Here is a 56208-nt window from a genome sequence, read left to right on the forward strand (position 1 = left end):
CGACTGGCTGACCTTCGTGCTGCCGTGGCGCGGCAAGCACTACGCCCGCGTCGTTCTCGACGAGGTCAAGCCCGACGTCGTGCACATCCAGTCGCACATCATCATCGGCCGTGGTCTCGCCCGCGAGGCGCGCAAGCGCGGCATCCCCGTCGTCGCGACCAACCACGTGATGGCCGAGAACATCCTCGACTTCACCACTCTTCCCGACTTCCTCGACCGCATCTTCGTCAAGCTTGCGTGGGCCGATGCCGAGCGCACCTTCAAGATGACGCGCGCCGTGACGACCCCGACGCGCAAGGCCGCCGACTTCCTCGAGTCGACGATCGACATCTCGGGTGTCATCCCCATCTCGTGCGGCATCGATCGCTCGAACTATTCGCCCGACCTGACACCGCGCGATGCGAACCGCATCCTCTTCGTCGGCCGCTTGACGACCGAGAAGCACATCGACGTCGTGCTGAAGGCCCTCTCGCAGCTCGACCCCGCCCTCGACGCGAGCTTCGACATCGTCGGCGGCGGCGACCAGCGCGCCAAGCTCGAGGCGCTCGCCCGGCAGCTCGGCGTGGCATCGCGGGTCACGTTCCACGGCCATGCGTCCGAAGAAGACCTGCGCGCGCTGTACTCGCGTGCCAGCGTGTTCGCCATCGCCTCGATCGCGGAGCTGCAGTCGATCGCGACCATGGAGGCCATGGCATCCGGTCTGCCGATCGTCGCGGCCAATGCCGTGGCGCTCCCGCACCTCGTGCACGATGGGGAGAACGGCTACCTCTTCGAGCCGGGCGACGCCGACGAGCTCGCCGCACGTCTGACCGACGTGCTCACGGCTGCACCGGACGAACGCACGCGCATGCAGCAGGCGTCGCTCGATGCGGTCGCCGTGCACGACATCACCCGCACGCTCGACACCTTCGAGGCGCTGTACCGCGGTCGACCCCTGCCGGAGTAAGCCCGTGCACGTCGTCATGTTCGCCGACCAGCACCTCGAGTCGCTCGGCGGCGCGCAGGTGTCGATGCGCCTGCAGAAGCGTTTCCTCGAGCGCGCCGGGCACGTCGTCACCGTCGTCGCCCCGCGTCTTCGGCGCCCGGGTGCGCACGATCTCGCGTACCTCGACCTCCCCTCGATCGCGATCACTCCCGATCGCGAGTACGCCCTCACCTGGCCGGGTGCCCGCACGGATCGGTTCCTCGATGCCGAGATGGGCGCGCGCCTGCCGGTCGACGTCGTCCACGTGCAGGCCGACTTCTGGGGGGCCTTCATCGGGCACCGGTACGCCGCGCGGCACGGGCTGCCCGTCGTGCACACGATGCACAACCGCGTCGACGTGGGGATCGAGGCGACGGCTCCGTTCCCCGGCCTCGTGCTGCGCGCACTGAACGCCTGGGCCCGACGGGCCCTGCCGCGGGTGGCGCCGTGGGGGCACGCGACCGAGACCTCCGCGCAGAATCCGACCTCTCCGGCCTGCTCACGGACGGATGGGTGGGCGTTCCTCCACCAGCTCGCACGCCTCTCGCGAGCGGTGACCGCTCCCTCCGGTCACTTCGCCCGCCGGCTCGAGCGCCACGGCGTGGCCCCGCGCGTCGACGTCATCTGGAACGGCATCGACGACGACGTGCTCGACGCCGCCCTCGCCGCCGGGCCGGCCGTGCGCGCGGAGGGTCGTCCGCGCTTCATCTGGCTCGGGCGTATGAGTCCCGAGAAGCGACTGCTTCCCTTCCTCGAGGCGGTCGTGGCGTCGGGCATCGACGCCGAGGTCGAGGTCGTGGGCGGGGGTGCCGAGCTCGCGAAGGCGAAGCGTCTCATCGAGCGCGCCGCGCCGCAGGCGACCGTGACCTTCGCCGGGCGCCTGTCGTACTCCGAGACCCTCGCCCGCCTGGCCGCGGCCGATGCGGTGGTGCAGACCTCGATCGGCTTCGAGACGCAGGGGATGACCGTCTTCGAGGCGGCCTCGCTCGGAACGCCGGCGGTCGTCAGCGACCCCGACATCGCCGCTGAGCTGGGGTCGGGAACGTGGACGGTGGCGGATGCCACGACCCAGGCCCTCGCCGATGCGCTGGCCCGCGCGGCATCCGACATCACCGCCGGCACCCCCGTCGTACCGGATCCGTCGATCGCCGAGCGCTTCCGCCAGTCGTCACGCACGGGCGCGATGGTCGCGGTGTACGAGCGCGCGGTCGCGGCCGGCCGCTGATACGCCAGGACGCACCCGGCGCCCGCGCCTCGGACCGATGGCGGATGCCGTCAAGGCTCAGTCGGCGCGGACGACGCGCAGCGGGGCCGTGGTCGGCGATGCCACGACGCGCTTCACCGCGGGCTCCGAGGCGACCGGAACCACGGCGCGGGCGGGGCGTTCCGCGCGAGTGACGCGCGAGGGGTCGGTGGGGATGCGGCCGTAGCCGTCGGTTCGCACGACCCATACGGTCGCGACGATGCCGGTGAGGGACAGGATGCCGAGAGCGATGAGATATGCCATGGCAGAAAACCTACGTGTAGAGGAATTGCGCCCGCGAGTGGCATGATGGACGCAGTTCGTAAGATTTCTGCCACAACGGAGGTTCGCATGCGCTCGGTCGCCGTCGTCGTCCAGCCGGGGTTCGCCCCGTTCGAATTCGGTCTTGCCTGTGAGGCGTTCGGCCTCGACCGCAGCGATGACGGCATTCCGAACTTCGACTTCCGCATCGTGGCGCCCGACCCCGGCGTCGTGCCCTCCAACATCGGCTTCTCGATGAACGTCGAACTCGGTCTCGAGGCGGCGGCGGATGTCGACATCCTCGTCCTCGCGCCGATCCCGCGGTCGCAGTGGGAGGCCGTCGACGAGCGGGTGATCGAGGTGGTCCGCGCCGCTCATGCCCGGGGCTCGTGGTTGCTGAGCGTGTGCAGCGGATCGTTCGTGATCGCGGCATCCGGAGTACTCGACGGCAAACGGGCGACGACGCACTGGCGCTACGCCGACGTGATGGCGCGCATGTATCCCCACATCGAGGTCGACCCCGACGTGCTCTATGTGCAGTCCGACAACATCATCACGAGCGCCGGCACCGCCGCGGGGCTCGACGCGTGCCTGCACCTGCTGCGGCAGGAGCTCGGCACCGAGCTCGCCAACCGCATCGCCCGCCGCATGGTCGTCGCCCCCCAGCGCGACGGAGGGCAGGCGCAGTTCATCGCCTCGCCCATCCCGATCGACGCGTCTCTCTCGCTCGCGCCGGTGACCGAGTGGATGCTGCAGAACCTCGATGCCGAGCTCTCGGTCGACCGGCTGGCCGCTCGGGCCCACATGTCACCGCGGACGTTCGCGCGCCGGTTCAAGGCCGACCTCGGTGCGACCCCGGCGGCCTGGCTCGCTCGCCAACGTCTGCTGCACGCGCAGCGTCTGCTCGAAGAGACCGACCTCGGTCTGGATCGCATCGCGGCGGAGTGCGGCTTCGGCTCGGCGGCGGTGCTGCGGCAGAACTTCGCCCGGACGATGGGACTGACCCCGACGGCCTACCGGGCGCGCTTCTCGTGCAGCGAGGAACGCGCGGTGACGCCCGAGGCTGTTTCGGCCTGAGCCCTGCCGTGCGGGCAGCAGGGCGGTGGGGTGTCGCGTGACCGGTGGGCCACCACCCTTCTGCATGGGGTGGAAAGGCGGTGGCCCGCCGGCGTCAGTTGTATCCGAGGATCACGCTCGACTCGCTCTCCCCCTCGAAGGAGGTGGCGGCGGCGATCGTGCGACGGTCGGATTCATCCACCGCTCAAGCGTGCACCGCGAGCGGAGCGCGTTCAGCGATCCTGACGAAACGCACACAGCCGCGGCGTCGCGTGACGGCTGGCCCGACGGATCCGGTGGCATCCCGGCATCCGTTGCCCTCCGCTCCTCACGCTGCTAAACTTGAGTCAACGCAACTCAAGTTTGCGAACAGACTTCCAGGAGACCACATGAACGCCACGCAGCAGCCGGGGCAGGAAGACGCGCGCAGCGCCCTCGAGCAATTCGGCATCAACCTCACCGACCGGGCCCGCCAGGGCAAGCTCGACCCCGTGATCGGGCGCGACGGCGAGATCCGCCGCGTCAGCCAGGTGCTCACCCGGCGCACCAAGAACAACCCCGTGCTCATCGGCGAACCCGGCGTCGGCAAGACCGCCGTCGTCGAGGGCCTCGCCCAGCGCATCGTCGCGGGCGACGTCGCCGAGAGCCTCAAGAACAAAGAACTCGTCTCGCTCGACATCTCGGCGCTCGTCGCCGGCGCGATGTACCGCGGCCAGTTCGAGGAGCGCCTCAAGAGCGTCCTCAAGGAGATCACCGAGTCCGACGGACGCATCATCACGTTCATCGACGAGCTGCACGTGCTCATGGGCGCGGGGGGCGGTGAGGGCTCGGTCGCGGCCTCGAACATGCTCAAGCCCATGCTGGCGCGCGGCGAGCTGCGGCTCATCGGTGCCACGACGCTGGACGAGTACCGCGAGTTCATCGAGAAGGACGCAGCGCTCGAGCGGCGCTTCCAGCAGGTGTACGTCGGCGAGCCCACGGTCGAAGACACGGTGGCGATCCTGCGCGGGCTCAAGGAGCGTTACGAGGCGCACCACAAGGTCGCGATCGCGGATGCCGCGCTGGTCGCCGCCGCTTCGCTCTCCAACCGGTACATCCCCTCGCGCCAGCTGCCCGACAAGGCGATCGACCTGATCGACGAGGCAGCTTCGCGCTTGCGCATGGAGATCGACTCCGCGCCCCTCGAGATCGACGAACTGCGTCGCCACGTCGACCGCCTCAAGCTCGAAGAGCTCGCGTTGAAGAAGGAGAAGGACGCCGCCTCGAAGGAGCGCCTCGCCACCCTGCGCGAGACCCTCGGCGCCGAGCAAGCCAAGCTCGACGAGCTGCAGGCCCGGTGGGAGCGCGAGCGCGCCTCGCTCAACCGCGTGGGCGACCTGAAGACCCGCCTCGATGCCGCCCGCGTCGATGCCGAGCGCGCGCAGCGCGAGGGCAACCTCGAGCGCGCTTCGCGACTGCTGTACGCCGAAATCCCGGCGCTGGAGCGCGAATTGATGACCGCCGAACGCGAAGAGCCCGCGGGCGACCGCATGGTCAACGAGCAGGTGACCGACGAAGACATCGCGGCCGTCATCGCGGCGTGGACGGGCATTCCGGTCGGACGCCTGCTGCAGGGCGAGACCGAGAAGCTCCTCAACCTCGAGCGCGAGCTCGGCAAGCGCCTGATCGGCCAGCGTGATGCGGTGAAGGCGGTGTCGGATGCCGTGCGCCGCTCCCGCGCGGGCATCAGCGACCCGCACCGGCCGGTCGGTTCGTTCCTGTTCCTCGGTCCGACCGGTGTCGGCAAGACCGAGCTGGCCAAGTCGCTCGCCGACTTCCTCTTCGACGACGAGCACGCCATGGTGCGCATCGACATGTCGGAGTACGGCGAGAAGCACTCCGTCTCGCGCCTGGTCGGTGCCCCTCCGGGCTACATCGGCTACGAGCAGGGCGGTCAGTTGACCGAGGCCGTGCGGCGTCGGCCGTACTCGGTCGTGCTGCTCGACGAGGTCGAGAAGGCGCACCCCGAGGTGTTCGACGTGCTGCTGCAGGTCATGGACGACGGTCGCCTGACCGACGGACAGGGGCGCACGGTCGATTTCACCAACGTCATCCTGATCCTCACCTCGAACCTCGGCTCGCCGATCCTCATCGACCCCACCCTGTCGATGGAGACGAAGCGCGAGCAGGTGCAGGCACTCGTGCGCCAGGCGTTCAAGCCCGAGTTCGTGAACCGCCTCGACGACATCGTGATCTTCCAGGCGCTGAGCCAGGACGACCTCGCGCAGATCGTCGAGCTCGCCGTCGACGCGCTGCACAAGCGACTGCGCGAGCGCCGGCTGAGCCTCGCGGTCACCCCCGATGCCCGGTCGTGGCTGGCCGAGCGCGGGTACGACCCGGTGTACGGCGCCCGTCCGCTGCGGCGTCTGATCCAGACCGAGATCCAGAACCGCCTCGCGATGGCGATCCTCGCCGGAACCGTGCGCGATGGAGACGTCGTGCGGGTCGACGTGGCCAGCGACGGCGATTCGCTCATGCTCGTGAGCACCGGCCCCGCAGAGGACGAGCCGAACGACGACGACGTGATCGAGGCCGAGATCGTCGAGTAGAACGGAAGAGGGGGGATGCCGCGGCATCCCCCCTCTTCGTTCGTGCGAGCCTGTGACGTGCGGAGTCCGCAGCGCGAGGCGTGCCGGATGCCGGGACTCAGGCGTCGACGAGCAGCGACTCCGCGACGGTGCGGCGCTCGCGGGGAGCGAGCTCGCGCTGACGCAGACCCTCTTCGGCGGCGTCGATGTCGCCCAGCGCGCCGACCGCGATCACGGTCACGGGGGTGAAGCGGGGGTCGATGTCGAAGGCCGCGCGCAGGTCGTCGGCGACGAATCCGCCCATCTGGTGGGTGGCGAGACCCTCGGCGTGCGCCTGCACGGTGAAGTGCGCGGCGGCCTGGCCGGCGTCGTAGAGGGCCCAGGGACGAGCGTCACCCTCAGCGGTCTCGTTCTCGGCGAGCACGACCAGCAGCGCACCGGCGGCGGGCGCCCACGCCTGGTTGAAGCCCATCAGGGCCGAGACGACCTTGGCGTGCGCCTCGCCACCGCGGCGGGCGAGGATCATGCGCCAGGGCTGGTGGTTCATGCCCGTGGGGGTCCAGCGGGCCGCCTCGAGGGCGGAACGCAGTGCTTCTTCGTCGATCGGGGTCTCGGCGTCGAAGACGCGAGTGCTCCAGCGCTCGGCGAGCACGTCGAGGATCGGGGCGTCGGTGGGGGCGGTGCGGTCGAGAACGAGTGACATGGGTACTCCTGAGGAACGGGGACGATGCCGGGACTCCATTGACCCGAACCAGTGAACGCCCACGGGCCGCCGAGTGTTCCCGTGTGAAGTTATGCGTCGCCGATGAGTCCGCGCACGCGCGGCAAAGCCCGGGTGGGGCTCACGGCATCCGCGTCACTCGCTCCACGACGCGGGACCTGCGGTGCCCGCGGGATACTCGTCGAGGGGCACCTCGTTCGCACGCCAGGCGTCGATGACCGGCTGCACGATCCGCCAGCACTGCTCGGCCGCGTCGCCGCGGACCGCGAGCATCGCATCGCCGTCGAGGATGCCCGAGAGCACCTCGCCGTAGGCCTTGAGGGCGCCCTCACCGAGGTCGGCCGCCAGGGTCACCCGCTCCAACTCGAGCGGGTCGTCGGCGCCGTTGACGTTGAGGCCGAGGCTCATCGTGTCGGGCCCGAGAGAGAAGACCAGCTCCGACGGCTCGCTCTCGCCGACGAAGCCTCCGGGCAGGTGCCGCACCGGCTTGAACGTCACGGTGATGGCGCGGTGGCCCGAGCTGAGCGCCTTACCCGAGCGCAGCGTGATCGGAACGCCCTGCCACCGGGCGTTGCGCACCTCGACCGTCATCTCGGCGAGCGTCTCGGTGCCGCGCGCCGCGTCGACCCCCGGTTCGTCGACGTAGGAGGGGAAGTGGCGATCACCGACGTCGCCCGCGGTGTACCGGGCCCGACGGGAGTTTCGCACGGGGTCGTCGTCTCGCACGTGGGTGGCGCGCAGCACCGCCGAGGTGGCATCGCGTAGATCGAGTTGATTGAGGGATGCCGGGGGCTCCATCGTCACGAAGGCCATGACCTGCAGAAGGTGGCTCTGGATCATGTCGACGAGGGCGCCCGCGCCGTCGTAGTAGCCCGCGCGACCCTCGAGACCGAGGGGTTCGGGATAGTCGATCTCGACGGAGCCGATGTCGTCGGCCGACCACACGCTCTCGAGGAGGCGGTTCGCGAAGCGGGCCCCGAGGAGATTGAGCACGGTCGAACGGCCGAGGAAGTGGTCGATGCGGAAGACCTGGTCTTCGGGGACGAGTTTCGCCAGCTGCTGGTTGAGCCGGTGCGCGCTCGCCTCGTCGGTGCCGAAGGGCTTCTCGAGTGCGAGGACCGTGCCCTCGGGGATCTTCACGTCGCTGAGCGCCAGGCAGGCCTTCTCGGCGATCGCCGGGGGGACGGCGAAGTAGAGGGCGGGGCGGCCCTCGGCGTCGTCGAGGAGCTTTTGCAGGTCGGCGGGCGTGGTGATGTCGGCCTGCGAATAGGTGGTCTGCGAGACCTGGTCGAAGGCCGCCGCGGCATCCGTCGTCTGGAACGACTTCTTCACCGCCTCGCGCCAGTGCTCGTCGCTCCAGTCGTCCATGCCGGCGCCGTGCAGACGCACCGACCGGCCCGGTTCGCGCGTGAGCAACTGGCCGAGGGCCGGCAGCAGCAGGCGAGAGGTGAGGTCGCCCGAGGCGCCCAGGATGATCAGAGTCGTGTCCGCGGCCATGTCGTCACCGTAGCGCTGCCCTCCGACACCGGCCGGGTGCTTGCAGCGGGTGCATGGATGCCACTAGCGCGACGCTCGGCCACGATGTCGGTGGTTGCTGTCACAATCCGAGGGTGACGACTCCGATCGAGGATTACGCACTCCTCAGCAACTGCCGATCCGCCGCCCTCGTGTCATCGCGGGGCAGCATCGACTGGCTGTGCCTGCCGCGGTACGACAGCGGGTCGATGTTCGGCGCCCTGCTCGGCGACGAGTCGCACGGCGCCTGGTCGCTGCGACCGGCCGACCCCGACGCCCGGTCGACGCGCCGCTACGACGGCGACACGTTCGTGCTCGTCACGCGGTGGGAGACCTCGACGGGCATCGCCGACGTCTACGACGCCATGCCCGTCGACGAGGGCATCGAGGCCGTCGTCCGGCGGGTCGTGGGGGTGGCCGGTGCGGTCGACTTCGTCAGTGAGGTGCGCCTGCGCTTCGACTACGCCCGCGCGGTTCCGTGGGTGCAGCAGGTCGGCCAGGGCGGGGAGCACGCGATCCTTGCTGTCGCCGGTCCCGACGCCGTGACGATCCGCGGCCCGCGCCTGATCGCGACCGACACCGCCCACCTCGGCCGCTGGACGACGGCGGCGGGCGAGAGCGTCGACTCGGTGCTGATGTGGGGACCGTCGTGGCAGAAGGCGCCGGCGCCCTTCAACGTCGAGGCCGCCCTCGAGCGCACGCGCGAGTGGTGGGCGGCGTGGGCTGATCGCGTGCAGGCGGCCGGCACCCATCCCGAGCTCGTCACGCGTTCGCTCATGGTGCTGCGCGCGCTCACGCACTCCGAGACGGGCGGCATCGTGGCGGCGGCGACCACCTCGCTGCCCGAGGCCTTCGGCGGCTCCCGCAACTGGGACTACCGCTACGTGTGGCTGCGCGACGCCGCCCTCACCCTCAGCGCCTACATCGAGCACGGCTACCTCGACGCCGCGCACCGCTGGCGCGACTGGCTGTTGCGGGCGATCGCCGGCGACCCGGCCGACGTGCAGATCATGTACGGCATCGCCGGAGAACGCGACCTGCCCGAGCGCGAGATCTCGAGCCTGCCCGGGTATGGCGGGGCCGCCCCGGTGCGCATCGGCAACGGCGCGGTCGACCAGTACCAGGCCGATGTCATCGGCGAGGTGATGGTGGCGCTCGATGCCGCGCGCACCGCGGGGGTGGCCGAGACGACCTTCTCGTGGGCGCTGCAGCGGGCTCTCCTGGCGCAGCTCGTGAAGTGGGTCGATCGACCCGACCTCGGCATCTGGGAGATGCGGGGCGATCCGCACTTCTTCACGCACTCGCGCGCCATGATCTGGGCGGCCTTCGACCGCGGCATCCGGGCCGTTGAAGAGGGGGGCCTCGACGGCGAGGTCGACACGTGGCGGCAGATGCGCGACCGCGTGCGTGCCGAGATCGATGCGCGGGGCGTGCACCAGGGCGGCTGGTTCTCGCAGCACTTCGACACCGACGAGGTCGACGCTTCGCTGCTCGTGCTGCCGCAGGTGGGCTTCTGCGCCTACGACGACCCGCGCATGCTCGCGACGGTGGCCCGCATGGAAGAGACGCTCATGCCCGACGGGTGGTTGCTGCGGTACCGGACCACCGGCGTCGATGGGCTGACCGGTGACGAGCATCCGTTCCTCGCCTGCTCGTTCTGGCTGGTGGGTCAGTACGCACACAGTGGCCGCCGCGACGACGCCGAAGCCCTCATGCACCGTCTGACCTCGGTGGCCAACGACCTCGGCCTGCTGTCCGAGGAGTACGACCCCGTGACCGGTCGACAGGCGGGCAACACCCCGCAGGCCCTCTCCCACCTCGCCCTCGTGGGCGCCGCCGATGCACTCGACAAGACCGACCCGGGCAGGGCGTCCGGGTCGTAGAGTCGCGGCATGGACGACGACGGCGAGCTCGGAAGACTCCGGGAGCGTGTCTACGGTGCAGACGGGGGCAGCGCGACCCCCGAGATGATCGCGCGTCTCGTCGAACTCGAAGACGACGCGCGCCGGATGCCATCGGGGGTCCCCGCGGCTGCCGCCGCCGTCCCGCCGCACCCGGCCACCCCGGCCACCCCGGCCACCCCGGCCACCCCGGCCACGCCGGTCACGCCGGCCACGCCGGTCACGACGCCGGATGCCGCGGCATCGGACGACCGGCCGAGCCCACCCCGCGGCGAGCCGGATGACCCTTCAGCCGACACTGACGGCACCCCGCTCGCCCGCCCCGCAGACCGGCCGCCCCGCCGCATCCTGCGCTGGACGCTGACCGCGGTCGGCGCAGCCGCTCTCGTCGGCGTCGGCATCGCGATCGGGTCGAGCATGGCCATGCCCGCGGCGACCGCCGATCCGGCCGTCTCCGACCTGCCCGAGATGGCGTTCCCGCAGACGACGGAAGACGTCATCTCGGCCGACATCATGCGCGACAGCGGCATCGACGCCGCGAGCACGCGCTACATCGCCACGATCGACGACTTCCGCATCTACCTCGCCCGGCCCGACGACGGTGACGGACGCTGCATCGTCGCCTTCACCTCGAGCGACAACCGCCCCTGGTCGGCGGGGTGCGCCAGCGGAGCGCAGACCGGCGCCGCGGTCTTCGGCATCGATCAGAGCCTCACGGTCGCGATCGGTGAGCCCAGCGGCGACCAGGTGGCCGGTGAGCCCCTCCGCCTGTCCGACAGCGTCACGGCCTACGTGGCGCCCTAGCCCCGCGTCGCGACACCCGTGACGCGCTGAACGAAGGAGAACGACGATGTTCCACCCCGATGGTGCGTACTCGGGTCTCGCGGTCGACGACCTCGAGGCCGCACACCGCTTCTACGCCGACACGCTCGGCATCCGCGTCGAGGTGCTCGAGGGCTCGGGCTTCCTGACGCTGCACCTGGCCTCCGGCGGGCGCGTGCTCGTCTACGGCAAGCCCCACCACGAGCCCGCGTCGTTCACGGTGCTCAACTTCCCCGTCGCCGACGTCGAGTCGGCGGTCGACGATCTACGCTCACGCGGCGTCGACACGAAGATCTACGACGACGAGAACTTCCCGACCGACTCCCGCGGCATCATGCGCGAGGGTGGTCCGCTCATCGCCTGGTTCCGCGACCCCGCGGGCAACGTGCTGGCCGTGCTCGAGGAGTGAGCGCGCCCCGCGCACAGAGGAAGCGGGCGGATGCCGAAGACTTCGGCATCCGCCCGCTCGAAAGACCGCGGCGGAGCGCTCAGCCCTTCAGCGCCTCCACCAGCTTCACGCGGGCCCCCATGCGCAGCAGCGAGTTGCGGTAGATGCGCGAGGCGACGCCGATGGCGAGCACGCACGACACGAGCAGCACGATCAGCGACAGCACCGGCTCCCACCACTGCGCGTCGCCGAGGTACATGCGAAGGGGCATGCCCACGGGGGCCGAGAACGGCACGTACGACATGATCGTCAGCACGACGGGGTTGTCGTTGAAGAAGATCACGAGGAAGTACGGTGCCATGATCAGCATCGTGATCGGGGTCGTCGTCGCACCGATGTCTTCCTGACGCGAGACCATCGCGGCCGCGGCGGCGAACAGCGACGCCAGCAGCACGAAGCCGAACAGGAAGAAGATCGCGAACCAGGCGATCGGTGCGCCCAGGGTGTCGAGCACGCCCGCCTGACCGGTCACGGCGAGCCCCACCACGGCGACCGCGGCCAGCAGCACGATCTGCGCCATCGCGAGGATCGTGTTGCCGAGCACCTTTCCGGCCAGCAGCACTCGCACGGGGATCGCCGAGATGAGGATCTCGACGACGCGCGTCTGCTTCTCTTCGACCACGCTCTGGGCGATCGTGCCTCCGAAGGTCGACGCCGCGATGAGGAAGACGAGTCCGAAGCCCAGGGCGATCAGGTAGCGCAGCGCATCGGCCGCCCCCGCCCCGGGGTCGATCATGTCGACGGGCGGGGTCTCGCTCAGTTTCTGCAGCAGCGTCGAGGGCACGCTGTCTTTCACCACGACGGTGTAGTCGAACGACGCGTCCGACGAGCCCGAGACCAGGGCGGCATCCACCGTGCCGTCTTCGACGAGGGCGCGGGCCGCGTCGTCGCTGTCGGCGACGGTGACGTCGAGACCCTCGAGCCCCGACACGGCGCTCTCGGTCTGCGAGGTCACGGCGACGGGGGTGCCGCTGCCCGAGGCGTTGTTCGCCGCGAAGCCGCCCCACACCACCGAGGCGAGGGCCGCGAGCACGAGGATCGCGGTCGAGATGACGAAGGCCTTGCTCCGCAGCTTCGAGCCGATCTCGCGTTCGGCGACGAGCCAGATGCTCTGCAGCTCGCTGGGGGCGGGGCGCGCGGCGGCCGGCGCGGGCGACGAAGTGCGGGTGGGAGTCGAGGTGCTCACTGGATGACCTCCTTGAAGATCTCGGCCAGGGTCGGCCGTTGGGGGGAGAAGCTGGCGACGTCGCCGCGCTCCACGGCGCCGCGGAGCACCCGCTGCGCGATGGTGTCGTCGGCGGCGTCGAAGAGGGCGTATCCGCCGTCGAAGTCGAGCACCGTCACGCCGGGCTCCTCGCGCAGCCACCCGGCGTCGGCGCGCGAGACGAGCTCGTACCGGTGGGTCGCGTGCTGGGCGCGGAGGTCGTCGCGACTGCCGGCGGCGCGGATCGTGCCCCCGGCGATGATCACGAGGTCGTCGCACAGTCGTTCGACGACGTCGAGCTGGTGCGACGAGAACAGCACGGCCGCTCCCGCTGCCGCCTTCTCCTGCAGCACTCCCGCGACGACGTCGACGGCGAGGGGGTCGAGGCCCGAGAACGGCTCGTCGAGGATCAGCACGTCGGGCTCGTGCACGAGAGAGGCCGCGATCTGGGCGCGCTGCTGGTTGCCGAGCGAGAGCGTCTCGACCAGGTCGCCGAGGCGCTCGCCGAGTCCGAGCCGCTCGAGCAGGGCGGTGGCCTTCTCATTCGCCTCCGCCTTGCCGAAGCCGTGCAGCCGCGCGAGGTAGGCGATGTGCTCGGCGACCTTCATCTTCGGATACAGCCCGCGCTCTTCGGGCATGTAGCCGAAGCGCCGCCGATCCGCCGTGGTCACGGGGGAGCCGTTCAGCTCGACGCTGCCCGCATCTTTCCCCAGCACGCCGAGGGCGATGCGCATGGTCGTGGTCTTGCCGGCGCCGTTGCCGCCGACGAAGCCGGTCAGTCGCCCGGGGGCGACGGTGAATCCCACCTCGTCGAGCACGCGGCGTCCGCCGTAGCTCTTGGTGATGCCGTCCAACTGGAGCACGGTGCATCCCTTCTCTCGATGCCTCCACGCTAGAGACGCGGATGCCGCGGCACCTCCGTCCCGGGGATGGTTCGCGCGCTCCACCGTGAGGCGGAGGGGGCTCGGCGGAGGGCCCCGGAGCCTGTCGAAGGGACGTGAACCGCGAGGTCCCTGAGCCTGTCGAAGGGACCGGTCCCCGCGCGCGCGACGTTCGCCCGCTCCCCCCGCGCCCGGGACTCCGCCCGTCAGGCCAGCCCGTGCCGGTGCGCGAGCACCACGGCCTGCACGCGGTCGCGCGCACCGAGCTTCTGCAGCACGTTCGACACGTGCGTCTTCACGGTCGCCTCGCCGATGAACAGGCGCGCGGCGATCTCGGCGTTGCTGAGGGCCTCGGCGACGAGGGCGAGCACCTCGCTCTCGCGCTCGGTGAGCGGCTCGCTGAGGTGCAGGGTGTCGACCCGGCGTGCGGTGGTCTCGGTGCCTTCCGAGGCAGACGCGGGGCTCGCGAAGGAGCTCCCGGATGCCGCGTCGCCGGCGCCCTGCGCGGCGAAGCGTTCGATGACCCGGCGGGTGACCTCGGGGGCGAGCAACGCGTCGCCCGCGCCCACGATCCGCACCGCCGAGACGAGCTCTTCGGGGCCGGCGTTCTTCAGCAGGAATCCGCTGGCTCCCGCCGCGAGCGCGGCGAACAGGTAGTCGTCGCGGTCGAAGGTGGTCACGATGAGAATCGCGGCGTCGGAGGCGGGATCGGCCGTCAGCAGGCGCGTCGCCTCGAGGCCGTCCATGTCGGGCATCTGCACGTCCATGCAGATCACGTCGGGGCGGAGCCCCCGCGCCGCGTCGATGGCCGCGCGACCCGAGGCGGCCTCGCCGACGACCGTGATGTCGTCTTCGAGCGACAGGATCGTGCGGAACCCCGCGCGCATCATGGCGTGATCGTCGACCAGCAGGACCCGCAGCTCAGACATGCGACACCTCCGGGGTCAGCAGCGGTACCCGCACGCGCACCAACCAGCCGCCGCGCGCGCGAGGGCCGATCTCGATCGTCCCTCCCGACGCGGCCGCGCGCTCCCGCATGCCGAGCTGGCCGAGGCCCGGCGTCGACGAACCACGGCGTCCGGTGTTCGTGATCTCGAGTTCCACGGCATCCGGATCGAACCGCAGGCGCACGTCGGCCGTCGCGTCGGGGCCGGCGTGACGCCGGGCGTTCGTGAGCGCTTCCTGCGCGATGCGGTACAGGTTGACCTGCACGAGCGGCGGGGGATCGGTCGCTGCTTCGCCGATGACCGTGAGTGTGGTGGGGAGGCCTCCCGCCGTGGCCTCGTCGACGAGGCCCGCGATCGAGGTGAGGCCGTGCGTGGTCGGGGCCGTGTCGGGCGCCGCGTCGCCGTCGGGCGTGCGCAGGGTCTCGAGCAGCTGGCGCAGTTCGTGCAACGACGAGCGGGCGGATCCTTCGATGCCCGCGAGCGTCTGCCGCGCGGCATCCGGATCGCGATCCAGCAGCGACCGCGCCACCCCCGCCTGCACGCCCATCAGCGACACGTGGTGGGCGACGACGTCGTGCAGCTCGCGCGCGATGCGCACGCGGTCGAGGGCCACGGCCTGGGCGGCGGTCACCTCGCGCTCGGTCTCGAGCTCGGCCGTGCGCTCCTCGAGGGCGGCGCGCTCGCGCATCTGCTGGTACGAGCGGTTGCCGAAGTAGTAGGCGCCGCCGAAGTACAGCGCGTTGAGGAGGATGTTGAGCAGTTGGTAGGCGACGAACGGCGAGAACGCGCCGGCGCGAGAGAACGGCCCCTCGACGTTCGGGTCGACCGGCTGCGTGGCCTCTTGGAACATCACGATGAACAGCCACGCGAACATGCCGACGATGAGGGCGACGCGCACGATCGTCGCCCGGCGACGGTTGGTCTCCCAGGCGCCCACCGTGTACAGGGCGATGAACATCGCGATGTTGCCCGCATACAGCTCGGGGATGCGGAAGGTCACGGCGAGGAAGTACGCGACCGTGACGATGACCGCGGCGACCGAGGGCCACCGCCGACGGAAGGCGATCGGGACGGCGAGCACCGCGACGTATCCCAGCGCGACCGCGAGCGACCCCTGCTTGTCGCCGTAGATGCCCGAGACCGACGACAGCACGGCGCTGGTCAGCCCACCCAGGAACAGCACGGCGGCGAGCACGAGGTCGTTGCGTTGCTGCGTGCGGGTGAGCCGGGCCATCCCTCCACGGTAGGGGGGACCTCCGACACCTGCATCCCCCGTGGGGTGGAGTCAAGAGGGGCGGGAATACAGGATGCGCCCTGATGCTTGCACGTGAATGAATCCGGGCGCGCGGCGCCCCCGTCTTCTGAGAGAGGATCACCGTGACCGAGATCGGCTACATCGTCGGCAGCATCTCCAGCACCTCCATCAACCGTCGCCTGGCGAAGGCGCTCGAGAAGGTCGCCCCCGAGGGCGTGACGCTCAAGGAGATCCCCATCACGGACCTCCCCTTCTACTCGCCCGACTACGACGGCGACTTCCCCCAGGTCGCGCGCGACTTCAAGCAGGCGATCGAAGGCACCGACGCCATGTTCATCGTGACCCCCGAGTACAGCCGCTCGATCCCCGGCGTGCTCAAGAACGCCCTCGACTGGTCGGCCCGTCCCTATGGCGAGGCGTCGTTCAACGACAAGCCCACCGCCGTCATCGGCACCTCGCAGGGCGGCATCGCCACCGCGGCCGGCCAGCAGCACCTGCGCTCCGTGCTCCTGCACTACAACGCCCTCGTGCTCGGTCAGCCCGAGGGATACATCCAGTCGACCCCCGGCCTGTTCGAAGAGGACGGCACCGTGACCGACGAGGGGACCGCCGCGTTCCTCCGCTCGATCATCGAGGCGCTCGTGACCCTCGCGAAGCGCACCGCGCCCGCCGAGGTCCCCGCAGCCTGAGGCGCGCGTTCACGACGGGGTCGGGGGTTCGCCTCCGGCCCCGTCTCCCAGCTCCCTGAGCCTGTCGCAGGGACCGGACGAAGCGGGTCCTCCACTTCCGGCCTCTCCGTCGAAATCGCGAGCCAGCGCCTCGGCCTTCCGTCGCAGCAGCGCTGCCTCGCGCTCGTTGCGCGTGAGCGCGGCGGCCGCGAGCAGTTCCGCGCGCGCCTCGGCTGATCGCCCCAAGCGCGACAGCAGCTCACCGCGCACCGACGGGATGAGGTGCGAACCCTTCAGCTGCCCGGTCGCCGCGAGGGTGTCGACGGCCGCGAGGCCTTCGAGGGCACCGGATGCCATGGCCACCGCGACCGCGCGATTGAGCGCCACGACCGGATTGGCGCCGAGTCGGCCCAGCGCGTCGTAGAGCTGCACGATGCGCGGCCAGTCGGTCGCGTCGACACTCGTCGCCTCGGCGTGACAGAGCGCGATCGCGGCCTGCAGCTGATACGGCCCGCGGCCTCGGCCCAGGGCCTCGGCACGCTCGAGCAGGGCCCGGCCGCGCGCGATCGCCGACCGGTCCCAGCGTCGCCGGTCTTGATCGGCCAACAGCACGGCATCGCCGTTCGCATCCACGCGCGCCGCGAACCGCGACGCCTGCAGCTCCATGAGCGCCGACAGAGCGAGCACCTCCGGCTCGCGCGGCAGCAGGCGCCCGAGCACGCGCCCCAGTCGCACGGCCTCGTGCGCGAGCTCGGTGCGCAGCACCGCGTCGCCGGCGCTCGCGGCATAGCCCTCGGTGAAGATGAGGTAGATCACCGTCAGCACCGCGGTGCGCCGGGCGGGCCACTCCGACGGCTCGGGCACCTCGAACGGCACCCCGGCCGCGCTCAGCGCCTTCTTGGCCCGCACGATCCGCTGCTGCATCGTCGGCACGGGAACGAGGAAGAGGCGCGCGATCGCCTCGGTGTCGAGCCCGCCGACGACCTTGAGGGTCAGCGCGACCTGCGCGTCGCGCGCGAGCACCGGGTGGCACGCGGTGAACACGAGCCGCAGCACGTCGTCGTCGATGGGCTGCCACGCGGCATCCGTCATCTCGTCGAGATCGGTGCCGATCAGCTGGTACTTCTCGCCTCGCACCCGCTCGCGACGCCAGCCGTCGATCGCGCGCCGCTTCGCGACGGCGGTGAGCCACGCTCCGGGATTGTGCGGCACTCCCTCGCGCGGCCACTGCGCCAGGGCCTCGAGCAGCGCATCGTGCGCGAGGTCTTCGGCCGTGGGAAGATCGCCGACCACGCGCGCGAGCGTCGCGACGATACGGGCGCCTTCGATGCGCCAGATCGCCGCGACGCGTCGCGAGAGGTCGTCGGTCACGTGGGGTCAGCGCGCGGCCTGCTCCTCGCGCCAGCCCTCTTCCTTCTGGATGTACTCGTTGTCGGCGAAGGCCGCGAAGTCGGTCTCGTCGGTGACCCGGCGCACCTCGAGCGTGTTTCCCGCGATCAGCGGAGCGCGGCGCGCCCACTCCACGGCCTCGTCCTTGCTCGACACCTCGATGATCCAGAAGCCGTTGAACAGCTCGTGCGTCTCGCCGTAGGGGCCGTCGGTGACGACCGGCTCCTCGCCGCCGAACTCGACCACGAAGTTCTTGCTCATGTCTTCGGCGAGACCGTCGCCAGCGACGAGCACCCCCGCGTTGATCATGGACTCGTTGTAGGCGCCCATCTGGTTGATGACCTGCTCGAACGGGATCTTCTTGTACTCCGCGTACGCCTCATCGGTGCCGCGCATGATCAGCATGTACTTCATCGTCGTCTTCTCTCGTCGGTGCTCCGGGGAACCGTTCCCCTACTATTGCGTCGAACGGGCGACGACGGAATCGACAGGGCGCGGGAAAAAGATTCCGGATGCCGCTGCGGCGGCGTTCAGCCGAAGATCATCGGCAGGTCGTCCTCGTCGTCGGCGCCCGAGAGGTCGAGATCGGCGACGACGGGCACGTGGTCGCTGGGTACCTCGCCCTTGCGCTCGTTGCGGTGGATCTCGGCGCCGTGCACCGCGTCGGCGAAGGCCTGCGAGCCGAGGATGAAGTCGATGCGCAGACCCTCGTTGCGGGGGAAGCGCAGCTGCTTGTAGTCCCAGTAGGTGTAGCCGGTGGGGATCAGCGGGCGCACGACGTCGGTGAGACCCGCGGCCTCGAAGGCGCGGAAGGCCTCGCGCTCGGGAGGGGAGACGTGAGTGGTCGCGCCCTCGACGACGGTGGGGTCGCCGTTGTCGTCGTCGGTCGGAGCGATGTTGAAGTCGCCGGTCAGGGCGAGCGGCAGATCGGGGTGGGCCGCGAGGGTGTCGGCCGTGTACTGGCGCAGCTTGTCGAGCCAGTCGAGCTTGTAGACGTAGTGCGGGTCGTCGAGTCCACGACCGTTGGGTACGTAGAGGCTCCACACGCGTACGCCGTTCACCGTCGCCCCGATTGCACGGGCCTCCTGGGGCAGGTCGGGACCCTCTTTGCCCTTCTCGAATCCGGGCATGCCGGGGAAGCCGATCTCGACGTCTTCGAGGGGCTCGCGGCTCGCGATGGCGACGCCGTTCCACTGATTCAGGCCGTGCGCGGCGACGTGGTACCCGGCTTCTTCGAACGCCGCGTACGGGAACTGCTCCGTCTTGCACTTGATCTCCTGCATCGCCAGCACGTCGATGTGCTCGCGCACGCAGAACTCGACGGTGCGGGTGACGCGGGCGCGGATGGAGTTGACGTTCCAGGTGGCCAGGCGCATGGCATCCAGCCTACTTTCGGCCGCCGACACTGGCGGCCAGAGCGGCCGCGTGCGCAACCGCGGGCGCCGTGCGCGACACGCCGCTGCGGCCCGCCTGCGGTGCGGAGTGTCGTGCATCGCCCCGCCGTTGTGCCTCGCTTCGGGCGCGCGAGGGCCGAGCACTAAACTCGAGGCCGTGACCACCGCCTCCACTCCCGAGCTCGAAGCCGACCGTCAGGCCCTCATCGGCCTCATCAAGGACGAGGCGGTGTTCCACGGCGACTTCACCCTCTCGAGCGGCAAGAAGGCGACGTACTACGTCGACATGCGCAAGCTCACCCTCGACCACCGCGCCGCTCCCGCGATCGGTCGCCTGGTGCTCGACCTGGTGAAAGACCTCGACGGCATCGTGGCCGTCGGCGGACTCACGCTCGGCGCCGACCCCATCGCCAATGCCGTCATGCACGAGTCGGTGCACGCCGGCCGCCCGCTCGATGCATTCGTCGTGCGCAAGGAGCCCAAGGATCACGGCCGCGGCCGCCAGATCGAGGGCGCCGATGTGAAGGGCAAGCGCGTCGTCGTCGTCGAAGACACCTCGACCACGGGCCAGTCGGCGCTCAAGGCCGTCGAGGCCCTGCGCCGCGAGGGTGCGGAGGTCGTCGCCGTCGCCGTCATCGTCGACCGCAAGACCGGCGCTCAGGCCGCGATCGAGGCCGAGGGTCTGCAGTGGCTGGGGTCGATCGACCTCGACGACCTGGGCCTCGCCCCGCAGTAAGCCCGCCGCGTCACCAGAACAGGCGGATGCGACGAGAACAGGCCGATTCCGCCTGAATCGCCCTGTCGTGGTGACATGCCCTGTTCTCGTGACGAGCCAGGGGGCCGGATGCCGAGCCGTCTCCGCCCCGAACGATGCGACCAGCCGGGCTCAGGGCGCGTCGTCGCCCGGCCCGGGGCCGTCGAAGGGGTCGCGCCGCCCGCCGCCGCGGCGGGACCGCCGCCACTGGACGACGAACGCCACGAGCGTGCCGGCGGTGATGAAGAAAGCGACGATCAGCCAGAGCGTGCGGTCATCCACGGTGTGCCTCCCTGAGCTTCACAAGCCTTCGCTGAGCCCGTCTTCGCCGTCGGCCAAGTCGCTCTCGAGGGGCTCGTCACGCACCAGCTCGGCGACCGACCCGAGGATCTCGTCGGGACGGAACGGATAGCGCTCGATCTCGCGCTGGTCGCTGATGCCGGTCATCACGAGCACGGTGTGCAGGCCCGCCTCGATGCCGGCGACGATGTCGGTGTCCATGCGGTCGCCGATCATGCCGGTGTTCTCGCTGTGGGCGCCGATGCGGTTGAGGGCCGAGCGGAACATCATCGGGTTGGGTTTGCCGACGATGTAGGGCTCTTTGCCGGTGGCCTTGGTGATGAGCGCGGCGATCGCCCCGGTTGCGGGCAGCACGCCCTCGGTCGAGGGCCCCGTGGCATCCGGATTCGTCGCGATGAAGCGGGCGCCGCCGCTGATGAAGCGGATGGCCTTGGTGATGGCCTCGAACGAGTAGTTGCGCGTCTCGCCCACGACGACGTAGTCGGGGGCGGTCTCAGTCAGGATGAAGCCCGCCTCGTGCAGGGCGGTGGTGAGCCCCGCCTCGCCGATGACGAAGGCGGAGCCGCCGGGCATCTGCGACTTGAGGAAGTCGGCGGTGGCGAGAGCCGAGGTCCAGATCGACGACTCGGGGACGACGAGCCCCGAGGCCCGCAGTCGCGCGCTCAGATCTCGCGGCGTGTAGATCGAGTTGTTCGTCAGCACGAGGAACGGCGTGCCCTCGGACCGCCACTGCGCGAGCAGCTCGGATGCTCCGGCGATGGGGGTGTTCTCGTGGACGAGAACGCCGTCCATGTCGGTCAGCCAGCACTCGATGTCGCCACGCGTCCGCATGCGGCCCAGCCTAGACCCGGGTTCCGACACCGCCGGAAAAGAGCGCGGGCGGGCCCGACCCGGAGGTCGTGGGCCCGCCCGTCCGCGGAACGCCGACTTACTTGAACGTGTCCTTGACGTTCTCGCCGGCCTTCTTCGCGTCGGCCTTGACCTGGTCGGCCTTGCCCTCAGCGACCAGCCGGTCGTTGTCGGTGGCGTTGCCGACGGCTTCCTTCGCCTTGCCCACGATGTCCTGAGCGGCGTTCTTGATCTTGTCGTCGAGACCCATGATCGGACTCCTTCTCGTTGTGTCGGCGTCTGCGACGGGTGTCTGTCGTCGCGACGGAGCGGGATGCTCACAGAAGAGACGTATCGGGGTGGGGATTCGTCACGCCGGACGTGGAAAAACTTTCGAGAACTCGATATGCCGGAATCGGAATGCAACCGTGACGTGCGGGCCCGATCTCGTTAGGGTCGAAGGGTGGCGCGCGAAGACTGGGATCCTGAGAACCTCCCCGACCTCTCCGGGAAGACCTATCTGGTGACCGGCGCGACCCGCGGGCTCGGCTTCTTCGCGTGCGAGCAGCTCGCCGTCGCGGGTGCCCACGTGCTGTTGACCGGCCGCAGCCCGCACAAGCTGTCGACGGCCAAGGCCGCGATCCTGCGGTCGCATACGGATGCCGCTGTCGAGACGCTCCTGCTCGATACCAGCAACATGGGCTCGGTGCGCGCCGCCGCGGCCACCGCTCGCGCCCGTGGCCGCCTCGACGGTCTGCTGCTGAACGCGGGGATCGTGCACCCGCCGAAACAGCGTGAGACCGCCGGAGGCCACGAGCTGGTCTTCGCCACGAACGTGCTGGGCCATTTCGCACTCGCCGGCGAACTGCTCAAGCCCCTGTCGACGGGCCGCGGCCGCATGGTCTGGGTGGGCAGCATGTCGACCTCGCTCTGGCGTCACGTGCCCACCGACCCCGAGCTGCGCGAGGGCTACACCCCGTGGCGCGCGTACGTGCAGTCGAAGGCGGCGACCACGGCCCTCGCGCTCGAGGCCGACAAGCTGTTGCGCGCGCACGGCGTGCCGGTGCAGAGTCTGGTGGCGCACCCCGGTTACTCGACGAGCGGACGCACGCGCGGTGTGCGCGGAGTGAACGAGCCCACGCGCCTCTCGCGCTTCGTCGACAACCTGCAGGCACCGATCACGCAGTCCAAGGAGCAGGGGGCGTGGGCGCTGGTGCGTGCGCTCGTCGACCCTCTGGCCGAGGGCGGTTCGATGTACGGTCCCGCCATGGTCGCTCGCGGCCTCCCGCGCACGGCGACGCCCGCCCGGCGCACGCGCGCGAGCGACCTCGGCGCCGACCTGTGGCGCGCGTGCGAGACCGCGACGCACGTGCGCTGGCCCTTCGATCGGGCTCGGCGCGCGGCATCTTGACCGCCGGGCGGCACGTCAGCGCGTGAGCCAGACCGAGGTGGCGGCGTCCGTCGGCAGTGAGACCTCGATGCCGTCGGCGCGCACCACGGTGTCGGAGACGACCTCGAGCTCGTGCCCCACGTCGATCCCCCGCTCGACCATGGCCCGCAGCAGTTCGGGGTCGCGGTCGCTGACGCGCAGCACGCGTCCGGCGTGCCCGGCGGGCGCCTCGGCCAGCAGCACGAAGGGCTCGCGGTGCACCGCGCCGTCGGCATCCGGAATCGCGTCTCCGTGGGGATCGAAGCGCGGACGCCCCAACCGCTCGTCGATGCCCTCGAGCAGTCGGTCGCTCAGCGCGTGCTCGAGTACCTCGGCCTCGTCGTGCACTTCGTCCCACGCGTAGGCGAACTCGCGCACCAGCCACGTCTCGATCAGGCGGTGGCGGCGGATCACGGCGGCCGCGCGACGCTGGCCCGCGGCGGTGAGTGACACGGGCCCGTACGGGCGGTGGGTCACGAGCCCCTGGGCGGCGAGCTTCTTCACCATCTCGGTCACGCTCGAGGGGGCGAGGCCGAGCACTCCGGCGAGCTGCGACGGCGTGATCGCCGAATCCTGCCACTCGGTGTGGTGGTAGATCGCTTTGAGGTAGTCGTCTGACACGGGCGATTCCACGCCGTCAGCCTATCCGCCGGTGAACACCAGCCACAGGAGCACGGCGTTGAGCCCGATGAGGAAGACGGATGCCGCGACCCCGGCGGCCGTCGTCAGGGCACGGTTGCGGTAGACGCCCAGCACGTCGGCGCGCCGGGTGAGGGCGACCAGGGGCACGAGCGCGAACGGGATGCCGAACGACAGCACCACCTGGCTCAGCACGAGCGCGAGGGTCGGATCGACGCCGAGCGCGAGGATCACCAGCGCCGGCACGAGCGTGACGAGACGCCGCGCGACGAGGGGCACGCGGGCGTGGAGCAGGCCGTGCATGATCTCGGCTCCGGCGTACGCCCCGACCGAGGTGGAGGCGAGGCCGCTCGCGAGAAGGCCCACCGCGAACAGGGTCGCCACGAGCGGTCCGAGTCCGTCGCGCAGAGCGGTGTAGGCGCCCTCGAGGCTGTCGGTGCCGTCGACGCCGGCGAGGTTGGCGGCCGCGAGCAGCAGGATCGCGAGGTTGACGGTGCCGGCCACGGCCAGGGCGATCGTCACGTCCCACCGCGTGGCGCGCAGCAGGCGCGGTGTCGAGATGCCGCGGGCCGTCTCGAGGTCGGCGGGGGCGAGGGGCGCGGAGAGGCGTCCGGATGCCGCGACCCCGGCCCTCGCGCGCGGAGCGTCGGCGGCGGGCGGGGCGAAGCGATCGCGGGCGAGGGCGGAGTGGGCGTAGATCGCGTGCGGCATGATCGTGGCGCCGAGGATCGAGGCGGCCAGCAGCACCGAGGTCGAGTCCTCGAAGCGCGGCACGAGTCCGCCCACGACGCCGGCGGCGTCGGGTGGGGCGAAGAACAGCCCGGCCGAGAAGCCGATCGCGATGACGACGAGCAGGCCGATCAGCACGGTCTCGAACGCGCGGGCGCCGCGCCGGGTCTGCACGAGCAGCAGCGCGAGCGAGACGACACCGGTGATCGCCCCTCCCCAGACGAGCGGGATGCCGAACAGCAGGTGCAGGGCGACGGCGCCGCCGATGACCTCGGCCACGTCGGTGGCCATCGCCACGAGCTCGGCCTGCAGCCAGTACGCGCGACGCGCCCACGGCCGCTGGATCCGCCGGCCCAGCACCTGCGGCAGGCTCTCGCCCGTGACGATGCCGAGCTTCGCGGACAGGTACTGGATGAGCCACGCCATCACGTTTCCGAGCACCACGACCCACACCAGCAGGTAGCCGAAGGCGGCACCGGCGGTCATGTTGCTGGCGACGTTGCCGGGGTCGAGGTACGCCACACCGGCCACCATGGCGGGACCGAGCAGCCATAGCGCGCGCTCCGGAGCGCGTCGCTCGGTCACCGCGGCGGTATTTTTCGGCATGCCGAAAAGTTAGCAATATTTCGGGCGACCGAAAAGCGGGTCGATGACCCGCGAGCGCGCCGCACCCGCCCGGGTAGCCTGGAGGAGTGACGGATGCCGACGAACCCACGCCGGCGCCCGATGACGGCCCCACCGATGCGGCGCGTGCGGACGCACCTCCCACGCACGGTGTCGGCCCGTGGCCCGGTGGGCCCGCGCAGTGGCCCGACGACCCCCGCTACGACCCCGAACTGCTCGCGGGCGGCGACACCCGCAACGTGGTCGACGAGTACCGCTACTGGAGCATGAACGCGATCGTGGCGGATCTGGATGCCAAGCGGCATCCGTTCCACGTCGCGATCGAGAACTGGCAGCACGACCTCAACATCGGGTCGATCGTGCGCAGCGCCAACGCCTTCCTCGCCGCCGAGGTGCACATCGTGGGCAAACGTCGGTGGAACCGCCGCGGCGCCATGGTCACCGACCGCTACCAGCACGTGCGCCACCACGAAGACGTCGCCGCCTTCGCCGCGTGGGCGCGCGAAGCGGGTCTGCCGGTGATCGCCGTCGACAACGTCGAGGGGTCGGTGCCGGTCGATCGCGCCGAGCTGCCCGAGCGGTGCGTGCTGCTGTTCGGTCAGGAGGGGCCGGGGCTGTCCGACGAGGCGATCGCCGCCGCCACCGGTGTCGTCGAGATCACGCAGTACGGCTCGACGCGCTCGATCAACGCCGCCTCCGCCGCCGCGGTCATCATGTACGAGTGGTGCTGCCGCTGGGCGTGAGCCCCGCTCCCTCGGGGGCGGTCAGTCGCCCGCGGTCATCCACGCCCGCCCGCGCACGCGCAGGCCGAGCGTGAGGGCCCGCGCGAGCAGGTAGACGCCGAAGAACGCGGCGGCGAGCCACGCCAGGCCGGACGCCCCGCCACCCGCGAGCGCGGCGACCAGCACCAGGGCGGGGATGTAGGGCACGAGGTTGAGCACCCCCGCGATCGCGAGATAGCGCGCGTCGCCGGCGCCGATGAGCACGCCGTCGAGCACGAAGACGAAACCCGCGAGCGGCTGCGCGACGGCGAGCACGAGAAGCGCCGGTCGGATGAGCGCGGCGATCTCGGGGTCGCCCGTGAAGAGCAGACCGATGGCTCCGGACGCGGCCGCCACGACGGCGCCGACGATGACCCCGGACCAGATGCCCCAGGCGCTCGTGCGTCGCAGCACGCGGCCCACGGTCTCGGTGTCGCGGGCGCCGAGCGAGCGACCGATGAGCGCCTGCGCCGCGATGGCCAGGGCGTCGAGGGCGAAGGCCGCCGTCGAGAAGATCGTGAAGGCGATCTGCCATCCGGCGAGCTCGGCCGAGCCCAGGCCCGTCGCGACGGCGACGGTCGCGAGGAACGCGACGCGCAGGCTCACCGTGCGCAGGAACAGCCACCCGCCCGAACGCACGGTGCCGCCCAGGCCGTCGCGCTGCGGGCGCAGGGTCGCGGAATGGCGTCGAGCGAGGCGGCGCACGACCACGACGTAGGCGCCGACCATGCCCCACTGGGCCATCACCGTGCCGAAGGCCGACCCGCCGATGCCCCAGCCGAAGCCGTAGATGAACAGGGCGTTGAGCAGGGCGTTCGCGCCGAAGCCGAGCCCAGCGATCCACAGCGGCGTCACGGTGTCTTGCATGCCGCGCAGCAGGCCGGTCGCGGCGAACACGACGAGCATGGCCGGCAGACCCCACATCGAGATCGACAGGTAGATCCGCGCGTCGTCGGCGACGTCGGGCGCCGCACCGAACAGGTCGACGACGGCGGGGGTCGTCAGCGACCCGGCGATCGCCAGCAGCGCGCCGAGGGCCAGCGCGAGCCACATGCCGTCGATACCCGCCGACACCGCCCGCCCCGGTTCGCCCGCGCCGAGGCGTCGAGCGACGGCGGGGGTGGTCGAGTACGCGAGGAAGATCATCAGGCCGACGATCGTCTGCAGCACCGCGCTCGCGATGCCGAGACCCGCGAGCGGTGCGACCCCGAGGTGGCCCACCATCGCCGCGTCGACGATGAGGAAGAGCGGCTCGGCCACGAGCGCGCCCAGCGCGGGCAGGGCGAGGCGCACGATGCTGCGGTTGAGCGTCTCGGGCGCGGGGGCGGTCACACACCGAGCCTAGGGCGGGCCTCCGACACCGCCGGCTCCGCCTCACCCGCCGCGCACCGCGCGCGTTCCGAGCCGCCATGGATGCGGGGCACTTATCCTGTGTGCATGACCGACACCCCCCGTTCCGGTCTCGCGCTCGACGAGCTCAGCGACGAGATCCGCCCGCAGGACGACCTGTTCCGCCACGTGAACGGCCGCTGGCTGGAGCGAACCGAGATCCCCGACGACAAGGCCCGCTGGGGCTCGTTCCACCTCATCGCCGAGCAGGCCGAGGCCGACGTGCGCACCATCGTCGAGGAGTCGCAGGACGCCGAGGAGGGCAGCGAAGCCCGCAAGATCGGCGACCTGTTCGCGAGCTTCATGGACACCGAGCGCATCGAGGCCGAGGGTGCCGCCCCCCTGCAGCCGCAGCTCGACCGCGTCGACGGCGTGACCGACATCCCCTCGCTCCTCCGGCTCATCGGCGAGCTCGAGCGCGACGGCATCAGCGGCCTGGTGACGCTGTTCGTCGAGCCCGATCCGGGCGACCCGACGCGCTACGTGCCCGTCGTCTACCAGGGCGGCATCTCGCTGCCCGACGAGAGCTACTACCGCCTCGACAACTTCGCCGACACCCGCACCGCCTACCGCGGGCACATCGAGCGCATCCTCGAGCTCGCCGGTGTCGCCGAGGCCGCGGCATCCGCCGATCTCGTCTTCGGCCTCGAGACCGACCTCGCGGCGCACCATTGGTCGCGCGAAGACAGCCGCGACTCGATCAAGACGTACAACCTGAAGTCGTGGGACGACACGGTCGCGCTCGCGGGCGTCGACCTCGAGCCGTGGCGCGCGGGGGTCGCGCCCGGGCACGAAGACGCGCTCGCCGAGGTCGTCGTCTACCAGCCGAGCTTCATCGAGTCGCTCGGCGGCCTTCTCGTCGAGGAGCGTCTCGACGCCTGGAAGGCGTGGCTGCGTTTCAAGATCGTGCACGCGGGAGCGGCGTTCCTCTCCGAGGCGTTCGTCGCCGAGAATTTCGCGTTCTACGGCACGCAGCTCACCGGCGTGCCGGTCAACCGCGAGCGTTGGAAGCGCGGAGTGAGCCTCGCCGAGGCGGCGCTGGGCGAGGCGATCGGCAAGGTCTACGTCGAGCGTCACTTCCGTCCCGATGCCAAGGACGCCATGGACCTCCTGGTGGCGAACCTGATCGAGGCGTACCGCCGCTCGATCGGCGAGCTGGCCTGGATGACGGATGAGACGCGTCAGCGCGCCCTCGCCAAGCTCGACACCTTCGTGCCGAAGATCGGCTACCCCGTCCGCTGGAAGGACTACGCCGACCTCGAGATCACCGCTGACGACCTCATCGGCAACGTCCGCCGCGCGCACGTGTGGGAGCACGACCGCCAGCTCGCCAAGGTCGGCCAGCCGATCGACCGCGACGAGTGGTACATGACCCCGCAGACGGTCAACGCGTACTACAACCCGCTCATGAACGAGATCGTCTTCCCCGCGGCGATCCTGCAGTACCCGTTCTTCGACGCCGACCGCGACGCCGCCGCCAACTTCGGGGGCATCGGCGCGGTCATCGGGCACGAGATCGGTCACGGGTTCGACGACCAGGGCAGTCGCTTCGACGCGGACGGGTCGCTGCGCGACTGGTGGACGGATGCCGACCGTTCGGCGTTCGAAGAGCGCACCAAGGCGCTGATCGCCCAGTACGAGGCGCTCGTTCCCCAGGGTCTCTCGGAAGAGCACCACGTCAACGGCGCCCTGACCATCGGCGAGAACATCGGCGACCTGGGCGGGCTGGGCATCGCGATCGCGGCGTACCGGCTGTTCCTCCAGGAGTCGGGCGAGACCGAGCCTGACGGTCCGGTCGTCGACGGCTACACCGGCATCCAGCGACTGCTGTTGAGCTGGGCGCAGATCTGGCAGCAGAAGGGCCGCGACGCCGAGACGATCCGTCTGCTGACGATCGACCCGCACTCGCCGAACGAGTTCCGCTGCAACCAGATCGTGCGTAACATCGACGCGTTCTACGCGGCGTTCGACGTCACCGAGGGCGATGCCCTGTGGCTCGACGCCGACCAGCGCGTCACCATCTGGTGAGGTCGCGTTTGTTGTTCTCCTGACGCGGAAGGAGCCACGCTCGTGGGCATGCCCCCGGTTCCCGAGCCCGCCCTGCCCGATCCCATCGGGGGGCCGGTGGAGTCGTCGCGACGCGACGCCCCGGCCCTCCGTGGGGCCGGACGCAAGGGGCCCAAGCGTCTGCCGCGGCGCGCGGCCGCGGGGCGCCGGTCGTTCACGGCGACCCTGCGCTCGCTCGACGAGCTGGCCTCGTCGGGAGCCCGGGTGTCGGTGCGCATCGACGACCTCGACGGCGGGTCTCAGGTGCTCGCGGGCGATGACTTCCTCACCCTGCCCGTCGGGGGTCTCGGGGTCGTTCCCCTGCTCATCGAGACGGCGGCCGCGTTCGAGTCGGGGCGCCTCGACGCCCTCGAGATCATCGACCGCGCCGCCGTGCAGCCGGCCGCGCACGGCGGCCTGTGGCAGCACCTCAAGGCGCCCGCGCTGCCGCTGACCGATGTGGCGATGCTCGCCGCATCTTCGGGCGATGCCCTCGCCGTCAACGCGCTGCTGCACCGCGTCGGCCTGCAGTCGGTGCGGGCCCGCGTCGAGCAGCTGGGGCTGCGCCGCACAGCGCTTCTCGACCGCTTCCGTGACGACCGCGGACCCGACGACGCCCCGCACCTCGCGTTGTCGACGGCGCGCGAGATGGCCCAGGTCTTCGCGGGGCTCGTGAACTCGACGATCGTCTCGCCGGGGGTGAGCGCCCAGGTCGCCGAGTGGCTGAGCCTGAACCACGACCTCTCGCTCGTGGCATCCGCGACCGGGCTCGATCCGTTCGCGCACGAGAACGACCAGCACGGGCTGCTGTTCATCAACAAGACCGGCCGCGCGCCCGGCGTGCGCGCCGAGGCGGGGGTGCTCGGCGGGCCGCGGGCCGGGGTGGCCTACGCCCTGATCGTCAACTTCGACGACCTCTCGATCGCGCATCGCCTGCGCGCGCACGACGCCTTCCGCGTGCTGGGCGTCGAGCTCATGGAGTACGTGTACTGACGCTCACGTGGTGCGCACGCGCCACACGCTGCGCGAGCACGACGCGGCCATCGAGGCCAGCACGATGACCGCCGCGCATCCCAGCAGCACCGGAGGTGTTCCGACGGCGTGCGCGAGCGGCCCCACGAGCACCTCCCCGAGCGGCACCGCGACGAACGAGCCGACCATGTCGTACGAGTACACCCGCGACAGTGTCTCGCGGGGCACGTGCGTCTGCAGCGACTGATCCCACGCGATCGCGAAGAGCTCGATCGCGAGCCCGCCGACCGCGAACGCCAAGACGAGCACCGCGAGCGTCGGCTGCAGCGCCAGCATGATCACCGGAAGACCCACGGATGCCATGCCGGCGACGCCGATGCCGAGGGCACGCCGCGGCCGCCATCGCAGGGCGAGCAGCGCGCCGAGCGCGAGGCCCGCGGTCTGCGCCGCGATGACGAGACCCCACCCGGCCCGCCCGAAGGTCTCGTCGGCGACGAGGGGACCGAGCACGGTCGTCGCACCGACGAAGGCGGCGTTCAGCACGGCGAACTGCAGCACGACGATCCAGACCCAGCGGCGGCTCGCGAACTCCCGCCACCCGACGCGCAGATCGCTCCACACCGAGACGGTCTCGCCGGGGGAGGCGGCATCCGCCCGCTCCGGAAGACGAAGGCGCGCGAACAGCAGCGCCGCGACCGCGAAGGCCGCCGCATCGATCGCGAGACCCCAGCCGGGCCCGACCGCGGCGACGACGACGGCGCCGACCGAGGCGCCCACGATGCTGCCGCCGTTCACGCCGAGGCGCAGCAGCGCGTTGGCAGGGCGCAGCTCGGTCGCGGGAACGGTGTCGGGCACGAGCGCCGCTGCAGCGGGCAGGCTCACAGCCGAGACGGCGCCGTTCACGACCCCGAGCAGCACGAGGATCGGGATGCCGGCGGTGCCGGTGAGCACGAGGGCGGCGATCGTCCCCTGGGTCGCCGCCGCCGCCAGCGACGAGCCGACGAGCACGGCGCCGCGCGGCAGCCGGTCGGCGATGACCCCGCCGAACAGGAGCATCGCGACGTTCGCGACCGAGCGGGCCGCTACCACGAGTCCAAGGTCGGCGGCCGAGCCGGTGAGATCGAGAACCGCGAAGGCGAGGGCGATGGGGGCGACGGCATTGCCGACGATGGCGGTCGTGCGGGCGGCCAACAACCAGCGGAACGGAGCGAATGACAGCGGACCCCTCATCGCGTCCGCTTCACGGGGAAGAGGGCGGCCGTCATCGAGACGGGCTGCGTGCCCGGGGTGCGCGGCGGGCGGGCCGCGGCGTGCAGCAGTGCGGAGGCCTCGCCGACGTGCTGCACGATGCGTCGCCACACCGCGGGCTCGATCCACAGCTCGGCGTCGGTCGAGATCGCCGGGCCGTCGATGCGCGCGCGTGCGCGCCGACGGAGTTCGTCGATCAGTGCCTCGACGTACTCCTCCTCGCTCGCGGGGGAGCGTTCGCCGAGAGGGGCGTCGGGGTCGTACCGCCGCGACGACGATTCGTGGCGGTAACGTTTCGCCTCGCCGCCGCGCAGTCGCACGACCTCGACGACACGGACCAGCCCCGCCCGCTCCAGCACGCGCAGGTGGTAGCTCGCGGACGCTTGAGAGACGCCGAGTTCGCGTCCCGCCTCGGCGGCGCTGAGGGCGGCACCCGTGAGCAGGGAGAGCAGGCGGAGCCGCAGGGGGTGCGCCGTGGCGCGCAGCTCGTCGATTCGCGACATCCGGACATCGTGGCCCGGACCGGTGGCGACCGTCAAACGAGTCTTTGGGGGTCGGCGAAATGTTCCCCCTTCCCGCGTGCGAACGCAATCCCTCCTGTGCGGCCCTCTGTCGCTGGGACCCTGGTGGTCCTCTGACCGAGAAAGGGACCGAAGCCATGTCCGACACCACTCCCACCAGCGACCCGTTCGCGAACAACAGCGGCCCCGAGGGCCACTCGATCACCGACTGGACCGACCTCGGTCGCGAGATGTGGTCGTACCTCACCGGCCGCGGCGCCGCGGTCAACTACTCCTTCGTCGACATGACCGTCGAGGTGCCGCGCGACATCGGTCCCGACGCCCCCCGCGCCACGTGGAAGCTCAACGGCACGCTGCGCGTCACCACGAGCGACGACACCGCGGCCGGGTCCGACCCGTACCGCGGCAACTGAGGGGCGGCGCCGTCATGGTGCGCCTCGACATCGACCTCGCCTTCACCGAGACCGAGCAGGGGGCCGATGCCGACCTCCCGCCGTTCGAGGGGACGATCACGGCCGCGGGGAGCGAGATCCGCATCGTCGTGAGCGATCCCTCGCGTCTGCCCGGCAACGGTCGACGCACGCTCGCCGAGCTGTCGACGGTGGCCGACGCGCTGGCATCCCGCGGCATCTCCGTGCAGCTGGAGGGTCCCGACGGCCCGATCCTGCAGCTCGGCGAGGTCAAGAGCAATCCGCTGCAGCGGGTCATCACGGGGTCGAAGCACATCCGACTCGGGTCGGTCTCGGCAGTGGCGCCGCTGATGACCCGGCGCAACAAGGGCCAGGCGCTGACCTTCCCGATTCCGCCCGAGACCCCGCTGCCGCTCGTGCCCACGATCAACCGCACGGTGCGCCGACGCATCACCACGACGCACTACACGCCCGGGTCGGGCAGGCCCCGCCTCATCTTCGCGGTGGGCGATTCGAGCTGGGACGGCTCGCGTCCGCGCGAGTTCGACCTGCTGCCGACGAAGACGACCATCGGCTCGGGCAGCGACGTGGATCTGCAGCTGCCGGGGCTCGCCCCCCTGCACGCCGAGATCCGGCACGAGGGCGACGACGAGTACGTGCTCTACGGCTTCGACGAGGTCGGCGGCGGCGGAGCGCGCGAGCAGGGCCCCGGCCGCGGCCGCGGCGGACGCATCCTGCGCACCGGCGCGCGCATCGAGCTGGGCGACTGGCGCCTGGCGTACTTCCGCGCGGAGTTCGCCGATCACGGACGCCCCTACGGCGGCCGCCAGGGCGGCGAGCTGTCGGATCAGCGCAAGCAGCCGCCGCGCGGCGGCACGGGTCCGCTCAGTCGCGCGAGCGATCCGGAGTAGCCCCGTCGCTTCGCGCAGGCGTCTCGCGCCCCACTGTGGCGCCGAGACTGCATCTCGCTGACGAAACCGTTGCAGGTTGCAACGCACATGTCAGCGAGATGCAGTCTCGCGATGCGGGGGTGCCGCCGCGGCCGCCCGCGCGGGCGTCGAGCCGGGCGGATCGGCCGGGGTCCCGGCATCCGGGATCTAGAAGACGATCGTGTGGTTGCCGTGGCGGATCACGCGGTCTTCGGCGTGCCACAGCACGGCGCGCGAGAGCACCTGGCGCTCGACGTCGGCGCCGCGGCGGGCGAGCTCGGCCGAGGAATCGGCGTGGGTCACGCGGACCGTGTCCTGCTCGATGATCGGACCCTCGTCGAGGTCGCTCGTGACGTAGTGCGAGGTCGCCCCGATGAGCTTCACACCGCGCTGCTTCGCCTTCTTGTAGGGCTCCGCGCCGATGAAGGCCGGCAGGAACGAGTGGTGGATGTTGATCACCGGCACCCCGATCTTCTCGAGGAACTCCGGCGAGAGGATCTGCATGTAGCGCGCGAGCACGATGAAGTCGACGTTGCCGACCAGCAGCTCGAGGATGCGGGCCTCGGATGCCGACTTGTCGGGCCCCGGCGTCGACGGCACGTGGAAGAAGGGCACGCCGAACGAGCGCACGTCTTCAGCGGCCGTGGTGTGGTTCGACACGACCATCGGGATGCTGACGGGGAGGTCGCCACGACGATGACGCCACAGCAGGTCGAGCAGGCAGTGATCCTGCTTCGAGGCGAGGATCGCCATGCGCTTGGGCGTCGAGAGGTCGGTGAGCGTCCACTCGAGCTCGAAGCCGTCGCCGAGGGTCTTCGCGAGGTCGGCCTCGATCTCGGGGAACGCGGCCGAGAGGTCGGGGCGGTGGAACACCACGCGCTGGAAGTACGCCCCGCCGCGCGGGTCGTCGGAGTACTGGTCGAAGGCGACGATGTTGCCGCCCTGGCGCGCGATCAGCGCCGAGACCGCGGCGATGATGCCGGGGGTGTCACTGCCATGCACGATGAGACAGGCGTGATCGGGCTGCAGGTGGGGGCTCGCGGAGACCATCGGACCATTATTCCGCGCGCGGGTGGCGTCGCCGACCACGCGCGGCGTCGGTCCGGGGCGTCGTTCGTGGCCCCGGGGCCACGTCTGTCACCCCGGGGCCACGTCTGCCGCCCCGCCACAGCCCGACACCGGCAGGAATCAGAGGCGCACGACGATCTTCTGCGCCGAGACGCCCGCGCGCTGCCGGTCGAGGGCGCCCTGCACGGCGTCGAGGCCGTCGCCGACGACGAGCGGGGCGGGCGCGGGGCGTAAAGAGCCCTCGGCGAGCAGGCGTGGGACGACCTCACCCCACAGGCGCGGTCCCATCTCGTCGTCGCGCAGGCTGCTGCCCCAGACGAAGTTCGCGCGGATGCCGCGACGGCGGGCGCGCAGCGTCGAGCGCAGCGTGCCGAGCCCGATGCGCGTGAAGACCGGCAGCATCGCGGGAAACAGGCGGCGGCGACCGACCAGCGCGTCGAGGGCGATCGGCGTGCTCGCCATGGCCAGCCGATCCCCACCGGTGCGGGCGAGGATGTCGATGCACGCGTCGGTCGAACCGGCCCCGAGGGCCACCGCGCCGACCACGGGGCGTCCGCCGACAGCCTCGACGAGCTCCGCCACGGCGGAGGGCGAACGGTGGTCGACGACGGCGTCGGCCCCGAGGTCGCGCACGGTCGCCGCGTTGCGGGCGGATGCCGTGGTCACGACGTCGTACCCGGCGGCGCGGGCCAGTTGGATGGCGTTCATGCCCACGCTCGTGGATCCGCCCCAGATCACCACGACGCCTCGAGCGGTGCCGGGCGCCGGGTCACCCGGCATCCGGAGTCCGAGGTGCGGGGTTTGGAACAGGGCGCACGCCGCCGTGGACAGGCCCAGCGGAAAGACGGCGGCCTCCTCGTCGGAGAGGCTGTCGGGCGTGGGAGCGGTGAGGCGCTCGAGCAGGGTCGTGTACTCCTGGAACGCTCCCTCGCGGAGGGGATCGCGGCCGCGGTCGGTGCCGGTGGCGAGCCCGAAGACGCGCTGACCCGCACGGAAGCGCGTGACGGCGGCGCCGACCGCCACCACCTCGCCCGCGACGTCGGAGCCGAGCACGGCGGGGGTGCGCAGCCATCGGTAGGTGATGCGGCTGGTGCCCTGGACGACCCAGTCGACGGGATTGACCGCCACCGCGCGCACGCGCACGAGCACTTCGTCGGCGGCGGGCGCGGGGGTGTCGAGCGTGCCGAGGGTCAGCGCGGCACGGGGTGCGGCGAGCAGGGCGGCGGCGTGCGATGTCATGGGGGGCCTTTCGCGTGATGACACGGAGTGTCTTCACTCTAGACCTGATGACACCGAGTGTCGTCGCATAGGATCTCGGCATGGCCAGATGGGCACCCGACACGCGAGAGCGCCTGCGCACGGCGGCGATGGAACTCTTCGCCGAGCGCGGCTTCGACGCGACGACCGTGCCCGACATCGTCGAACGCGCCGGGGTCACGCGCAGGACGTTCTTCCGCCACTTCGGCGACAAGCGCGAGGTGTTCTTCGGCGACGACGAGATCCCCCGGCTCGCCGCCGAGATGCTCGCCGCCGCGCCCGCAGACCTGCCGCCGTTCGCGATCGCCTGGGCGGGGTTCCTCTCCCTCTCCGCCGATCGCTTCGAGCCGCGGCGTCACGAGATCGTGGCCGCGCGCGAGCTCATCGAGTCGGAGCCCGCTCTGCGCGAACGCGATCTGCAGAAGCAGGCCGACCTGCGGGCAGCCCTGGTCGAGGGCTATCGCGCCCGCGGTGTCGAGCCCCTGCAGGCCCGAGTGCTCGCGGGGGTCGCGGTGGAACTGCTGCAGATGGCCCTCGAGCAGTGGGCGAGCGACGACACGGGCGCGCCCTTGAGGGACCATCTCGAAAGGGTCCGTCGCGAGATGTCGGCCGTCCTGTCCTGACGGTCCACCCGCCGTCCGCCACCCGCCCGCCGGGGGTCGCGAGCGGGGATAGCCTGGAACACGTGACAAGCGCCCTCCACCTCGACCGGCCGGGGTGGCGCACCTGGACGCTGTGGGGCGTCGGCGTGCTCGCCTACGTCGTGTCGATCATCAACCGCACCTCGCTGTCGGCGGTGGGAGTGGATGCGGCCGTGCGGTTCGGCGCGGATGCCTCGGCGCTGTCGATGTTCGCCGTCATCCAGCTCTTCGTCTACGGCGCGATGCAGATCCCCGTGGGCCTCCTGCTCGACCGGTTCGGCGCGCGCCCCATGATCGCGATCGGCATGGTGCTGATGGCGCTCGGCCAGCTCGTCATGGCGTTCGCGGATGCCGTGGGCATCGGCATCCTGGCCCGTGTGCTGATCGGCGCGGGCGATGCCGCGATCTTCCCGAGCGTGCTGCGCGTGATCGCCACGTGGTTCCCGGCCCAGCGCGCGCCGGTGCTCGTGCAGTTGACCGGCATCATCGGCCAGCTCGGCCAGATCGTCGCGGTGGTCCCGCTCGCGGCCCTGCTGCACGCCACGAGCTGGAGCGTCACCTTCGGCAGCGTCGCGGGGCTCGGCGTGCTGTTCGCGATCCTGACCTTCCTCGTGATCCGCAATCGTCCGCCCGAACGTCGATCCGATCCGGTCGACACCTCCGTCGACACGCAGACCGGCGCCGTGCGCGTGGTGCGGTCGGCCCCCGACCTGCGACGCGGCTTCCGCGAGTCGTGGGCGCACCCCGGCACGCGCCTCGGCTTCTGGTCGCACTTCGCCACGCCCTTCGCGGGCACCGCGTTCATGCTGCTGTGGGGCTTCCCCTTCCTCACCGCCGGCGAGGGTCTGTCCCCGGGCACCGCCTCGCTCGTGATGACCTCGCTCGTGCTCTTCAGCATCCTGAGCGGCCCCGTGATCGGGGCGCTGTCGAGTCGGCATCCGACCCGCCGTTCGCGCTGGCTGGTGCTGCCGACCGTGGTGTTCCAGGCGGTCGTGTGGATCGTCGTGATCGTCTGGCCCGGGCCGGCGCCCGTGTGGCTGCTCGTCGTGCTCATGTTCGCGCTGTCGACCGGGGGACCGGCGTCGATGATCGCGTTCGATCACGCGCGCACGTTCACCCCCAGCCACCGCCTGAGCACCGCGACCGGCATCGTCAACGGCGGCGGGTTCCTCGCGGCCCTCCTGGCCATCCTGTTCATCGGTATCGCGATGGACGTGCAGGGTGCGGGCAGCCCCGACACCTACTCGCTCGACGCCTTCCGCATCGCGTTCCTCACGCAGGTGCCGCTGTGGCTCATCGGCGGGATCGCGATCGTCATCGAGCGCGGGCGCACCATCCGCCACGTCGCGGGCACGCTGACGCCACCGCGCTGACGCCACCGCGCTGACGCCACGCCGACGGCGCGGGGCAACGCCGCGGTGCGAGACTCGAAAGCATGAGCGAGATCGACATCCGCACCCTCGACACCGTCGACGCGATCCACGAGGCCGCCGGGGTGCTCGACCGGGTCTGGGGCGAGAAGGGCACGATGCCGGCCAACATCCTGCGCGCGCTCGAGCACTCGGGCAACTACGTCGTCGGTCTGTACGACGGCGACCGCATGATCGGCGCGTCGGCGGCGTTCTTCGGCCCGCCCGCCGCGCGGTCGATGCACTCGCACATCACCGGCGTGCTGCCGGAGTACCAGGGTCGCGGTCTCGGGCGACAGCTCAAGATCCTCCAGCGCGACTGGGCGCTCGAGCGCGGGGTGGGCCACGTCACGTGGACCTTCGACCCCCTGGTCGGCCGCAACGCGCACTTCAACCTCGCCGTGCTCGGCGCGCGCGTCACCGACTACCTCGTCAATCAGTACGGCGAGATGGACGACGCGGTCAATCGCGGCGACGAGTCCGACCGGCTCCTGGTGTCGTGGGCGCTGGCCGAGCCGCCCCTGCCGACGCCGGCCGATGACGAGGTCGTCGCGGTGGTCGCCGTACCCGACGACATCGAGGCTCTGCGTGCGAGCGACCCCGCGGCCGGGGCCGAGTGGCGCGTGCGCGTGCGCGACGAGATGCGCGAGCACCTGGCATCCGGACTCCGTATCGACGGCTTCGACCGACGCGGCTACCTCCTCCTCCGCTGAGGCCTAGAGCGCGGCGGCCAGTGCCCGTCCGACGGTCCGGCCGGTGAAGATGCACTGCCCGAGGAAGGTCCCCTCGAGCGCGTTGTAGCCGTGCGCGCCGCCGCCGCCGAAGCCCGCCGCCTCGCCCGCGGCGTAGAGGCCCTCGATCGGTCGGCCCTCGGCATCCAGCGCCCTGCCCTGCAGGTCGGTCTGGATGCCGCCGAGCGTCTTGCGCGTCACGATCCACAGGCGCACCGCGATGAGCGGTCCGTGCTTCGGATCGAGCAGGGCGTGCGGGGTGGCCGTGCGGAAGAGGCGGTCGCCGAGAAAGCGGCGGCTGTTGCGGATGCCGATGGTCTGGGCGTCCTTCGAGTACGGGTTCACGAGCTCGTTGTCGCGCGCGACGATCTGGGCCCGGATGCCGTCTGCGTCGAGCAGGTCGTCTCCGGTCAGGGCGTTCATGCCGCGCACGAGTTCGGAGAGGTCGTCGGCGACCACGAAGTCGGCACCGTGCTCCTTGAAGGCCTCCACGGGCCCGGGGGCGGAGCGTCCGAGGCGCGTGCGCAGCAGCAGGCCGAGGTCGCGGCCGGTGATGTCGGGGTTCTGCTCCGAGCCCGAGAGGGCGAACTCTTTCTTCACGATCGTCTGGTCGAGCACGAACCACGAGTAGTCGTAGTCGGCGATGTCGGGGGTCGTGCGCAGGATCTTCAGCGTGCCGAGGGTGTCGTAACCCGGCAGCCCCGGCGCGGGCAGGCGTCGTCCGCGCGCGTCGAGCCACATCGACGAGGGACCGGGGAGGATCCGGATGCCGTGCCCCGGCCACACGGGATCCCCGTTCTGCAGCCCCTCGGTGTAGTGCCACATGCGGTCGCGGTTCACCAGGCGCACGCCCTGCTCGGCGGCGATGTCGAGCATGCGCCCGTCGACGTGCGCGGGGACGCCGGTGACCATCTTCTTCGGCGGGATCCCCAGTCGCTCGGGCCACCACCGGCGCACCCGGTCGTGGTCGCCGCCGATGCCTCCGGTCGCGATGACGACGGCGTGCGCGGTCACTGCGAAGTCGCTGACGACGTCACGGGAGGAGGACACGCCACGAGCGCTGTGGTCGGGGGCGAGCACCGCACCCGAGACGCCCGTCACGCGACCGTCGGTGAACTCCAGCCGGTCGACGCGGTGCCGGAAGCGCAGGGTCAGACCCCTGGCATCCGCCGCCTCCCGTGCCCGATCGGCGAACGGCTCCGAGATGCCGGTGCCGGTGCCCCAGGGCACGTGGAAGCGGGGGACCGAGTTACCGTGTCCGGCGGCCGATCCGGCGCCTCGTTCGGCCCAGCCGACGACGGGGGTGAACCTCACGCCCTGTTCGTGCAGCCACGGGCGGGCCTCGCCGGCGGCGAACTCGACGAAGGCGCGGCCCCACTTCTCGGCCCACTCGTCTTCGGGGTGGTCGCCGTCGAGGCGGTCCCAGCCGGCCGAGCCCTGCCAGTCCTGCCACGCGAGGTCGAAGGAGTCCCGCACGCCGAGCCGACGCTGCATGGGGGTGTCGACGAGGAAGATGCCGCCGAACGACCAGAACGCCTGCCCGCCGAGGTTGGCGGCGTTCTCTTGGTCGAGGAGCACGACCTTCTTGCCGGCCCGCACCAGTTCGGCACACGCGACGAGACCCGCGAGCCCCGCCCCGACGACGATGACGTCTGCGTCCACGACTCCTCCTCGACTCGCGCGACCTTCGCGAGAAGGCTATCGAGCCGAGGGGGTCACTGCTCCGAGATCGGGGTGCGGAGGTGATTCAGGCCCGGGGTGCTCTACGCGACTACTTCGACCTGATGGTCATCGACGAGCATCTCCCGATGGAGGAGGGGCTGCGCCTCTTGGCGGAGAAGTATCAGCCCCAGGCCCCAGGCGGACTCATCGCGAATGTCGTTCGCGGTCTCGGCTACATGGGCGACGTCGAAGACGATCCCTCGCTTCCCGTGTCACGAGCGGAGATCGAGCAGTTTTGGTCGGCACGGCAACCACGCCTGGCTCGTCAGGCACTCTGACTGCCTGGGGCGTCACTGCTCCGAGATCGGGGTGTCCTTCTCGGCCGCGGGGTCGCCCTGGCCCGGCCCCGGGCGCACCGCGGCGTCGTCGCGCACGTCGATGCGGGTGACGCCGTCGTGCTCGCTGACGTCGAACCGGGGAGCGGCGTCCGCCTCCGTGGCCTTGGGGGCGCTGGTCAGCTGGTCGTGACGGTTCTCTTCGAAGCTCTTCTCGTCGCTCACTGCGGTCACTCCTTCTCGCCGGCCGAACGCCAGGCGTCCGACTCCATGTGCGAGCCCGCCTGCGGGCCCATGTGCAGCATTCCGCCGTCGACGACCCAGCTGGCCCCCGTGACGTAGGCGCTCTCGCGCGATGCGAGGAAGCGGATCACGTCGGCGACCTCCTCGGGCTTTCCGGGGCGACCCAGCGGGATGCCGGGGCGGTGGATGCGCTCGGCGTCTTCGGCCGACATGTCGTTGATGGGGGTGGCGATCTCTCCGGGCGCGACCGCGTTCGCGGTGATGCCGTACTGGCCGAGCTCGAGGGCCATCGTCTTGATGAGGCCGCCGACGCCGTGCTTGGCGGCGACGTAGGGGGCCGATCCGACGCGCGGCTGGTGCTCGTGCACGCTCGACACGACGATGAGGCGTCCGCCGTTGCCCGCGGTCACCATGCGGCGGGCCGCGGTGTGCAGGGCGAGGAACGCGCCGTCGAGGTTGAGTGAGATGTCGGTGCGCCAGGTGTCGAAGTCGAGGTCGAGGAAGGTGCCGCCGATGCCGCCTCCGGCGTTGTTGACGAACACGTCGAGACCGCCGAGCTCGTCGGCCATGGCGTTCACGGCATCCGGGACCGCGTCGAAGTCGGTCGCGTCGAACTGCGCGACGACCGCCTTCGCGCCGCGCTCACGCACGGCGGCGGCGGTCTCTTCGGCGCCGTCCTTGTCGGAGTGGTAGGTGACGGCGACGTCGATGCCGGCGGAGGCGAGGGCGAGGGCGGTGGCCGCGCCGATGCCGGAGTCGGAGCCGGTGACGATCGCGTGGCGGGGGGTGAAGTCGGCGCTCATGAGGGCGACGCTACGCGCGCTACACCGACGGTCGCGGTCCCTTGCCAGGCCTGCGCGCGGGCGTTACGGTCGCGGATCCCGTTCGCTAGCCTGCCGTCATGCCGCTGATCCGCCCCACCGCGCCCGTGACCCTCGAAGCCGTGGAACTCCGTGTGCTGCACATGCCCCTGGTGTCGCCCTTCACCACCTCGTTCGGCACCGAGACGGTGCGCGAGGTGATCGTCGTGACCGCCGAGACGCCCGACGGTCGCGGCTGGGGAGAAGTGGTGACGCAGTCCGAACCGTCGTACTCCAGCGAGTACACGCAGGGCGCGTGGGACGTGCTGACCCGCTTTCTCGCCCCGGCGCTGCTCGCGCGTCGGACCGTCGCGCCGGAGGAGGTCACCGGAGCACTGCACCACGTCGTCGGCCACCGCATGGCCAAGGCCGGTCTCGAGCTCGCGGTGATCGACGCGGCCCTGCGCGCCGAGGGGCGGAGCTTCGCCGCGTACCTCGGCGCCGAGAAGGACAGGGTGCCCTCGGGCGTCTCGGTCGGCATCCAGAGCGATCCCCAGGCGCTCGTCGCCGCCGTCGGCGGCTACCTCGACGACGGCTACGTGCGCATAAAGATCAAGATCAAGCCCGGTCGCGACATCGACGACACAGCCGCCGTGCGCGCGGCCTTCGGCGGCATCCCGCTGCAGGTCGACGCCAACTCCGCCTACACGTTGGCGGATGCCGACACCCTCGCCGAACTGGACCGCTTCGACCTGCTGCTCATCGAGCAGCCCCTGCAGGAAGACGACCTGGTCGATCACGCGACCCTCGCGAAGCGCCTGTCGACGCCCATCTGCCTCGACGAGTCGATCGTGAGCGACAAGGCCGCCGCCGACGCCCTGGCCCTCGGCTCCGCCGCCATCATCAACATCAAGGCGGGTCGCGTCGGCGGGTACCTCGAGGCCATCGCGATCCACGACCGCGCGCTCGACGCGGGCATCCCCGTGTGGTGCGGCGGCATGCTCGAGACCGGCATCGGCCGCGCGGCCAACGCCGCCCTCGCGGCCCTGCCCGGATTCACGCTGCCGGGCGACATCTCGGCATCCGCCCGCTTCTACACCCGCGACATCGTGACCGCGCCGGCCGTGATCGAGGACGGACACGTACGCGTACCGACCGGTGCGGGGCTCGGTGTCGAGATCGACGAGGCCGCGCTGGAGGCGTTCACCGTGCGCCGCGAGCGGATCACGCGCTGACGCCCGGCGGGCGACCAGGCGGGCGCGGGCCGCTTCGATAAACTGGTGCCTGCGCTCTCGCGCTCGATCCCCACACCTTTTCCGACCATTGGAGCCACCGTGGCCGAACAGTCCCGCCTCGACAAGGTCATCGCCCTCGCCCGCCATCGCGGATTCGTCTTCCAGGCCGGTGAGATCTACGGCGGTTCGCGCTCCGCGTGGGACTACGGCCCCCTCGGCACCGAGCTCAAAGAGAACATCCGCCGGCAGTGGTGGCAGACCTTCGTGCGCGGCCGCGGCGACATGGTGGGCCTCGACTCGAGCATCATCCTCCCCAAGCGGGTGTGGGAGGCCTCGGGACACGTCGCGACCTTCACCGACCCGCTCGTGGAGTGCCTGCACTGCCACAAGCGCTTCCGCGCCGACACCCTCATCGAAGACTTCGAGGCCCGCAAGGGACGCAAGGCCGAGAACGGCCTCGCCGACGTGCCCTGCCCCAACTGCGGCACCAAGGGCCAGTACACCGAGCCCAAGGCGTTCTCGGGCCTGGTGAAGACCTACCTCGGCGTCGTCGACGACGAGTCGGGTCTGTACTTCCTGCGCCCCGAGACCGCGCAGGGCATCTTCGTGAACTTCTCGAACGTGCTCACGGCGTCGCGTCGCAAGCCCCCGTTCGGCGTCGGACAGGTCGGTAAGGCCTTCCGCAACGAGATCACCCCCGGAAACTTCATCTTCCGCACGCGCGAGTTCGAGCAGATGGAGATCGAGTACTTCACCCCGCCGGCCGAGGCGAACGAGTGGTTCGAGCACTGGGTCGAGGCGTGCTGGAACTGGTTCATCGAGCTCGGCATCGACCCCGAGAACATGAAGCGTTTCGACGTGCCCGAAGACGACCGCGCGCACTACTCCGCCGGCACGATCGACGTCGAGTACCGCTTCGGCTTCCCGGGCAAGGAGTGGGGCGAGCTCATGGGTGTCGCCAACCGCACCGACTACGACCTGAAGAGCCACTCCGAGGCGTCGGGCCAGTCGCTCACCTTCTTCGACCAGGCCTCGGGCGAGAAGTACACGCCCTACGTCATCGAGCCCTCGTTCGGTCTGACGCGCGCGATGATGGCCTTCCTCGTCGACGCCTACCGCGAAGAAGAGGTGCCCAACGCCAAGGGCGGCACCGACACCCGCACGGTGCTCAAGCTCGACCCGCGCCTCGCGCCCGTCAAGGTCGCGGTGCTGCCGCTCTCGCGCAACGAGCGCCTGTCGCCGCTGGCCCGCGAGGTCGCCGACACGCTGCGCGCGGCCGGCTGGAACATCGACTTCGACGACGCCGGAGCGATCGGCCGCCGCTACCGTCGCCAGGACGAGATCGGCACGCCCTACTGCGTCACCGTCGACTTCGACTCGCTCGACGACAACGCCGTGACGGTGCGCGACCGCGACACCATGGGTCAGGAGCGCATCGGCCTCGACGCCCTGCACGGCTACCTCTCGGAGCGCCTGCGCGGGGCCTAACCGCCCGTTTCACGCCGCGTTCACGGCGGAGTACGTACCGGATGCCGTGACCCCGAGGTCGCGGCATCCGGTTTCTCTTTCGGTGGGTGCGGATGGCGGTCCGCGGACAACCCCCGGGCAGGTCGGAGGTCTTCGCTAGCCTGGGGCGACGACCGACGCCGAGGGGGCACGATGACGGAAGTCGATCACGGGGGAGCACTGCCGGGCATCGCCTGGCCCACGCAGCCGGGGGCGCTCGTCGACACCTCGCGCTGCCCGTCGTGTTTCGCACCCATCACGACCTCGCCGTGCCCGCGCTGCGAGCTCGACCTGACCGACGCGCGCACCGCGCGCGTGCTCGACCTGTCTCGCCGCATCGTCGAGCTGGTCGACGAGCGGGCCGATGCCCTGTTGCGGATCCACCGCGACGCTGTTCCGGTGGCTGCTGCGGGTCTGGCGGACGTAGAGTCGCCGGTCCCGTCGATTCCGCTCGCGCCGGCGTCCGAGCTGGTGCCGGAGGTAGGCCCCGCGCCCGAGCCCGCTCCGTCGGGGGAGCTGCACCCCGTGCTTCCCGCTGCGGCCACCGCGGTGGGGGAGCCGCCGACCGTCGTGACGGCTGCCGCGGCCGCCGCCGTGCCACCCGTCGCTGCCGCGCCCGTCGCCGCGGCATCCGGGTCGGCGCCGTCGTCCGCCGCCGTCCCGGCGCCGCCGGTCGCACCGCCTGTCGCGCCGCCGCCCGGCGCGGCTGCCCCCGCCGCCGAGCCCGCCCGGCCCCGCCGCTCGGGCGTGCAGGTGTTCCTGCTCTCGGTCGGTGTCGTGCTGCTCGCGGTGGCTGCGGCGTTCTTCCTGACCGTCGCGTGGATCAACGGCGGCCTCGTGCTGCGCTCGATCGTCATCGCGCTCGTCACAGCCGGCGTGATCGCCACGGCGTCGATCCTGCGGCGGCGCGGACTCGGCGCGACCGCCGAGGGCATCGCGCTGCTCGGCATCGCCTTCGTCGGCCTCGACGTGTGGGCCGTGCGCGCGAACGACCTGGGGGCGACGGCCGACGTCGACGCCGCCGTCTACTGGGGTGCGACGACGACGGTCGCCGGCGTCGTGTTCGTGGGATGGGCGCGTCTGTCGCGCCTGCGCGCCCCGCTGTCGTCCGCGGTCTTCGCTCTCGCCGTCGGTCCCGCGATGCTGGCCGCAGGCCTGCTCACCCGCGACGCGGCGTTCGGCTGGTGGGCCTGGGGACTGGTGCTGGTGGTCGTGGCTCTCGCGGCCCCGTTCGCCCCTCGGCTCGCCCGCCCTCGCATCGCGCTGACGGTCGAGACGGCGATCGTGCGCGGTCTCGCCGCGCTCGGCGCGATCGTCGCCCTCGCGATGTCGCTGCTCGTCGACCCCGCCAACACCTCGACCCCCGTGATCCTCGCGGGTGCCCTGGCCCTCGCCCTCGCCGTCCACGCGTGGTCGTTCGCGCGCCAGGGGGCCGCGCGGCTCGCGCCCGTGGCCGCGATCGCGGCCGTGCTCGCCCTCGGCGTGGGCATCGCCGGCACCGTCGCCCGCGCCGCCGATGCGACGCTGGCGGCCACCATGCCCGTGCTCGTCGCGGGCGCCGTGGCGCTCGTGCTCGACGCCGCCGCCCGGCGCAGCCCCGGCGGTGTGGGTCGCACGACCCTGAACTCGGCCGCTCTGTCGGCCGCCGTCGCCGCCGGCCTGGCCGCTCTCGTGCCCCTCGGCTGGGCGCTGCTGTCGTTCGGTGCTCCGCTGCGGTGGGTCATCGCGATCTTCGGGCGATCCGCCCTCGAGGCCGATGCTCCGGATGCCACGTCCACCGCCGCCGTCATCGCCCTCGTGGCGCTGGTCGCCCTCGCGATCCTCGTCTGGCGGATCTTCGGGGGCTGGGTCGAGCGTCGCGGCCTCGCGCTCGGCATGGCCGCGACCGTCGCCCTGCTCGCGGGACCGCAGCTGCGCGTGCTGCTCCTCGTCGTGCTCTGGTACCTCGCGATCGCGGTCACGGCTGTCGTCGTGCTGCGGCGTCGCCGCGGCGACATCGGCCTCGCGGCGGTGGTCGGCACCCTGGCACTCGGCACCGGGTGGCTGCTGTCGTTCTCGTCGCCTCTCGCCTGGGCCGTCGCAACGGTCGTCGCCCTGGGGACGCTCGCCGCTGTCGCGGGGGCGCACCCGACGCTGCGCGTGCCCTCGACCGTCGCCGTCGTCCTCTTCGCCTCCGTCAGCGCGCTGTTCGCACCGACGGCGCTCCGGTCCGGAACCGGGACGGTGGTCGAGGGAGCCTCTCCCTTCACGGTCGCCCTCGCGGTGGCGGTCCTGGCGCTGCTCATCGTGGTCGCCCCGCTCGCGCGGCGCCTCGGTCTCGACTCCGCGCAGCGCGAGGCCGGCGCGCTGACGGCCCTCGCGGTCATCGTCGTCGCGGGTGCTCTCGCCCTGCTCACGCGCTTCGTCGCCGCGACGGAAGACTGGCGACTCGACATCGCCGGCATCGTCCCCGCCGCCCGCGCGATCGACCTGTGGCTGCTCGCCTCCGCCGCCGTCGCGGCCGCGGCGTGCGCGGTGGTGCTCTCACCCCCATATCGGTCGTGGCGCGTGGCCCGCCCCGCCTCCGCGGTTCTCCTCCCGCTGCTGGTCGCGACGGCCGCCGGCGCCGTTCTCCGACTCATCGACGCGGATGCCTTCGCGCGGGCGATCGTGCTCGGGGCGATCGCCGTGATCGCCGCGGCGGTGGCGCTGCGGGCCCTCCGCGACGATCGACCGGTGCGCGTCTTCCTCGACGCGGGCACGGCGATCGTGGTGCTGCTGTCGATCGTCGGCGTTCCCTCCGACGGCGTCCGCTGGGTTCCGCTGCTGCTGGCCGCGGTGACCGCGGTGCTGTGGGCGACGGATGCCGACGGGCTCTTCACCGCGCGCGGGATGCGTCGGCACCTCGTCTGGCTCGCGCTCGTCTTCGGGGCTGCGGCCCTGTGGACGCGCCTGTTCTGGGCCGACGCCGAACCCGTCGAGCTCTACACGCTCCCCGTCGGCGTCGCCCTACTCGCCCTCGCGGCGGGGCACGAACGCGCGCGGCGCCTCGTCGCGGGCCGCTCGGCCGCCGCTCCCGCGGTGATCGCGGCGTCGGGCGCGACGCTGGCCCTTGTGCCCACGGCTCTCGCCGACCCCGCCGACCTGACCCGCGCCGTCGTCATCGCCCTGGTCTCGGTCGCCGTGCTCGTGCTCGGAGCCTGGCTGCGGCCGCCGCGCACTCCCGACGAGCTCCCCGTCGCTGTCGGCGCCGCCGGGGCGCTCGCGCTCGTGCTGCTGACGGTCTCGCAGATCGGGCATGGCGTGGGTCGAGGCGCCCTCGGCTTCGCCGACCTCGTCGTGCTGGTCACGGCCGCGGCGATCCTGGTCGCAGCCGCGGGACTCGCCCGCCGCCCGTCGACGTGGGCGCCGAGGCTCGCGCGAGCCGTCGCGCTAGCGGCGGTGATCGTCTTCGCGCTCGGCGAGACCGCGCTGGTCGCGGCCGGTGAGGGGGCGATCGTGCGCGCCGTCGGTGCCGTCGTGCTGCTGGGTGCGCTCGGCGTCGTCTGCCTCCGTCTCGCGCGGCCCGTCCTGGGGGTTCCGCTCGCGGGTGCCGGTCTCGGGGGAGCGGCCCTCGTCGCCCTCGTCGGCGTCGGTGCCGACGTGCGGCCGATCGAGTGGATGACGGTGCCCCTCGCCGTCGCGTGGGTTGCCGGTGCACTGCTGTCGCGCTCTCGCCCCCTCCCGCCCGTCCTCGTCGCGTTGGCCGCCGCGGGCCTCGCCATCGGACTCCTGCCCTCGGCCGCGCTCGCGGACTCGTCGCTGGTGCGCGCCCTCGCCGTGGTCGTCGCGGCGGTCGCGATCCTCGGCGCCGCGCTGCGTCTGCGCGGCGCCCTCGCGCCGCTCGTCGTGCCCGTCGTCGCGGTCGGTTCACTCGCCCTCGCCCTCGCCGCCTCCCTGCGCGCCGTGCGAGAGCTCACCACCCCGTTCTTCGACGTCTGGATGCTCGTCGCCACCGTGCCCCTGTTGGGCGTCGCGGTGCTGCTCGTGCGGCGTCGCCCCGATGTCACGCGGGCGGTATCGACCGCCCTCGTCATCGCGGCTCCGGCGGTCGCGGTCGTGCTCACCGTGCTCCGGCTCTCGGCGACCGGCGAGGGTTCGCTGCGTCTGGTCGTCACCCTCGCCGCCGTGCTCGCCGTCGGGCTGTGCTGGCGCGCTTCCTCGGCGACGCTCGTCTTCTGGGCGACCTTCGGGGTGGCCGCGGTCCTCGCCGTTGGGGCGTTCGCGATCGGTGCCGCCGACCCCGTCGAGGCGGCCACCGCTCCGCTCGCGGTCGCGCTGGTCGTCCACGGCATCCGCTCGCTTCGACGTCATCCGGCTCTGCGCACCTGGCCGGCCCTCGGGCCCGGGATCGCCCTTCTGCTGGTGCCCTCGTTGCTGTTCGACTTCACGGCCGACAACGCGCTGTGGCGCGCCATCTCCCTCGGCGTCGTGGCTCTCGCGATGCTGCTGGTGGGAGTGCGTCTGCGGTGGCAGGCGCCGGTGCTGCTCGCCGGCATCGTGCTGATCGCGCATGCCGTCGCGCAGCTGTGGCCGTGGATCTCGGCTCTCTACGTGAGCGCGTCCGGTCTGCTGTGGGTCTGGATCGGCCTCGCCGGAGCCGTGCTCATCTTCGTGGCGGCCACCTACGAACGGCGCATCCGCGAGCTCAAGGCGGTGGCTCTGGCGATCCGGTCGCTGCGCTGAGCCGGCGGGCCGCCGAGTCAGAAGCGTCCCCCCTAGGCTCGTCGTGTCTGCAAGGGGGATGAGGATGTCCGAGAATCCAACCCTTGTCGCGAGCCGTCTGCGGACGGCGAGCGTGCTGTTCTCGGCCGCCGCTCTGATCTTGCTCACTATGGGTCTGCTGCTGTCGTGGTCCCGCGTGGCCGTGTTGATCGCGCCCGTACTCATGGGTGCGGCGGCGCTCGTCTTCGCGGTCAGAGCGCGGCGATCCGCGCCCGCGAAATGAAACGGCTCTCTTCCGTTCGTCCTGTCGGCCCCTGCGATCGTCGGTCCCGCCGCCACGGTCACGGCGGTACTCGTCGCGGGTGCTCTCACCCCGTCGGCGGTCTACCGACTCACCGTCGACTCCGCGGACCCCGTCACCGTGACCATTCGTGACGGCGCTGACAGCACGACCGATCAGTGGAACGCCGGACGGTCGATCAGGGTCGAGTCTTCTCAGCCGGTGGTCGGGATCACCGTGAAGTCCTCGGTCGACACGACGATGGTGTCGTGCGAGATCCTCCGCGACGGGATCACCGTCGCCGCCGATGAACGAGCCGGATCGGTCGACTGCAGCTACATCGCCGGCGGTGACTGAGCCAGCCCTTCTCTTCCTTCGCCGCGGCCTGCGCGGCGCGCCCGTGGTGCCGCGTCTGTCGAGCCGAGCGTCAGATGAGCGGCCGGTGGGAGGCGAGGGGAGAGCCCGACCCCGACGCTGGTGTCCGCCAGTTCGAGCGGCAGAGCACGACGAGGATCGCGGTGATCGCCACAGCGTAGATCGCGACGGCGACTCCGCCGGGGGCGCCCAACACCGTCAAGGCCGGCAGCACCAGCATGAAGCCGCCGACGAGCAGGGAGACCAGCACCAGCACTCGATCCATGGACGCGCCTCGCTCGGTCTGCGCCCCCCGGCGGGCGAGAACGAACGAACGCACCGCCACGATCGCGAATAGCGCTGCGACGACCAGATTCCCCGGAAGGGCGAGGAAGGGCGCGGCCACCGAGGCGACCCACACGTCGAGGGCGACGAGCAGCATCACGAGTGCGATGGGTACAAGGAGGGCGGCGATGATGCCCCGCCAGAGGGCGGAGCGGACGGTCGCCTGGTGCACGTCGGCGCTCACTCGCTCGCGAATTCGGGCCAGGCGGTCGCGCGACCGGCGATGCCTTCGATCTGGCTCTGAGCGGCGCTGATCGCGTTGTCGAGCTGAACGTTGGCGCTGATGATCTGCACGAGGGCCGCGGCGATCGCGGTGACCATCGTGATGATCGCCGCCGGAGCCGTGACGATGCCGGCCAGGCACCCGATCCCGGCAATGAGCCCGCCGATGAGCGTGCCGAGCGTGGTGTACATGAGCGTCGTGAACACGTCGAGGCCGCCCGCGAGCTTCTCGAGCGAGGCGGTCACCGGGGTCGAGATGGCGGACTCGAACCCCGTGAGCGTGGTGCGCTGCGCGGCGACGGCCTGCTGATACTTCTGTGCCCCCTTACCCGCCCACTCGTCGTCGGTGGCGAGGGAGTTCGGGTCGATCCGACGGGTGAGATTGGCCAGCTCCGACGCGGCGTCCGTGCGCCACCGGCCGATCATCGACCGCAGCTCGGCGCGGTCGCCGGGGCGACGGTACGGATCGCTGATGACCTGCCAGAGCTCGTCGGCCCGGTCCATGAGCCAGTTCCAGGCGTCGTGCACCGCGTCGGCGGCCCAGCGGAAGACCGCGGGGACGCTCGCCAGAATGCCGTTGACGGTGGAACGGGCCTCTTCGAGGTGACGCTCGATGTCGCGGACGAGGCCGCCCCACTCGGGGGCGGCGGAGCCGCCGGTGACTGTTGTCATGTGCTCATCCTCCTGTTGTCCCGGTCGTGTCGGGAGCCGTCTGTCAGTACTGCGCTTCCCAGAGACCGGTGGTCGTGCTCACAACATCCTCCTCGTTGCGGAGGTACATCTCCCGGACGTTGCGCAGCTCGGTGGCGCCGGCGGTCGCGGTGGCGGAACCGTCGCGAAGGTAGGTGCTCACCGCGTCGACGACCGCTCCGTAGCTCGCGAAGAGCGCGTCGCCTTTCCAGCAGAACACGACGTCGGTGGAGCGGAGATTCGCGACCGCGTTCGCCGCGGTGGACAACTTCTCGCCCACCTCGTCCCACACGGCGGCGTCGTCCTGCAACGCGTCTGCGGCGACGGCGATCTGATTCGGATCAGCCATGATCACTCTCCCCGGGTGAGCATACGGACGAGCTCGACCGGGTCGGCGAGCTCGGTGGCATAGACGTCGAGCGGTGTCCCCGCGAAGAGGCCCTGCGGGGTGGACTCGTCTGATGTCGCCCGGGCGTTCGCCAGAGCGGCGCGCAGAGCGGCGGTCACCTCCGCACCGTCAGCGGAGCGCAGCCATTCGCGGTCGAACTCGAGCTCGCGCAGGTCGTCTGCGGGCCCGAGCACCACGCGCACGCGCCCGTCGCGATCGCTCGCCGTCGTCGCGCGTGAGGCCCGCTCCCGCACGATTTCGAGACTCTGGCGCAGACGCTGCGAGTAGTCCTCCAGGAACCGGTTGACGTTGCGGTGCAGCGCGTCGCCGTCGGCGTCTTCGATGAGGCGGTCGATCTCGCCGCCCCGGCGCGTCGCCGTCAGCGTGGAGGGGGTGGGAACCGTCGGTGCCTCTGCACCGAAAGCCTGCGTCCACGCGCTGAGGCGTTCGACGGCCGCGGTGCCGACCGTCGTGAGCACCGCGGTGGCGAGTTCTTCGGGGGCGATCGCCGTGCGCCAGAACGTTCCGATCTCGATCTCGGGACCGCCGTCGGTCCACCGCACGGCGATCTGACGGTGCGGGTCCTCGGTCGCGGCCGTCCCGTCGACGCTCAGCGCGACCTTCATCTGGTCTGCTTTACGCGTCACCTCGTCATGGAGCGCGTAGAGCTGCTCGTCATCCGTCGACATGGTCCCCCACCCTTGGTCGCACGGTCCCGGCCCCTCACGGCCGAGCCTTCACAACGATCCAACCTAGTAACAGACGGGTGCCGAGGCGAGCCCGATGAGAGAACCCTCATCGAGCGAGCGGTTCAGCCCTTCGCCGCTTTCGCCGCCGCTTTCGCCGCCGCTTTCGCGGCGCGTTTGTGCTCGCGCACCTTCGTCAGCGACTCGGGGCTCACGATGTCGGCCACCGAACGGAACGAACCGTCTTCGCCATAGGGCGCGGAGGCCTCGCGCCAGCCGGCGCCGTCGAAGCCGCGTTGCTTGCCGAGCAGGGCGAGGAAGATCTTCGCCTTCTGCTCGCCGAAGCCCGGCAGGTCCTTCAAGCGCTTCAGCACGGTCTTGCCGTCGGGCTCGTCGCGCGTCCAGAGGTTCTCGGCCTTGCCGTCCCAGTCCTCCTCGATCGCTGCGCACAGGGCCTGCACCCGTCCCGCCATCGACCCGGGATAGCGGTGCACGGCGGGCGACTTCGAAAACGCGGCGGCGAACGCGTCGGTGTCCTGATGGGCGATCGCCCCGGCTTCGACCGGCCCGGTGCGCTCCTGGATCTTGAGCGGCCCCGCGAAGGCGGTCTCCATCGCGACCTGCTGGTCGAGCAGCATGCCGATCAGCAGTGCGAGCGGATTGGTCGACAGCAGCTCGTCGGCGGCCGGGTCGTCGGTGATGCGCAGGCTCATGCGTTCATTCTCCCGCGCACACCCGCGCGTGGGGCGCCCGGCCCCACCCAGGAACGACGAGACTGCACCTCGCTGACAAGAGGGCGTCATCCTGCAGCGGAGATGTCGGCGAGATGCAGTCTCGCGCTCTCCGCGACCGCGCGCTCCCGCGACCCGGCGCCCGACGGCGCGCTCAGGCGGGTTCCGCGATCCACTTGCGAGCGAAGGGCACGGCATCCATCTCGAGCAGATCCTCGGTCGCCTCGCTGATCTGCACCTCGAAGTGCGCGACGCTTCCCGGCTTCAGCCGCTTCACGAGCGAGCCGTCGACGCGGCGGATGACCGTCTCGGTCACCGAGGGCGCATCGTCGTCGATGTGCAGAAGTCCGAGCGCGAAGGTGGCGATCCAGCGCAGCGCGTTGCCCTGGCGGGGTTCGCCCGCGACGACGTAGACCTCGGATGCCGGAGTGCTCACGGCATCCATCCTGCCCGAGGGGCGAGTCAGCTCGCGTCGGCGATCTCGCCGCGCGCGGGAGCGGCGGGCTCGGCCACCTCGATGCCGAACAGGGCGGACAGCGCGTCGATGTACTCGTCGGCGCGGCCGGTCTCGGCGAGCTGGTGCGCGCGCGTGGTCGGGGTGTGCAGCAGCACGCCGACGAGGTGGCGCAGGGCCTGCTCGGTCTGGCCGTTCTCGTCGCCGCGGGCGCGCACGCGGGCGACCTCGGTGTCGAGCACCCCGAAGACGTGGGCGCGCAGGGCGACGACGGCGGGCGTGATGTTCTTGCGCTCGCCGACCGAGGTGAAGCGACGGGCGGCGTCGCGCACGAGGTCGCGCGCGGCATCCGTGGCCTGCAGCTCTTCGAGCGGGGCGTGCAGGCGGATGGTCTCGAGGTCGAGCAGGTCGACACCGGGCACCGTGGCCACGTCGGGGTCGACGTTGCGGGGCAGGCCCAGGTCGATCACGAGGCGACGCGCGGTGTGGTCGACGGGGCACAGTCCGGTGCTGTCGTCGACGGCGGTCTCGTAGGCCCCGCGTCCGGCGGCGAAGGTCGCGGCGCTGACGACGTGGTGCTCGCTCGTGGTGCAGGTGATGACGAGGTCGGCGTGCGCGACGGCCGAGGGGAAGGTCTCGGCCGAGATCGCGCGCAGCCCGTGCTTGGCGGCGAACTTCGCGGCGCGGCCCGAGGGGGAGTGCACCGAGATGTCTTCGGCGCCCTGGTCGCGCAGGGCGGCAACGGTGGCGGCGGCGTAGGCGCCGGTGCCCACGAGCAGCACGCGCAGGGTCGACCAGTCGGCGATGCGGCTGTCGGCGAGCTCGAGGCCCAGGCGCACGAGCGAGCGGCCGGCGCGACCGATCGCGGTGTGGTTCTTCACGCCGCGCTGCGCCTCGGAGGCGCGCTGGAAGAGGCGCTCGAGTTCGGCGGAGGTGGTGCCGAGCTGACGCGACTCGGTGAGTGCGCGGCGCACCTGACCGGCGATCTCGCCCTCGCCGACGACGACGGATTCGAGACCGGATGCCACCGAGAACAGGTGTTCGGCCACGTCATCACCGCCGAGTACGGTGTACGACCCCTCGAGCTCGCTCGCGGGCACGCCGGTGGCGGCCTCGATCGCGTTCAGGGTGGCGTCGATACCCAGGGCGACGGCCGCGGTCACGGGCTCGTCCATGTCGACGTAGGCCTCGAAGCGGTTGCAGGTCGCGACGACGACGGCGCCCTGTACGAGCTCGTCGTGCGCGGCGATCAACGGGGCGACGGGGGTGCTGGGTACGCTGAGCCGCTCGAGGAGCTCGAAGGGCGCGGTCTTGTGACTCGCGCTGACGCACAACAACACGTGGATATTCTACGCCCGGCCTCCTCGGGGTATTCCGGGTGGCCTCTCGACGTCAAGGCATCCCCCTCGCGCTCAGGGGTCGGATGGGAGGATGGATGCCATGGCCACACCCGACGCGCCCCTTCTCCGTGCCCTCCGCGGCGACCGTCCCGAGCGCCAGCCCGTGTGGTTCATGCGCCAGGCGGGTCGCTCCCTTCCCGAGTACCGCGAGCTGCGCGTGGGCACGCGCATGCTCGACGCGTGCCTGACGCCCGACCTCGCCGCCGAGATCACGCTGCAGCCCATCCGTCGGCATGACGTGGATGCCGCGATCTTCTTCAGCGACATCGTGGTGCCGTTGCGACTGGCCGGGGTCGACGTGGTCATCGAGCCGGGGCGCGGTCCGGTGTTCGCCGATCCCGTGCGCACCGCCGCCGACGTCGAGCGCATCACCTCGATCGATCCGGCCGACGTCGCCGCCGCGGCCGACCCGATCCGCGAGGCCGCGCGTCGGGTGACGGCCGAGCTGAGCGACCAGGTGCCGCTCATCGGCTTCGCCGGCGCTCCGTTCACGTTGGCGGCGTACCTCGTCGAGGGCGGGCCGTCGAAGGAGCACCTGCGCGCCCGCGGAATGATGCACGCCGATCCGCAGTCGTGGCACCGTCTCGCGGGGTGGCTCGCGAAGGTGTCGCGCGCGTTCCTCGACGCGCAGATCGAGGGCGGCGCCCAGGCGGTGCAGCTGTTCGACTCGTGGGCGGGATCCCTCTCGACCGCGACCTTCCGCGAGTTCATCGCGCCGCACTCCACCGAGGCGCTCGAGGGCATCGAGGTGCCGCGCATCCACTTCGGCGTCGGCACGGGCGCGTTCCTCGACGACATGCGCCTGGGCGGCCTGGCCGACGCCGTCGGCGTGGACTGGCGGATGCCGCTCGACGAAGCGGCCGCGATCGTCGGCCCCGACGTGACACTGCAGGGCAACATCGACCCCGCGCTCCTGGGGGCGCCGTGGCCAGTGCTGGCCGCCCACGTCGACGACGTGCTCGCCCGCGGACGCGTGGCCCGTGCCCACGTGCTCAACCTCGGTCACGGCGTCCCGCCCGACACCGACCCCACGGTGCTGACCCGCATCGTCGCCCGGGCCCACGGAGAAGACGCGTGAGCGAGTCGCTCGACCGGCTCGTGCGCCAGGCCCACGACACGCACGTCGTCGTGATCGGCGGGGGCGTCTCGGGCCTCGTCGCCGCGCGCGAGTGCGCGAAGGTCGGGCTGCGCGTGACGGTGCTCGAGGCAACCGACGTGCTCGGCGGCGTCGTCCGCTCGGCGGAGGTCGGCGGAATGACGCTCGACGTCGGTGCCGAGAGCTTCGCGACGCGCGGCGGGATCGTGCGCGGGCTCCTCGACGAGCTCGGTCTCGCGGGCGAGGTCGTCTCACCGAACCCGGCCGGTGCGTGGGTCGCGGGCGTGCCCGGGGTCGGGGCGGCGCCTCTTCCGAAGGGCGGGGTGCTCGGCATCCCGGACAATCCCTTCGCCCCCGACGTGCGACGCGTGATCGGCTGGCCGGGTGCGTGGCGCGCCTATCTCGATCGCCTGCGTCCGCCGCTCACGATCGGTCACACGCACAGCCTCGGCAAGCTCGTGGGCTCGCGCCTGGGCTCGCGGGTGCTCGACCGTCTCGTCGCGCCGGTCACCAGCGGGGTCTACTCCGCGCGGCCCGACGACATCGACGTCGATCTCGCCGCTCCCGGGCTCAATGCCGCGCTCACGCGCGTCGGGTCGCTCACCGGTGCCGTGGCCGAGCTCCGCGCGAGCCGCCCCGCCGCGCGTCCGGCCGACGCTCCGGCATCCGACGTGCCCGTCGCGACGGGGGCGGGCAAGGCCCCCGCGCCGGGCGGCGCCGTCCAGGGCATCGTCGGGGGCATGTCGCGCCTGGTCGACCGACTCGTCGAGGTGCTCGAAGAGGCCGGGGTCGAGCTGCGCCGCGGGGTGGCCGCCGAGAAGCTCGAGCGCACGAGCGACGGCTGGGCGGTCGTCACCTCGGTCGACGAGAAGCCGCTCGCCGCACGCGCCGTGCTCGTCGCGCTCCCCGAGGGGCCGGCGCGCGAACTGCTCGCCCCCGTCGTGAAGGGCCTCGAGATCGGCGACCCGATCGCTCCCGTCGTCGAGGTGGTGACGCTGGTGGTGAACGCTCCGGTGCTCGACGCCGCTCCGCGCGGAACCGGAGTGCTCACGGTGCCGGGCAGTCACGTCGCCAAGGCGATGACCCACTCGAGCGCCAAGTGGGACTGGGTGCGGGATGCCGCGAAGCCCGGCGTGCACGTGGTGCGCGTGTCGTTCGGCGCCCAGGGTGAGGAGCC

56 protein-coding genes (2 of these 56 running past the window's edge) are annotated in these 56208 nt (G+C 71.4%); 26 read left to right on the plus strand and 30 right to left on the minus strand.

Annotation, left to right across the window (positions count from 1 at the left end; translation table 11 throughout):
* Together M3667_RS15170 and M3667_RS15175 are read left to right on the plus strand one after the other, a co-directional pair.
* Positions 1–946, plus strand: the 3' portion of a protein-coding gene (locus M3667_RS15170; protein ID WP_251509242.1) for a glycosyltransferase. 269 nt of this gene lie to the left of the window's left edge; only the last 946 of its 1215 coding nucleotides appear in the window; the start codon falls outside the window, past its left edge; the stop codon is at positions 944–946.
* Between the two features lie 4 nt (positions 947–950).
* Positions 951–2189, plus strand: coding sequence for a glycosyltransferase (locus tag M3667_RS15175; protein ID WP_251509244.1), 1239 nt, complete (start codon positions 951–953; stop codon positions 2187–2189).
* A gap of 57 nt (positions 2190–2246) precedes the next feature.
* On the opposite strand, the gene M3667_RS15180 is transcribed toward M3667_RS15175, so the two are convergent.
* Positions 2247–2471: a hypothetical protein gene (locus M3667_RS15180; protein ID WP_251509246.1), complete on the minus strand. Its 225-nt coding sequence runs from the start codon at positions 2469–2471 to the stop codon at positions 2247–2249.
* Positions 2472–2558: 87 nt separating this feature from the next.
* Between M3667_RS15180 and M3667_RS15185 the strand changes: the two genes are divergently transcribed.
* Positions 2559–3545: a GlxA family transcriptional regulator gene (locus M3667_RS15185; protein WP_251509248.1), complete on the plus strand. Its 987-nt coding sequence runs from the start codon at positions 2559–2561 to the stop codon at positions 3543–3545.
* A 368-nt stretch (positions 3546–3913) separates the two neighbouring features.
* Positions 3914–6112, plus strand: a complete 2199-nt coding sequence (locus M3667_RS15190) for an ATP-dependent Clp protease ATP-binding subunit (RefSeq protein ID WP_251509250.1) — start codon at positions 3914–3916, stop codon at positions 6110–6112.
* 97 nt (positions 6113–6209) lie between these two features.
* Here M3667_RS15190 and M3667_RS15195 read toward each other — a convergent pair whose 3' ends face one another.
* Both M3667_RS15195 and M3667_RS15200 read right to left on the minus strand, forming a co-directional pair.
* Positions 6210–6794: a nitroreductase family protein gene (locus tag M3667_RS15195; RefSeq protein ID WP_144831470.1), complete on the minus strand. Its 585-nt coding sequence runs from the start codon at positions 6792–6794 to the stop codon at positions 6210–6212.
* Positions 6795–6947: 153 nt separating this feature from the next.
* Complete coding sequence (locus M3667_RS15200; protein WP_251509252.1) at positions 6948–8309, minus strand: glucose-6-phosphate dehydrogenase; 1362 nt, start codon at positions 8307–8309, stop codon at positions 6948–6950.
* Positions 8310–8422: 113 nt separating this feature from the next.
* Here M3667_RS15200 and M3667_RS15205 point away from each other — a divergent pair, with 113 nt between their 5' ends.
* From M3667_RS15205 to M3667_RS15215, 3 genes are read left to right on the plus strand one after another with little or no spacing between them, the layout of a single operon-like run.
* Positions 8423–10210, plus strand: a complete 1788-nt coding sequence (locus M3667_RS15205; protein WP_251509254.1) for a glycoside hydrolase family 15 protein — start codon at positions 8423–8425, stop codon at positions 10208–10210.
* Positions 10211–10219: 9 nt separating this feature from the next.
* Positions 10220–11032, plus strand: a complete 813-nt coding sequence (locus M3667_RS15210; RefSeq protein WP_251509256.1) for a hypothetical protein — start codon at positions 10220–10222, stop codon at positions 11030–11032.
* A gap of 46 nt (positions 11033–11078) precedes the next feature.
* A complete protein-coding gene (locus M3667_RS15215) occupies positions 11079–11459 on the plus strand; it encodes a VOC family protein (RefSeq protein WP_251509258.1) in 381 nt (126 codons plus the stop codon).
* A 79-nt stretch (positions 11460–11538) separates the two neighbouring features.
* On the opposite strand, the gene M3667_RS15220 is transcribed toward M3667_RS15215, so the two are convergent.
* The 4 genes from M3667_RS15220 to M3667_RS15235 form a co-directional block, all read right to left on the minus strand.
* Positions 11539–12684 (minus strand): ABC transporter permease, encoded by a 1146-nt coding sequence (locus M3667_RS15220; RefSeq protein WP_251509260.1) that lies wholly within the window; start codon positions 12682–12684, stop codon positions 11539–11541.
* Positions 12681–13565, minus strand: a complete 885-nt coding sequence (locus M3667_RS15225; protein WP_251509262.1) for an ABC transporter ATP-binding protein — start codon at positions 13563–13565, stop codon at positions 12681–12683. The genes M3667_RS15220 and M3667_RS15225 overlap by 4 nt, the downstream gene beginning before the upstream one ends.
* Positions 13566–13789: 224 nt before the next feature.
* Positions 13790–14512 (minus strand): response regulator transcription factor, encoded by a 723-nt coding sequence (locus M3667_RS15230; protein WP_251509264.1) that lies wholly within the window; start codon positions 14510–14512, stop codon positions 13790–13792.
* A complete protein-coding gene (locus tag M3667_RS15235; protein WP_251509266.1) occupies positions 14505–15764 on the minus strand; it encodes a sensor histidine kinase in 1260 nt (419 codons plus the stop codon). The genes M3667_RS15230 and M3667_RS15235 overlap by 8 nt, the downstream gene beginning before the upstream one ends.
* Before the next feature lie 137 nt (positions 15765–15901).
* Here M3667_RS15235 and M3667_RS15240 point away from each other — a divergent pair, with 137 nt between their 5' ends.
* Positions 15902–16474: an NADPH-dependent FMN reductase gene (locus M3667_RS15240; protein ID WP_251509397.1), complete on the plus strand. Its 573-nt coding sequence runs from the start codon at positions 15902–15904 to the stop codon at positions 16472–16474.
* 9 nt (positions 16475–16483) lie between these two features.
* Here the strand turns inward: M3667_RS15240 and M3667_RS15245 are convergent, their stop codons facing one another.
* The 3 genes from M3667_RS15245 to M3667_RS15255 all read right to left on the minus strand — a co-directional run bounded on the left by M3667_RS15245 (position 16484) and on the right by M3667_RS15255 (position 19218).
* The gene (locus M3667_RS15245; protein ID WP_251509268.1) at positions 16484–17824 is read right to left on the minus strand and encodes an RNA polymerase sigma factor; all 1341 of its coding nucleotides are present in this window, start codon (positions 17822–17824) and stop codon (positions 16484–16486) included.
* A gap of 6 nt (positions 17825–17830) precedes the next feature.
* The gene (locus M3667_RS15250; RefSeq protein WP_251509270.1) at positions 17831–18256 is read right to left on the minus strand and encodes a YciI family protein; all 426 of its coding nucleotides are present in this window, start codon (positions 18254–18256) and stop codon (positions 17831–17833) included.
* 116 nt (positions 18257–18372) lie between these two features.
* Positions 18373–19218, minus strand: coding sequence for an exodeoxyribonuclease III (locus tag M3667_RS15255; RefSeq protein ID WP_251509272.1), 846 nt, complete (start codon positions 19216–19218; stop codon positions 18373–18375).
* Between the two features lie 175 nt (positions 19219–19393).
* Here M3667_RS15255 and pyrE point away from each other — a divergent pair, with 175 nt between their 5' ends.
* Positions 19394–19972, plus strand: coding sequence for an orotate phosphoribosyltransferase (pyrE, locus tag M3667_RS15260; RefSeq protein WP_251509275.1), 579 nt, complete (start codon positions 19394–19396; stop codon positions 19970–19972).
* A 150-nt stretch (positions 19973–20122) separates the two neighbouring features.
* On the opposite strand, the gene M3667_RS15265 is transcribed toward pyrE, so the two are convergent.
* The 3 genes from M3667_RS15265 to M3667_RS15275 form a co-directional block, all read right to left on the minus strand.
* On the minus strand, positions 20123–20272 hold the full coding sequence (locus M3667_RS15265) for a hypothetical protein (protein WP_251509278.1): 150 nt from the start codon (positions 20270–20272) through the stop codon (positions 20123–20125).
* Between the two features lie 18 nt (positions 20273–20290).
* Positions 20291–21121, minus strand: a complete 831-nt coding sequence (locus M3667_RS15270; RefSeq protein ID WP_251509279.1) for an HAD-IIA family hydrolase — start codon at positions 21119–21121, stop codon at positions 20291–20293.
* A gap of 97 nt (positions 21122–21218) precedes the next feature.
* Positions 21219–21389, minus strand: coding sequence for a CsbD family protein (locus M3667_RS15275; protein WP_251509280.1), 171 nt, complete (start codon positions 21387–21389; stop codon positions 21219–21221).
* 192 nt (positions 21390–21581) lie between these two features.
* Between M3667_RS15275 and M3667_RS15280 the strand changes: the two genes are divergently transcribed.
* On the plus strand, positions 21582–22529 hold the full coding sequence (locus M3667_RS15280; RefSeq protein ID WP_251509282.1) for an SDR family NAD(P)-dependent oxidoreductase: 948 nt from the start codon (positions 21582–21584) through the stop codon (positions 22527–22529).
* 15 nt (positions 22530–22544) lie between these two features.
* Here M3667_RS15280 and M3667_RS15285 read toward each other — a convergent pair whose 3' ends face one another.
* Together M3667_RS15285 and M3667_RS15290 are read right to left on the minus strand one after the other, a co-directional pair.
* Positions 22545–23180, minus strand: a complete 636-nt coding sequence (locus M3667_RS15285) for a metal-dependent transcriptional regulator (protein WP_251509285.1) — start codon at positions 23178–23180, stop codon at positions 22545–22547.
* Between the two features lie 9 nt (positions 23181–23189).
* Positions 23190–24521, minus strand: coding sequence for an Nramp family divalent metal transporter (locus M3667_RS15290; RefSeq protein WP_251509287.1), 1332 nt, complete (start codon positions 24519–24521; stop codon positions 23190–23192).
* A gap of 86 nt (positions 24522–24607) precedes the next feature.
* Here M3667_RS15290 and M3667_RS15295 point away from each other — a divergent pair, with 86 nt between their 5' ends.
* Positions 24608–25282 carry an RNA methyltransferase gene (locus M3667_RS15295; protein ID WP_251509289.1) on the plus strand — a complete coding sequence of 225 codons (675 nt, stop codon included), beginning with the start codon at positions 24608–24610 and terminating at the stop codon, positions 25280–25282.
* Positions 25283–25303: 21 nt separating this feature from the next.
* Here the strand turns inward: M3667_RS15295 and M3667_RS15300 are convergent, their stop codons facing one another.
* Positions 25304–26632 carry an MATE family efflux transporter gene (locus M3667_RS15300; protein ID WP_251509291.1) on the minus strand — a complete coding sequence of 443 codons (1329 nt, stop codon included), beginning with the start codon at positions 26630–26632 and terminating at the stop codon, positions 25304–25306.
* 105 nt (positions 26633–26737) lie between these two features.
* On the opposite strand from M3667_RS15300, the gene M3667_RS15305 reads away from it, so the two are divergent.
* Both M3667_RS15305 and M3667_RS15310 read left to right on the plus strand, forming a co-directional pair.
* On the plus strand, positions 26738–28717 hold the full coding sequence (locus M3667_RS15305) for a M13 family metallopeptidase (RefSeq protein WP_251509294.1): 1980 nt from the start codon (positions 26738–26740) through the stop codon (positions 28715–28717).
* A gap of 48 nt (positions 28718–28765) precedes the next feature.
* Positions 28766–29728: a serine hydrolase gene (locus tag M3667_RS15310; RefSeq protein ID WP_251509398.1), complete on the plus strand. Its 963-nt coding sequence runs from the start codon at positions 28766–28768 to the stop codon at positions 29726–29728.
* A gap of 3 nt (positions 29729–29731) precedes the next feature.
* On the opposite strand, the gene M3667_RS15315 is transcribed toward M3667_RS15310, so the two are convergent.
* Together M3667_RS15315 and M3667_RS15320 are read right to left on the minus strand one after the other, a co-directional pair.
* Positions 29732–30937, minus strand: coding sequence for an MFS transporter (locus tag M3667_RS15315; RefSeq protein WP_251509297.1), 1206 nt, complete (start codon positions 30935–30937; stop codon positions 29732–29734).
* Positions 30934–31458, minus strand: a complete 525-nt coding sequence (locus tag M3667_RS15320) for a helix-turn-helix domain-containing protein (RefSeq protein ID WP_251509299.1) — start codon at positions 31456–31458, stop codon at positions 30934–30936. Before M3667_RS15320 ends, M3667_RS15315 begins: the two co-directional genes overlap by 4 nt.
* 155 nt (positions 31459–31613) lie before the next feature.
* On the opposite strand from M3667_RS15320, the gene M3667_RS15325 reads away from it, so the two are divergent.
* Positions 31614–31889, plus strand: coding sequence for a hypothetical protein (locus M3667_RS15325; RefSeq protein ID WP_251509301.1), 276 nt, complete (start codon positions 31614–31616; stop codon positions 31887–31889).
* A gap of 14 nt (positions 31890–31903) precedes the next feature.
* Complete coding sequence (locus M3667_RS15330; RefSeq protein WP_251509303.1) at positions 31904–32797, plus strand: FHA domain-containing protein; 894 nt, start codon at positions 31904–31906, stop codon at positions 32795–32797.
* A gap of 186 nt (positions 32798–32983) precedes the next feature.
* Here M3667_RS15330 and purU read toward each other — a convergent pair whose 3' ends face one another.
* Both purU and M3667_RS15340 read right to left on the minus strand, forming a co-directional pair.
* Positions 32984–33865 carry a formyltetrahydrofolate deformylase gene (purU, locus tag M3667_RS15335; protein ID WP_074694650.1) on the minus strand — a complete coding sequence of 294 codons (882 nt, stop codon included), beginning with the start codon at positions 33863–33865 and terminating at the stop codon, positions 32984–32986.
* A gap of 138 nt (positions 33866–34003) precedes the next feature.
* Positions 34004–35122 carry a zinc-binding alcohol dehydrogenase family protein gene (locus M3667_RS15340; RefSeq protein WP_251509305.1) on the minus strand — a complete coding sequence of 373 codons (1119 nt, stop codon included), beginning with the start codon at positions 35120–35122 and terminating at the stop codon, positions 34004–34006.
* An 80-nt stretch (positions 35123–35202) separates the two neighbouring features.
* On the opposite strand from M3667_RS15340, the gene M3667_RS15345 reads away from it, so the two are divergent.
* The 3 genes from M3667_RS15345 to M3667_RS15355 all read left to right on the plus strand — a co-directional run bounded on the left by M3667_RS15345 (position 35203) and on the right by M3667_RS15355 (position 37903).
* The gene (locus tag M3667_RS15345; protein WP_251509307.1) at positions 35203–35763 is read left to right on the plus strand and encodes a TetR/AcrR family transcriptional regulator; all 561 of its coding nucleotides are present in this window, start codon (positions 35203–35205) and stop codon (positions 35761–35763) included.
* Positions 35764–35825: 62 nt separating this feature from the next.
* Positions 35826–37154 carry a nitrate/nitrite transporter gene (locus M3667_RS15350; RefSeq protein ID WP_251509309.1) on the plus strand — a complete coding sequence of 443 codons (1329 nt, stop codon included), beginning with the start codon at positions 35826–35828 and terminating at the stop codon, positions 37152–37154.
* Between the two features lie 62 nt (positions 37155–37216).
* On the plus strand, positions 37217–37903 hold the full coding sequence (locus M3667_RS15355) for a GNAT family N-acetyltransferase (RefSeq protein WP_251509312.1): 687 nt from the start codon (positions 37217–37219) through the stop codon (positions 37901–37903).
* Between the two features lie 3 nt (positions 37904–37906).
* On the opposite strand, the gene M3667_RS15360 is transcribed toward M3667_RS15355, so the two are convergent.
* Positions 37907–39583, minus strand: a complete 1677-nt coding sequence (locus M3667_RS15360; protein ID WP_251509314.1) for an FAD-binding dehydrogenase — start codon at positions 39581–39583, stop codon at positions 37907–37909.
* A gap of 80 nt (positions 39584–39663) precedes the next feature.
* Here M3667_RS15360 and M3667_RS15365 point away from each other — a divergent pair, with 80 nt between their 5' ends.
* Entirely contained in the window at positions 39664–39921 is a 258-nt protein-coding gene (locus tag M3667_RS15365) for a hypothetical protein (RefSeq protein WP_251509316.1), read from the plus strand.
* Between the two features lie 12 nt (positions 39922–39933).
* Here the strand turns inward: M3667_RS15365 and M3667_RS15370 are convergent, their stop codons facing one another.
* Positions 39934–40143 carry a multidrug transporter gene (locus tag M3667_RS15370; RefSeq protein ID WP_251509318.1) on the minus strand — a complete coding sequence of 70 codons (210 nt, stop codon included), beginning with the start codon at positions 40141–40143 and terminating at the stop codon, positions 39934–39936.
* Between the two features lie 5 nt (positions 40144–40148).
* Entirely contained in the window at positions 40149–40964 is an 816-nt protein-coding gene (locus M3667_RS15375; protein ID WP_251509320.1) for an SDR family oxidoreductase, read from the minus strand.
* Positions 40965–41062: 98 nt separating this feature from the next.
* Between M3667_RS15375 and menC the strand changes: the two genes are divergently transcribed.
* The 5 genes from menC to M3667_RS15400 all read left to right on the plus strand — a co-directional run bounded on the left by menC (position 41063) and on the right by M3667_RS15400 (position 49022).
* Positions 41063–42196, plus strand: a complete 1134-nt coding sequence (menC, locus tag M3667_RS15380; RefSeq protein WP_251509322.1) for an o-succinylbenzoate synthase — start codon at positions 41063–41065, stop codon at positions 42194–42196.
* Between the two features lie 99 nt (positions 42197–42295).
* On the plus strand, positions 42296–43684 hold the full coding sequence (locus tag M3667_RS15385; RefSeq protein WP_251509325.1) for a glycine--tRNA ligase: 1389 nt from the start codon (positions 42296–42298) through the stop codon (positions 43682–43684).
* Positions 43685–43855: 171 nt separating this feature from the next.
* On the plus strand, positions 43856–48406 hold the full coding sequence (locus M3667_RS15390) for an SCO7613 C-terminal domain-containing membrane protein (protein WP_251509327.1): 4551 nt from the start codon (positions 43856–43858) through the stop codon (positions 48404–48406).
* A 64-nt stretch (positions 48407–48470) separates the two neighbouring features.
* Positions 48471–48668 (plus strand): hypothetical protein, encoded by a 198-nt coding sequence (locus tag M3667_RS15395; RefSeq protein WP_251509329.1) that lies wholly within the window; start codon positions 48471–48473, stop codon positions 48666–48668.
* A gap of 138 nt (positions 48669–48806) precedes the next feature.
* Positions 48807–49022 (plus strand): hypothetical protein, encoded by a 216-nt coding sequence (locus M3667_RS15400; protein ID WP_251509331.1) that lies wholly within the window; start codon positions 48807–48809, stop codon positions 49020–49022.
* Positions 49023–49092: 70 nt separating this feature from the next.
* Here the strand turns inward: M3667_RS15400 and M3667_RS15405 are convergent, their stop codons facing one another.
* The 7 genes from M3667_RS15405 to M3667_RS15435 all read right to left on the minus strand — a co-directional run bounded on the left by M3667_RS15405 (position 49093) and on the right by M3667_RS15435 (position 53875).
* Entirely contained in the window at positions 49093–49548 is a 456-nt protein-coding gene (locus M3667_RS15405) for a hypothetical protein (RefSeq protein ID WP_251509333.1), read from the minus strand.
* Positions 49545–50258 carry a hypothetical protein gene (locus tag M3667_RS15410; RefSeq protein ID WP_251509335.1) on the minus strand — a complete coding sequence of 238 codons (714 nt, stop codon included), beginning with the start codon at positions 50256–50258 and terminating at the stop codon, positions 49545–49547. The genes M3667_RS15405 and M3667_RS15410 overlap by 4 nt, the downstream gene beginning before the upstream one ends.
* A gap of 43 nt (positions 50259–50301) precedes the next feature.
* Positions 50302–50625, minus strand: a complete 324-nt coding sequence (locus M3667_RS15415; protein WP_251509337.1) for a hypothetical protein — start codon at positions 50623–50625, stop codon at positions 50302–50304.
* A 2-nt stretch (positions 50626–50627) separates the two neighbouring features.
* A complete protein-coding gene (locus M3667_RS15420; protein ID WP_251509339.1) occupies positions 50628–51353 on the minus strand; it encodes a hypothetical protein in 726 nt (241 codons plus the stop codon).
* 122 nt (positions 51354–51475) lie between these two features.
* Complete coding sequence (locus M3667_RS15425) at positions 51476–52063, minus strand: HhH-GPD-type base excision DNA repair protein (protein ID WP_251509341.1); 588 nt, start codon at positions 52061–52063, stop codon at positions 51476–51478.
* 172 nt (positions 52064–52235) lie between these two features.
* On the minus strand, positions 52236–52517 hold the full coding sequence (locus tag M3667_RS15430; protein ID WP_251509343.1) for a hypothetical protein: 282 nt from the start codon (positions 52515–52517) through the stop codon (positions 52236–52238).
* Between the two features lie 26 nt (positions 52518–52543).
* Positions 52544–53875, minus strand: a complete 1332-nt coding sequence (locus tag M3667_RS15435) for a glutamyl-tRNA reductase (RefSeq protein ID WP_251509345.1) — start codon at positions 53873–53875, stop codon at positions 52544–52546.
* Between the two features lie 100 nt (positions 53876–53975).
* Between M3667_RS15435 and hemE the strand changes: the two genes are divergently transcribed.
* Both hemE and hemG read left to right on the plus strand, forming a co-directional pair.
* On the plus strand, positions 53976–55013 hold the full coding sequence (hemE, locus tag M3667_RS15440; RefSeq protein WP_251509347.1) for a uroporphyrinogen decarboxylase: 1038 nt from the start codon (positions 53976–53978) through the stop codon (positions 55011–55013).
* A protein-coding gene (hemG, locus tag M3667_RS15445) for a protoporphyrinogen oxidase (protein ID WP_251509349.1) crosses the window boundary here: on the plus strand, positions 55010–56208 show its 5' portion. The gene runs 307 nt beyond the window's last position; the window shows 1199 of its 1506 coding nt (coding positions 1–1199); its start codon is at positions 55010–55012; the stop codon falls past the right edge of the window. Before hemE ends, hemG begins: the two co-directional genes overlap by 4 nt.

Origin of the sequence: Microbacterium sp. P26, from assembly GCF_023712585.1 — a bacterium.
GTDB lineage: Bacteria > Actinomycetota > Actinomycetes > Actinomycetales > Microbacteriaceae > Microbacterium > Microbacterium algihabitans_A.

What these genes read in the sequence shown, in the direction of transcription:
- M3667_RS15315 (WP_251509297.1), bottom strand. Translation starts at nt 30,937, where the DNA reads ATGAGGGGTCCGCTGTCATTCGCTCCGTTCCGCTGGTTGTTGGCCGCC.
- M3667_RS15230 (WP_251509264.1), bottom strand. Translation starts at nt 14,512, where the DNA reads ATGTCTGAGCTGCGGGTCCTGCTGGTCGACGATCACGCCATGATGCGC.
- M3667_RS15355 (WP_251509312.1), top strand. Translation starts at nt 37,217, where the DNA reads ATGAGCGAGATCGACATCCGCACCCTCGACACCGTCGACGCGATCCAC.
- M3667_RS15340 (WP_251509305.1), bottom strand. Translation starts at nt 35,122, where the DNA reads ATGACATCGCACGCCGCCGCCCTGCTCGCCGCACCCCGTGCCGCGCTG.
- M3667_RS15180 (WP_251509246.1), bottom strand. Translation starts at nt 2,471, where the DNA reads ATGGCATATCTCATCGCTCTCGGCATCCTGTCCCTCACCGGCATCGTC.
- M3667_RS15425 (WP_251509341.1), bottom strand. Translation starts at nt 52,063, where the DNA reads ATGAGCCTGCGCATCACCGACGACCCGGCCGCCGACGAGCTGCTGTCG.
- M3667_RS15210 (WP_251509256.1), top strand. Translation starts at nt 10,220, where the DNA reads ATGGACGACGACGGCGAGCTCGGAAGACTCCGGGAGCGTGTCTACGGT.
- M3667_RS15200 (WP_251509252.1), bottom strand. Translation starts at nt 8,309, where the DNA reads ATGGCCGCGGACACGACTCTGATCATCCTGGGCGCCTCGGGCGACCTC.
- M3667_RS15375 (WP_251509320.1), bottom strand. Translation starts at nt 40,964, where the DNA reads ATGAGCGCCGACTTCACCCCCCGCCACGCGATCGTCACCGGCTCCGAC.
- M3667_RS15390 (WP_251509327.1), top strand. Translation starts at nt 43,856, where the DNA reads ATGACGGAAGTCGATCACGGGGGAGCACTGCCGGGCATCGCCTGGCCC.
- M3667_RS15345 (WP_251509307.1), top strand. Translation starts at nt 35,203, where the DNA reads ATGGCCAGATGGGCACCCGACACGCGAGAGCGCCTGCGCACGGCGGCG.
- M3667_RS15215 (WP_251509258.1), top strand. Translation starts at nt 11,079, where the DNA reads ATGTTCCACCCCGATGGTGCGTACTCGGGTCTCGCGGTCGACGACCTC.
- M3667_RS15275 (WP_251509280.1), bottom strand. Translation starts at nt 21,389, where the DNA reads ATGGGTCTCGACGACAAGATCAAGAACGCCGCTCAGGACATCGTGGGC.
- M3667_RS15190 (WP_251509250.1), top strand. Translation starts at nt 3,914, where the DNA reads ATGAACGCCACGCAGCAGCCGGGGCAGGAAGACGCGCGCAGCGCCCTC.
- M3667_RS15185 (WP_251509248.1), top strand. Translation starts at nt 2,559, where the DNA reads ATGCGCTCGGTCGCCGTCGTCGTCCAGCCGGGGTTCGCCCCGTTCGAA.
- M3667_RS15320 (WP_251509299.1), bottom strand. Translation starts at nt 31,458, where the DNA reads ATGTCGCGAATCGACGAGCTGCGCGCCACGGCGCACCCCCTGCGGCTC.
- M3667_RS15310 (WP_251509398.1), top strand. Translation starts at nt 28,766, where the DNA reads ATGCCCCCGGTTCCCGAGCCCGCCCTGCCCGATCCCATCGGGGGGCCG.
- M3667_RS15250 (WP_251509270.1), bottom strand. Translation starts at nt 18,256, where the DNA reads ATGAAGTACATGCTGATCATGCGCGGCACCGATGAGGCGTACGCGGAG.
- M3667_RS15395 (WP_251509329.1), top strand. Translation starts at nt 48,471, where the DNA reads ATGTCCGAGAATCCAACCCTTGTCGCGAGCCGTCTGCGGACGGCGAGC.
- M3667_RS15420 (WP_251509339.1), bottom strand. Translation starts at nt 51,353, where the DNA reads ATGTCGACGGATGACGAGCAGCTCTACGCGCTCCATGACGAGGTGACG.
- M3667_RS15235 (WP_251509266.1), bottom strand. Translation starts at nt 15,764, where the DNA reads ATGGCCCGGCTCACCCGCACGCAGCAACGCAACGACCTCGTGCTCGCC.
- M3667_RS15195 (WP_144831470.1), bottom strand. Translation starts at nt 6,794, where the DNA reads ATGTCACTCGTTCTCGACCGCACCGCCCCCACCGACGCCCCGATCCTC.
- M3667_RS15305 (WP_251509294.1), top strand. Translation starts at nt 26,738, where the DNA reads ATGACCGACACCCCCCGTTCCGGTCTCGCGCTCGACGAGCTCAGCGAC.
- menC (WP_251509322.1), top strand. Translation starts at nt 41,063, where the DNA reads ATGCCGCTGATCCGCCCCACCGCGCCCGTGACCCTCGAAGCCGTGGAA.
- M3667_RS15330 (WP_251509303.1), top strand. Translation starts at nt 31,904, where the DNA reads ATGGTGCGCCTCGACATCGACCTCGCCTTCACCGAGACCGAGCAGGGG.
- M3667_RS15410 (WP_251509335.1), bottom strand. Translation starts at nt 50,258, where the DNA reads ATGACAACAGTCACCGGCGGCTCCGCCGCCCCCGAGTGGGGCGGCCTC.
- purU (WP_074694650.1), bottom strand. Translation starts at nt 33,865, where the DNA reads ATGGTCTCCGCGAGCCCCCACCTGCAGCCCGATCACGCCTGTCTCATC.
- M3667_RS15270 (WP_251509279.1), bottom strand. Translation starts at nt 21,121, where the DNA reads ATGCGGACGCGTGGCGACATCGAGTGCTGGCTGACCGACATGGACGGC.
- M3667_RS15325 (WP_251509301.1), top strand. Translation starts at nt 31,614, where the DNA reads ATGTCCGACACCACTCCCACCAGCGACCCGTTCGCGAACAACAGCGGC.
- M3667_RS15415 (WP_251509337.1), bottom strand. Translation starts at nt 50,625, where the DNA reads ATGGCTGATCCGAATCAGATCGCCGTCGCCGCAGACGCGTTGCAGGAC.
- M3667_RS15255 (WP_251509272.1), bottom strand. Translation starts at nt 19,218, where the DNA reads ATGCGCCTGGCCACCTGGAACGTCAACTCCATCCGCGCCCGCGTCACC.
- M3667_RS15290 (WP_251509287.1), bottom strand. Translation starts at nt 24,521, where the DNA reads ATGCCGAAAAATACCGCCGCGGTGACCGAGCGACGCGCTCCGGAGCGC.
- hemE (WP_251509347.1), top strand. Translation starts at nt 53,976, where the DNA reads ATGGCCACACCCGACGCGCCCCTTCTCCGTGCCCTCCGCGGCGACCGT.